This is a genomic window from Thermostichus sp. MS-CIW-37 (assembly GCF_054060065.1).
This window is the reverse complement of sequence record NZ_JBSSCV010000009.1, coordinates 57,672-103,015: the sequence shown is the minus strand read 5'-3', so window position 1 is coordinate 103,015 and position 45,344 is coordinate 57,672. Positions and strand designations below refer to the sequence as shown.

Annotated in this window: 40 protein-coding genes and 1 tRNA gene; 16 read left to right on the top strand and 25 right to left on the bottom strand. The window is 59.5% G+C overall.

Annotation, left to right across the window (positions count from 1 at the left end):
- Positions 1–127: 127 nt before the first annotated feature.
- From ACVWYZ_RS06090 to groES, 5 genes are all read right to left on the bottom strand, one after another.
- Positions 128–199, bottom strand: a tRNA-Val gene (locus ACVWYZ_RS06090).
- Between the two features lie 41 nt (positions 200–240).
- Positions 241–1,404, bottom strand: a complete 1,164-nt coding sequence (locus ACVWYZ_RS06085) for a GuaB3 family IMP dehydrogenase-related protein (RefSeq protein WP_457466510.1) — start codon at positions 1,402–1,404, stop codon at positions 241–243.
- Between the two features lie 115 nt (positions 1,405–1,519).
- Positions 1,520–2,314 (bottom strand): DUF429 domain-containing protein, encoded by a 795-nt coding sequence (locus ACVWYZ_RS06080; RefSeq protein WP_457466509.1) that lies wholly within the window; start codon positions 2,312–2,314, stop codon positions 1,520–1,522.
- A gap of 334 nt (positions 2,315–2,648) precedes the next feature.
- On the bottom strand, positions 2,649–4,283 hold the full coding sequence (gene groL / locus ACVWYZ_RS06075) for a chaperonin GroEL (protein ID WP_011433224.1): 1,635 nt from the start codon (positions 4,281–4,283) through the stop codon (positions 2,649–2,651).
- Positions 4,284–4,373: 90 nt separating this feature from the next.
- The gene (gene groES, locus ACVWYZ_RS06070) at positions 4,374–4,685 is read right to left on the bottom strand and encodes a co-chaperone GroES (protein WP_011433225.1); all 312 of its coding nucleotides are present in this window, start codon (positions 4,683–4,685) and stop codon (positions 4,374–4,376) included.
- A 214-nt stretch (positions 4,686–4,899) separates the two neighbouring features.
- On the opposite strand from groES, the gene ACVWYZ_RS06065 reads away from it, so the two are divergent.
- Positions 4,900–5,712, top strand: a complete 813-nt coding sequence (locus ACVWYZ_RS06065) for a PhzF family phenazine biosynthesis protein (protein ID WP_457466512.1) — start codon at positions 4,900–4,902, stop codon at positions 5,710–5,712.
- Positions 5,713–5,776: 64 nt separating this feature from the next.
- Here the strand turns inward: ACVWYZ_RS06065 and ACVWYZ_RS06060 are convergent, their stop codons facing one another.
- Both ACVWYZ_RS06060 and ACVWYZ_RS06055 read right to left on the bottom strand, forming a co-directional pair.
- Positions 5,777–6,760, bottom strand: a complete 984-nt coding sequence (locus tag ACVWYZ_RS06060) for an apocytochrome f (protein WP_414423627.1) — start codon at positions 6,758–6,760, stop codon at positions 5,777–5,779.
- Positions 6,761–6,988: 228 nt separating this feature from the next.
- Positions 6,989–7,507: a cytochrome b6-f complex iron-sulfur subunit gene (locus ACVWYZ_RS06055; protein WP_414351678.1), complete on the bottom strand. Its 519-nt coding sequence runs from the start codon at positions 7,505–7,507 to the stop codon at positions 6,989–6,991.
- Between the two features lie 183 nt (positions 7,508–7,690).
- On the opposite strand from ACVWYZ_RS06055, the gene ACVWYZ_RS06050 reads away from it, so the two are divergent.
- Entirely contained in the window at positions 7,691–8,008 is a 318-nt protein-coding gene (locus ACVWYZ_RS06050) for a DUF3067 family protein (RefSeq protein ID WP_414375168.1), read from the top strand.
- 123 nt (positions 8,009–8,131) lie between these two features.
- Here ACVWYZ_RS06050 and ACVWYZ_RS06045 read toward each other — a convergent pair whose 3' ends face one another.
- From ACVWYZ_RS06045 to ACVWYZ_RS06030, 4 genes are all read right to left on the bottom strand, one after another.
- Complete coding sequence (locus ACVWYZ_RS06045; protein ID WP_457466508.1) at positions 8,132–9,472, bottom strand: hypothetical protein; 1,341 nt, start codon at positions 9,470–9,472, stop codon at positions 8,132–8,134.
- 172 nt (positions 9,473–9,644) lie between these two features.
- A complete protein-coding gene (locus tag ACVWYZ_RS06040) occupies positions 9,645–10,157 on the bottom strand; it encodes a tetratricopeptide repeat protein (protein WP_011433231.1) in 513 nt (170 codons plus the stop codon).
- Between the two features lie 16 nt (positions 10,158–10,173).
- Positions 10,174–10,728, bottom strand: a complete 555-nt coding sequence (locus tag ACVWYZ_RS06035) for a phycobiliprotein lyase (protein WP_414356093.1) — start codon at positions 10,726–10,728, stop codon at positions 10,174–10,176.
- A gap of 135 nt (positions 10,729–10,863) precedes the next feature.
- Positions 10,864–12,141, bottom strand: coding sequence for a S41 family peptidase (locus tag ACVWYZ_RS06030; RefSeq protein ID WP_457466507.1), 1,278 nt, complete (start codon positions 12,139–12,141; stop codon positions 10,864–10,866).
- A 188-nt stretch (positions 12,142–12,329) separates the two neighbouring features.
- Here ACVWYZ_RS06030 and petB point away from each other — a divergent pair, with 188 nt between their 5' ends.
- The 3 genes from petB (at position 12,330) to leuB (ending at position 14,911) form a co-directional block, all read left to right on the top strand.
- Positions 12,330–12,977, top strand: a complete 648-nt coding sequence (petB, locus tag ACVWYZ_RS06025) for a cytochrome b6 (protein ID WP_041436518.1) — start codon at positions 12,330–12,332, stop codon at positions 12,975–12,977.
- A 98-nt stretch (positions 12,978–13,075) separates the two neighbouring features.
- On the top strand, positions 13,076–13,588 hold the full coding sequence (gene petD, locus ACVWYZ_RS06020; protein ID WP_011433236.1) for a cytochrome b6-f complex subunit IV: 513 nt from the start codon (positions 13,076–13,078) through the stop codon (positions 13,586–13,588).
- A gap of 207 nt (positions 13,589–13,795) precedes the next feature.
- Complete coding sequence (leuB, locus tag ACVWYZ_RS06015) at positions 13,796–14,911, top strand: 3-isopropylmalate dehydrogenase (RefSeq protein ID WP_457466506.1); 1,116 nt, start codon at positions 13,796–13,798, stop codon at positions 14,909–14,911.
- A 71-nt stretch (positions 14,912–14,982) separates the two neighbouring features.
- Here the strand turns inward: leuB and dusB are convergent, their stop codons facing one another.
- The 5 genes from dusB to rnz all read right to left on the bottom strand — a co-directional run bounded on the left by dusB (position 14,983) and on the right by rnz (position 18,495).
- Positions 14,983–16,068, bottom strand: a complete 1,086-nt coding sequence (gene dusB, locus ACVWYZ_RS06010; RefSeq protein ID WP_414375158.1) for a tRNA dihydrouridine synthase DusB — start codon at positions 16,066–16,068, stop codon at positions 14,983–14,985.
- A gap of 16 nt (positions 16,069–16,084) precedes the next feature.
- A complete protein-coding gene (rpsR, locus tag ACVWYZ_RS06005) occupies positions 16,085–16,300 on the bottom strand; it encodes a 30S ribosomal protein S18 (protein WP_011433239.1) in 216 nt (71 codons plus the stop codon).
- 29 nt (positions 16,301–16,329) lie between these two features.
- The gene (rpmG, locus tag ACVWYZ_RS06000) at positions 16,330–16,524 is read right to left on the bottom strand and encodes a 50S ribosomal protein L33 (RefSeq protein ID WP_011433240.1); all 195 of its coding nucleotides are present in this window, start codon (positions 16,522–16,524) and stop codon (positions 16,330–16,332) included.
- Between the two features lie 91 nt (positions 16,525–16,615).
- Positions 16,616–17,479, bottom strand: coding sequence for an RDD family protein (locus ACVWYZ_RS05995; protein WP_457466505.1), 864 nt, complete (start codon positions 17,477–17,479; stop codon positions 16,616–16,618).
- Positions 17,480–17,508: 29 nt separating this feature from the next.
- Positions 17,509–18,495 (bottom strand): ribonuclease Z, encoded by a 987-nt coding sequence (gene rnz, locus ACVWYZ_RS05990; RefSeq protein WP_457466504.1) that lies wholly within the window; start codon positions 18,493–18,495, stop codon positions 17,509–17,511.
- Between the two features lie 389 nt (positions 18,496–18,884).
- On the opposite strand from rnz, the gene ACVWYZ_RS05985 reads away from it, so the two are divergent.
- On the top strand, positions 18,885–19,241 hold the full coding sequence (locus ACVWYZ_RS05985; RefSeq protein WP_457439701.1) for a HesB/IscA family protein: 357 nt from the start codon (positions 18,885–18,887) through the stop codon (positions 19,239–19,241).
- Positions 19,242–19,276: 35 nt separating this feature from the next.
- On the opposite strand, the gene ACVWYZ_RS05980 is transcribed toward ACVWYZ_RS05985, so the two are convergent.
- From ACVWYZ_RS05980 to ACVWYZ_RS05965, 4 genes are all read right to left on the bottom strand, one after another.
- On the bottom strand, positions 19,277–20,509 hold the full coding sequence (locus ACVWYZ_RS05980; RefSeq protein ID WP_457466503.1) for a hybrid sensor histidine kinase/response regulator: 1,233 nt from the start codon (positions 20,507–20,509) through the stop codon (positions 19,277–19,279).
- Positions 20,510–20,543: 34 nt separating this feature from the next.
- Positions 20,544–24,836: a PAS domain S-box protein gene (locus ACVWYZ_RS05975; RefSeq protein ID WP_457466502.1), complete on the bottom strand. Its 4,293-nt coding sequence runs from the start codon at positions 24,834–24,836 to the stop codon at positions 20,544–20,546.
- Between the two features lie 241 nt (positions 24,837–25,077).
- Positions 25,078–27,867: a cation-translocating P-type ATPase gene (locus ACVWYZ_RS05970; protein ID WP_457466511.1), complete on the bottom strand. Its 2,790-nt coding sequence runs from the start codon at positions 27,865–27,867 to the stop codon at positions 25,078–25,080.
- A 111-nt stretch (positions 27,868–27,978) separates the two neighbouring features.
- Entirely contained in the window at positions 27,979–28,329 is a 351-nt protein-coding gene (locus tag ACVWYZ_RS05965) for a hypothetical protein (protein WP_011433285.1), read from the bottom strand.
- A gap of 234 nt (positions 28,330–28,563) precedes the next feature.
- Between ACVWYZ_RS05965 and gltX the strand changes: the two genes are divergently transcribed.
- From gltX to ACVWYZ_RS05950, 3 genes are all read left to right on the top strand, one after another.
- On the top strand, positions 28,564–30,003 hold the full coding sequence (gltX, locus tag ACVWYZ_RS05960) for a glutamate--tRNA ligase (RefSeq protein WP_457402505.1): 1,440 nt from the start codon (positions 28,564–28,566) through the stop codon (positions 30,001–30,003).
- Between the two features lie 79 nt (positions 30,004–30,082).
- Positions 30,083–33,340 carry a GAF domain-containing sensor histidine kinase gene (locus ACVWYZ_RS05955; RefSeq protein ID WP_457466501.1) on the top strand — a complete coding sequence of 1,086 codons (3,258 nt, stop codon included), beginning with the start codon at positions 30,083–30,085 and terminating at the stop codon, positions 33,338–33,340.
- A gap of 167 nt (positions 33,341–33,507) precedes the next feature.
- Positions 33,508–34,590: an isocitrate/isopropylmalate dehydrogenase family protein gene (locus ACVWYZ_RS05950; protein WP_457441722.1), complete on the top strand. Its 1,083-nt coding sequence runs from the start codon at positions 33,508–33,510 to the stop codon at positions 34,588–34,590.
- A 56-nt stretch (positions 34,591–34,646) separates the two neighbouring features.
- Here ACVWYZ_RS05950 and ACVWYZ_RS05945 read toward each other — a convergent pair whose 3' ends face one another.
- Entirely contained in the window at positions 34,647–35,573 is a 927-nt protein-coding gene (locus ACVWYZ_RS05945; protein ID WP_457466500.1) for a D-isomer specific 2-hydroxyacid dehydrogenase family protein, read from the bottom strand.
- Between the two features lie 336 nt (positions 35,574–35,909).
- On the opposite strand from ACVWYZ_RS05945, the gene ACVWYZ_RS05940 reads away from it, so the two are divergent.
- From ACVWYZ_RS05940 to queA, 4 genes are all read left to right on the top strand, one after another.
- Positions 35,910–37,121: a phosphodiester glycosidase family protein gene (locus ACVWYZ_RS05940; protein WP_457466499.1), complete on the top strand. Its 1,212-nt coding sequence runs from the start codon at positions 35,910–35,912 to the stop codon at positions 37,119–37,121.
- Between the two features lie 1,065 nt (positions 37,122–38,186).
- Complete coding sequence (locus tag ACVWYZ_RS05935) at positions 38,187–38,894, top strand: cob(I)yrinic acid a,c-diamide adenosyltransferase (protein WP_457466498.1); 708 nt, start codon at positions 38,187–38,189, stop codon at positions 38,892–38,894.
- A 123-nt stretch (positions 38,895–39,017) separates the two neighbouring features.
- Positions 39,018–39,599 carry a dCTP deaminase gene (dcd, locus tag ACVWYZ_RS05930; protein ID WP_011433274.1) on the top strand — a complete coding sequence of 194 codons (582 nt, stop codon included), beginning with the start codon at positions 39,018–39,020 and terminating at the stop codon, positions 39,597–39,599.
- Positions 39,600–39,682: 83 nt separating this feature from the next.
- Entirely contained in the window at positions 39,683–40,846 is a 1,164-nt protein-coding gene (gene queA, locus ACVWYZ_RS05925; RefSeq protein WP_457466497.1) for a tRNA preQ1(34) S-adenosylmethionine ribosyltransferase-isomerase QueA, read from the top strand.
- On the opposite strand, the gene ACVWYZ_RS05920 is transcribed toward queA, so the two are convergent.
- The 4 genes from ACVWYZ_RS05920 to ACVWYZ_RS05905 form a co-directional block, all read right to left on the bottom strand.
- Positions 40,843–41,655 carry an HAD family hydrolase gene (locus ACVWYZ_RS05920; RefSeq protein WP_457466496.1) on the bottom strand — a complete coding sequence of 271 codons (813 nt, stop codon included), beginning with the start codon at positions 41,653–41,655 and terminating at the stop codon, positions 40,843–40,845. The two genes, queA and ACVWYZ_RS05920, sit on opposite strands and share 4 nt — an antisense overlap.
- A 77-nt stretch (positions 41,656–41,732) precedes the next feature.
- A complete protein-coding gene (locus ACVWYZ_RS05915) occupies positions 41,733–42,002 on the bottom strand; it encodes a hypothetical protein (RefSeq protein ID WP_414330100.1) in 270 nt (89 codons plus the stop codon).
- 12 nt (positions 42,003–42,014) lie between these two features.
- Entirely contained in the window at positions 42,015–43,295 is a 1,281-nt protein-coding gene (fabF, locus tag ACVWYZ_RS05910) for a beta-ketoacyl-ACP synthase II (RefSeq protein ID WP_457466495.1), read from the bottom strand.
- Between the two features lie 45 nt (positions 43,296–43,340).
- Complete coding sequence (locus ACVWYZ_RS05905) at positions 43,341–43,586, bottom strand: acyl carrier protein (RefSeq protein ID WP_041436540.1); 246 nt, start codon at positions 43,584–43,586, stop codon at positions 43,341–43,343.
- 231 nt (positions 43,587–43,817) lie between these two features.
- Here ACVWYZ_RS05905 and rpsF point away from each other — a divergent pair, with 231 nt between their 5' ends.
- The 3 genes from rpsF to ACVWYZ_RS05890 all read left to right on the top strand — a co-directional run bounded on the left by rpsF (position 43,818) and on the right by ACVWYZ_RS05890 (position 45,312).
- Positions 43,818–44,108 carry a 30S ribosomal protein S6 gene (rpsF, locus tag ACVWYZ_RS05900; RefSeq protein WP_011433268.1) on the top strand — a complete coding sequence of 97 codons (291 nt, stop codon included), beginning with the start codon at positions 43,818–43,820 and terminating at the stop codon, positions 44,106–44,108.
- Positions 44,109–44,181: 73 nt separating this feature from the next.
- Positions 44,182–44,580, top strand: a complete 399-nt coding sequence (locus tag ACVWYZ_RS05895; RefSeq protein WP_414373698.1) for a single-stranded DNA-binding protein — start codon at positions 44,182–44,184, stop codon at positions 44,578–44,580.
- A gap of 27 nt (positions 44,581–44,607) precedes the next feature.
- Positions 44,608–45,312: a M14 family zinc carboxypeptidase gene (locus ACVWYZ_RS05890; RefSeq protein WP_414373697.1), complete on the top strand. Its 705-nt coding sequence runs from the start codon at positions 44,608–44,610 to the stop codon at positions 45,310–45,312.
- Positions 45,313–45,344 lie beyond the last annotated feature (32 nt).

Below are 45,344 nucleotides of genomic sequence, written 5' to 3'. Positions count from 1 at the left end.
CAGGACTTGGGTCATGGTTCTATCATAACTTCCGCATTCCTCCCGACACTGACCCTACGGGTACAGTGCGGGGCTCCTGCGATTTCTAGCTGAGACAGAGCTCTCAAGCTGCAAGCTCCGGTGGGGATGGGCGGTACCGGACTCGAACCAGTGACATCCTGCTTGTAAGGCAGGCGCTCTACCGCTGAGCTAACCGCCCCTGAAGGATCCCAGTCCACCGAGTTTAGCATTCCCAAGGGACTATTTCCCCATGCCCAAGCTCTGCGCCTTCTGGTACACCTTGCCCTCGGTCAGGAGGGAGGGGGCGATGCAGATCTCCACCTGCTGCATTTCTCGGAGATTGGCAGCCCCCAGGGTGGCCATGCTAGTGCGCAGAGCACCCCAGAGGTTGTGGGTACCGTCGTCCAGGCGGGCGGGGCCGCGCAAGATTTCTTCCAAGGTGCCGGTGGATCCCACGCGGATGCGGGTGCCGCGGGGCAAGATGGGGCTGGGGGTAGCCATGCCCCAATGAAAGCCGCGACCGGGGGCCTCATAGGCGCGGGCCAGGGGGGATCCGATCATCACTGCATCGGCTCCACAAGCGATGGCCTTGCAAATGTCGCCACCGGTCACCAATCCCCCATCGGCAATGATGGGAACGTAGGCGCCGGTTTCCGCCAAAAACTGCTCCCGTGCAGCGGCACAGTCGGCAATCGCTGTAGCCTGTGGTACCCCCACCCCCAACACGCCGCGGGAGGTACAGGCAGCCCCCGGGCCGATCCCCACCAAGACACCGGCAGCTCCGGCCTGCATCAGCTCCAGAGCGACATCGTAGGTAACGCAGTTGCCCACCACAACAGGAATGGACATCGACCGGCAAAATTGGGCCAGATCCAGCTTCTGCATGCCCTCGGGCACCTTGTGGTGGACGGAAACTACCGTGGCCTGAACGAAAAACAGATCCCCCCCGGCTTCAGCCACCAGGGGGCCGTATTGGGCGGCGTGGGCGGGCACGCAGCTAGCGGCGGCAATGGCGCCGGAGGCTTTAATCTGGCGGATGCGTTCTTGGATTAGCTCTGGCTTCACCGGCTCGCTGTAGAGGCGCTGCATTAGGGGCACAAACTCGTCTTTGCCCACCGACGCGATCTGAGCCAACACCTCATCGGGATCGGCGTAACGGGTTTGGATGCCATCCAGGTTCAACACCCCGAAAGCTCCCAGCTCCGAGAGCAAAATGGCCATTCGCACATCCACCACGCCATCCATGGCGCTGGCGATGATGGGGATTTGCCGTTGGATCCCTCCCAGGGTGAAGTGGGTATCCACCAGGCTGGGATCCAGCGTTCGTCTGCCTGGGGCCAGCGCGATTTCATCCAGCCCGTAAGCGCGTCTCGCCTGCCGATTGCGGCCCAGTTGCACGTCCATTTTTCCCCTGTTCTGCGGATCCCTTGTTCTTATCATGCCGCCAAGGAGGGATCCAAGGCTAGCGAGAGTTTTGTTCTTCTGGTTGGGATTTCCACCTGCGATCCCGGAGCGGGTCTCAATCCGCCCCAAAGGTTCGAGGGGGCAGGGGCGTGAAAATGTGCCCTTCTTGCAGGGTGCCGAAACTGCGGCAGCGCTCGGATCCCCAACGGAACCCGTAGAGGGCGATGTAAGCACACATCAAGGCATCCACTTGATCTTCGTAGTTTTTGAGCCGACGGCTCTTGAGGGATCCCACCTCCACTTGGAGCAACGCTTCGTGGCCCCGGAGAGCTGGGTCAGCGGCAGCCAGAGAGCGCAGATGATGCTGGTAAAGCTGCCAGGCTTGTTGCCGTTCCGGCCAGGTGCGTCGAGGGCGGGCCTTGTATTTTAGAGTGCGGCTGAGGCCAAAGAGGCTGACCAAGGCGCTGTGGGGGAAGACCTCGGTCACTTGGCGGGTAAGTTTTCCTCGCTCGATGCTGGCCTGCTCCCGAAAGCCATAACTGGCTAGGGCTTGCACCAAGGCTTCCCCTCTCACCTGGCCGTCTTTTTCTAGAAGCCGGCGGTTGGCTGGGTGGGCCCCGGCTGCATAGGCGCGAAACACCTGGTTCAGTTCTGCCTCGGCCCGCCGTTGTCCTGTGAGGTTGGGAACCCGCAAGGGCGCATCCACCGCCACCAAGCAGGGATCCCCTCCCGCCTGAGCTTGAATGTAGTCCAGGATCTCCTCATCCGTTTGGAGAATGCGGCTATCGACCAGATGGCCTGTCAAGTTTTGCCTGCCGGGATCCCCGAGCTGGACTCGCAGCGTGGCCAGACCGGAAGGGTTGCGGGTTGACCAGGCCAGATCCAGGCCAATGCAGATCAACTGAGCCACACCGCCTTCCCCTTCTCTTCAAGTTGGACAGAATCAGAGTCGTTATCAAAAAACCAGTTTGAGGCAGTTCCCGATTGCATGGCTCCGGCGCCCTCACCCCCAGCCCCTCTCCCAAAGGTAGAGGGGGATCAACGTCACAGACAGTTGCGCTGCTGTTGCATGGGTATTGGGAATGATCCCGCCGGATTGCCTGCGTCTTGATGAAAATCCACAAGAAAAGGGATCCCACCAGGGGATCCCGAAAGATTCATCCAAGATGCCTGGCCAGGAAGCGAAGTGCCCATGGGCTCTTCGGTGAGCCTCAGGGACCCACCTCGCTGTGGCGGTCAACGGATTAGTAGTCGTAGTCACTCATGCCGCTGCCGCTGCTTGCCGGCGTGTTGGTTTTGGGCTCGGGCTTGTCCACCACGATTGCTTCGGTGGTCAGCACCATCCCCGCAATGGAAGCGGCGTTTTGCAGGGCAGAACGGGTAACCTTGGCCGGGTCTACAATGCCCGCCTCGAACATATCCACGAAGGCGTCGTTCTGAGCATCGTAGCCGGTGTTGAAGGGCTTATCTTTCACCCGCTCCAGCACAATGGAGCCGTTTTGGCCGGCGTTCTCAGCAATGCGGCGCAGCGGAGCGCCCAGAGCGCGGGCGACCAGGTTGGCCCCCACCAGTTCATCGCCGGACAGGTTGGCTTGCGCCCACTCGGTTACCACCGGGATCAGGTGTGCCAAGGTGGTGCCGCCGCCGGGAACGATCCCTTCTTCTACCGCCGCTTTGGTGGCGTTGATGGCATCTTCCAGGCGCAACTTGCGGTCTTTCATCTCGGTTTCAGTGGCCGCGCCCACTTTGATCACTGCCACACCGCCGGAGAGCTTGGCCAGGCGCTCTTGCAGTTTTTCTTTGTCGTAGGTGGAGTCGGTTTCCTCAATTTGACGGCGAATTTGCTCGCAACGGGCTTTCACAGCCGCTTCGTTGCCTTCCGCCACGATGGTGGTATTGTCTTTGGTTACCGTGACGCGACGGGCAGTGCCGAAGGAATCGAGGCGAGCGTTCTCCAGCTTCAGGCCGCGCTCTTCGCTGATCACCTCACCACCGGTCAGGATGGCGATGTCTTCCAGCATGGCCTTGCGGCGATCCCCGAAGCCAGGGGCTTTTACCGCTACCACGCTCAGCACACCCCGCAGCTTGTTCACCACCAGGGTAGCCAGCGCTTCTTTCTCGATGTCTTCGGCGATGATCAGCAGAGGACGACCGGCGCGGGCCACCTGCTCCAGAACCGGTACCAGGTCTTGCACCAGGGTGATCTTCTTATCGGTGATGAGGATGTAGGGGTTTTCCAGAACCGCTTCCATCCGCTCGGTATCGGTGACGAAGTAAGGGGAGATGTAGCCCTTGTCGAAGCGCATCCCTTCCGTCACTTCCAGCTCGGTGGTCATGGACTTGCCTTCTTCCAGGGAGATCACCCCCTCGCGGCCCACTTTGTCCATGGCCTCGGCAATCATACGGCCCACTTCTTCATCGTTACCGGCGGAAATGGCCGCCACCTGGGCAATGGCTTTGGAATCTTCGACCGGGCGGGCATGTTCGGCGATTTTGTCTACCAAAAACTTCACCGCCTTGTCGATCCCCCGCTTCAGGGCAATTGGGTTGGCGCCGGCAGCCACGTTTTTCAGACCTTCTTTCACCATGGCGTGAGCCAAGACCGTGGCCGTGGTGGTGCCATCCCCAGCCGTGTCATTGGTCTTGGAAGCCGCCTGCCGGATCAAGGAAACGCCTGTGTTCTCAATGTGGTCTTCCAGCTCGATTTCTTTGGCAATGGTTACCCCGTCGTTGATGATTTGGGGGGCGCCAAACTTCTTCTCCAGCACGACGTTGCGCCCTTTGGGACCCAGGGTAACGGCTACGGCTTCTGCCAAAATATCCATGCCGTGCTCTAGAGCGCGACGGGCTTCCTCGCTGAAAATGATCGATTTCGCCATAGTCAACCTCTCAGATGCAAACGCAAGTAAGGGTGAAACAGAGTCTCAAGGATTCAATCGTTCGTTGAACTGCTGCTGAATCACTGACCATTACTGAACAATGGCGAGAATGTCCCGCTCGGCCAACAGCACATATTCATCGCTGCCCAGCTTGACTTCGGTTCCGGCATACTTGGAGTAGAGCACTTTGTCGCCGGCTTTCAGTTCCATCGGGATCAGCTTGCCCTCGTCGTTGCGCTTGCCAGGGCCAACAGCAACCACTTCCCCCACCTGGGGCTTTTCCTTGGCAGTGTCCGGCAAGAAGATCCCACCTGCGGTTTTCTCGTCCTGCTGAGCGATTTTGACCAGCACGCGGTCGCCCAGCGGCTTCAGGGTAGAGACGTTAAGAGCCACTGCAGCCATGACGAATGTCCTCCTCTTTCCATTAATTCCGCTTCCCGAGGGGAAGCGACTTAGCACTCTCGACTTACGAGTGCTAGTTTATCAGCCAACTTTCTGGCCTGACAATAGCCTTTGTCAGCGGGATCCCGCTTTTGGCAGGTGCGGTCGGGGTGCGGATCCCCCTACTTTGGGGTCTGCTGTGGGATCATGACCTGAGTTGGGCTGGGTTGAGAAGGTGTGGATCCCGTTTTTTCAGGTGGATGCATTTACGGCGGTGCCTTTCGGCGGCAATCCGGCAGCGGTGTGTCTGCTGCCCCAGGAGTTGCCAGAGGCGCTGATGCAAGCCATTGCGGCGGAGAACAATGTATCGGAGACGGCTTTTTTACTGCCTCAGGGATCCCAGGGCGAGGTTCCCCACTATGGGCTGCGCTGGTTTACGCCGACGACGGAGGTGGATCTCTGTGGCCACGCCACCTTGGCTGGTGCCCATGTGCTGTTCACCGAGGTGCATCCTGAGGCGGAGAGGGTAGCCTTTTCCACCCGCAGTGGCCTGTTGCAGGTGCGGCGGCAAGGGGATCGCCTGGCCATGGATTTTCCTGCTCAAACTCCGGAACCTTGGCCAGAAGCCAAGGAGCAGGTGGCAGCGGCTTTGGGGATCCCACCCGTGGAGCTATACCGGGGGGACATGGGGGTAGCGGTGCTGGCTTCGGCGGGACAGGTGCAGCAGGTGCAACCGGATCTGGCCCAGGTTCAAGCACTCCCCGTCCCGGGGTTGATCGTCACAGCCTCTGGGGCGGATCTAGAGGATGGGCCGGATTTCGTCTGCCGCGTTTTCGCTCCTCGGCTGGGGATCCCGGAGGATCCGGTGACGGGATCCGCCCAGTGTCTTTTGATGCCCTATTGGGCCAAACGCCTGGGCCGACTTGATTTGAAGGCTCACCAGCTCTCGGCCCGCGGGGGCGAGCTGTGGTGCCGAGATCGAGGCTCACGGGTGGAGATTGCTGGGCAAGCGGTGCTGGTGATCAGAGGAGAGCTGAGGCTGCCTTAGAACCCTACCGAACAAAAAACACCCCGGATATGCTTCCGAGGTGCAGGCTAGGAAAGAGCTTGAGCTAGCCGAGGATTTCGGCGGCTTGAATGAGCTCCACCTGCTTTTTCTTGAGCACCAATAAGAGCTGGGCAATCGTAACGGCTGCCAGGAAAGCCACCAGCCATTTCACCCGCTCCGGGCTTTGCAGCACCAGATCCCGCTCCACCTGGCCAAAGCCGCCCACATTGGGATTGTTGGTGACGGGATCCCCTTCTTTGACGCTGTCTCCAACAGCAACCACCAGTTCCGGCCCAGGCGGCACCACCAGGTTTTGGATCCCGCTTTCGGTCTCGAAGCTGAGAACTCTCGTGCCCGGCAGCTCGTATTCCGGGGGCACCAGGCTGGCCAATTCAGCCGGCAGATCGCTGATATCGGAGTTGAGGGTGGCGATGTTGACTAGACGCCCGGTGGCCGGAGCGCGGAAAACGTTGTTGTTGCTGAGGCTGCCGTCGGGGTTAAGCTGACCGCGACCTCGGTTGGCCCCGATGTAAACGCGATACTTCATGAAGGCCACCGAGGGATCCTCTTTCGGGTCAGGGGCCACCACCGGGAAGACGATTTCTTGATGCTGCTCGCCCGGCAAAGGCCCGACCAGGAGGATGTTGGGCTTCGCGTCGCTGTAGGGGGTGATGTAGGTCTCGGCGGTTTCCTGCCGCTGTTCCTCGGTCATTTCGGCTTCGGTGGCCAGGCGGAAGCCCTCCGGCAAGACCACCACCGCGCCCACATTCAACCCACCCTTGCTGCCGTCTGCCAGCACCTGCTGCTTGCTCAGGTCATAGGGGATCCCAACTTTGATGGTGAACACCTGGCCGGGGGTGACTGCCTGCGGCACCTCGGCGCGAGTGGGCATGGCGTTCAGGTGGCAGTTGGCACAGACAATTTTTCCGGTCGCCTCGCGGGGGTTGTCGTAGGCCATCTGGGCGTAATAGGGGTAGGCTGCCGCCGGACGTGCCCCCATCCCCAGCAACAGCAGCAGCCCACAGAAGGCCAAGCAGATTCGCTTCATAACTCTCAGCTCAGAATGAATTTCCATCACAGGTTTAGGACACAGTCTTGGAACAGCCATCTCGACAATTTGCCCCAAATCGTTCGGCAAAAGCCGGCACAGCCAGGATCCTTACCTCACCATCCTTCTAGATCAGGGAGATCAGGGGCCGGTCAACAGTTGGACTGGAAAGGTGCTCCGCACCGCTGACGCAATTGCCTGGGCAGAACCGGCGGGATCCCTTGCCCTTTAGGTCTCCCGGAAATCAGGGCCTTGCCAGGGGCTGAAGCGAACGTTGTCGCCATCCACCGTGGCGCTCACCAGCTCCAGCGAGCGGGGAGCCGGCCCCCGAATCACCTTGCCATTGGCCGCGTACTGGGATCCGTGGCAAGGGCACTTAAACAAATTTTCCCCCACATTCCAGGGCACCACGCAGCCAAGGTGGGTGCAAACCGCGTTGAGGCCGTAGTTGGCCACCGCCCCATTGTCGATCACGATGTAGGTGGGATCCCCTTTCAAACCTTGGGCCAGCACCCGGTCCGTGGCAGCATGGGTGGCCAACAGCTCACTGACGCTGATGGGCTTGCCGAGGGCGTCCTGAGCGATGAGGCCCTCACCCCCTCCACCGGAAGAGGGCGGGATAAAGTACTTCACCACCGGGTAGAGGGCGCCCACCACTACGACTCCCACAGAGCCACTGAGCAGGGCATTGAGAAGAACCCGCCGGCTCATGGGGGGCGCTTCAAAGTTGCTAACCGCTTCCGTCATAATGGCAAATGCAAACCTGAGAAGTTTTAACGTTCGTTGACAAGCGACATCATCCTAACCGACCCCTCTGGCCAATATCGTTAAGAAATGCAACGCTGGAAGAGGCCGTAGCCTTTCTTCCCAAGGTGAGCGGCCCACCCGGCAAGGTTGGAGCCAGATCCAAGCCAGTCTCAAGCAGTCCTGATGAAGGGATCCGACTTTCAAGCTTTGTTGCGCGAGAAGTGGGGCTGTTCCTACGACGTACAGTTGCGCCGTATCCAGCAGAAGGTGGTGCTGCTGGTGATGTGGCGCTACCTGGAGCAGCCCTCCTTTCCCTTGAGCGAGGCGGAGTATCTGGCCCACTTGGAGAGAGTGCTGGCCCATTTGCAGGCTTGGGGGGTGTGGGAATCGGTGCGCCGGGAGATCGAGTCCACCCGTCAGAGACCTCGTATGGGCAAGGCGGTGGCCATTCCTCTGGATTTGCAGAAGGTGGGGGAGCGGGTCTCGGAGTGGTTGCTGTGAGTTCTCCGGGGGAGAAAGAAGTCCAAGCAAACCCAAGCGCTGGATTCGCCGGCTGGCCAAGAAACTCGAATCTGTCTCGGCCTAAACGGTAGACCGGGAGTTTGCCCAAAGGCCATGCCCTTTCTAGAGCGGACGCTGCTGGCGCACTTGTTCGGTTTCCGGGTACTCCTGCTGAGCTTTGGATTCCAAAAGCTGGCGGAACACCGGCTCGTCCAGACGGTAGTCCCGCTGCTCGATCAAATCCCGATCGGTTGAGTAAATGGTGTCCGACTCTTGCACAACTTCTTGACGGCGGAAGCGGCGGGCAAAGTTGAGTTTGCGCAGCAGCGCCTCTGTGGGATGCTGCAGATGCTCTCGCCAAAGCTGCCGGACACGATTGCGACGCTCCACTCCCTGGTTGCGGATTTGCAAGGTCAACCACCGAACGGCGGGCACCGCCAAAAAGAGGCTGCCGTAGAGAAACAGAAACCCAATCAACGGGTAGATGAAGGCTAAAAAAGCATTGCTGCCGGCTGCCGCTGCCACCTCTTCCCGTGCCCCATAGAGAATGGCGGCCAGAAAGAAATTGAGAACTCCCAAACCCCCTGACAGGGTCAGTTGACCAGGCGTGGCCCGGCTGAACACCCAAGGTTTCTCCTGCAACACTTCGGGGATCCTCTTGGGCTCACGCTCTGAGGCGGCCACCTGCAGTTCCGGAAAGCGGTAGACAATGTCCCCGTCCTCGCTGACCTCCGGCTGACCGTCGAACTTGAGCAAAATGGGCAGCATGTAATCTTCGTATTCCAAGGCCGGGGATCCCGGCTCCACATCCAGGTAGGGCAACACCTGTTCCGCTGCGATCACCCCCCCATTGGCACGAATCAGTTGGCCAATGAGGGCATAGCGCTCCTCCTCCAGGTTGGCATTGGGATCCCCGTCCCCAAAGAGGAAGCTGTACACCGCTTCCAGGAAGTTCAGCTCGGATTTTTGCGGCTGGCGGGGGCGCGTCCGACCGGAGTAGCTCCCATAGTAGGGGTAAGGATCCCAGAAGGGGTTGCCGATCCAAAGATTGGGGAAGTAGTAAAACCCTATCCCCCGCGACCGGCTGCGATTGTCCTGCTCGCGGCTACTGGCCATCTGCAAGGCAATCAACGCCAGGACGATCAAGACAATTGACACCACCAGCAGAATGCCAAAGGAGATGCGCAACCCATAGAGGAAGCCCCCCCACAACCGGCGACGCAGGGCTGCTAGCCGATCCTGCTGCTCCTTGCGCTTGAGAATGCTGCGAAAATCCGGTGGAAAAACGTAGGTAATCTCCCCCTGCCGGGAAACCTGGAGATGCCCCTCCGCCTTTTGGGCCAAATTCAGTAGCTCTTGTTTGGCCTCGTGTAAAGCTAAGCCCGTGCTGGATGCAATATCTCCCAGCGTGACCCGCAGGCCCAACTGTTCCACTGCATCCATCACCAATGTTTGGGTAGCCACTCTTAACCTCCGCTTTCTGCCCCAATTGCCGAGGAGCCTGTCGGGATCCCTAGGACGCAGATCCGCTCCCCTGAGCTAGACCTAGCGTCTCCTCTATTCCCAGTATCTCCCCTTAACCCCGCAGCGACGAGAATCGTTGTAGATCTCACTTCCAGAACGGTTGTACCCCCCTCTAGGGCAGCCAAGCCATCACGGCCAGCAGGGTCGAGAGGATCCCGATCAACACCCAGATGAGGGGCTTAGTGTCCAACGGGGGATCCGCTGCCCGGCGGCTGAGGGGATCCCCAGATCTTGGGGAAGGGCCTTTGCGTTGGGAGCGCCCATAGGCCAAGCGGTACTCTGGGGGATCAGCTTCCTCCAGCCGGCTGAGATCGGGAATTTCGCTCAACCACTCCGCTGGACGCCGCAGACGAGGGGCTTGCCAGATACCCAAGACATAGCGAGCCTGCTGGGCAACTTCTGGATCTGGGTTGCGCAGCAAGGTTTGGGCCAACAGGATGGCCTCCTGCGTTTCGCCAAGGGCTTCTTGGGCCAGGGCCTGCCAGAGCCGTAGCTTACCCGACTGCGGATAGCGGCTTTGGGCCTGCTTAACCTCCTCTAGCGCCTGCCGGTATTGTCCTCGCTCGAACCTCAACTGGATCAGAGCTAAGTGCTGAGACAATCTCAGGTCTTTGGGAAGCGTCATGCTCAGGATCCGCAGGCTAGGTCAGCTTCTGTTCTACCCCAAACCCCACCAGCAACAGCTCCTGCAAAGGCTGACCCTGAGGGGGACGTTGGTAGGTAAGGATCTGCCGCAGGCGCAGGCGCGGATTCAGTAGAGTGATGGTATCTACAGCAACCACACGAGTGTAGGTGGTGGTCATCACCAGTTGCAGGGATCCGGGATCAAACCGGAAAGTCGCCACCATCGGGCGATCTTCCTCATAGGCCCGATCCCGCAGGTAGTCTCCCTGCAGCCCCAGGGGGGTTTCCTGCCGAGGGACGAACAGCATGTTCAGCTCTTGCCCGGCCTCCTCACCCTTTTCGGAAACCGTCTCAAAAGCCAAGTGAAAGCCCAGAAAACCATCCACGTTGTGGTTGGGGTAGTTGTTGTCGGCGAGCACCTTGTGCTTGAGCTCAGGGGTGAGGGTGCGAATGGTGAACTCGGTGCGGGAGCGCTCCACCTCGCCACGGTCTAGGTAATGGTAGGTGCGCTCTGTGCGCCAAGCTCCAATGCAGCAGTTGAAAAAGTGGTGAAATTGCTGGATAGCGTTCATGCGGGCGGGAGCGGACAGAGTCAGAGATCAGCGCTGGACGGGAAACCCTGCTTTCGATCCTAAAACGAATCGAAAACAACCAGGAATCCAAATCCTGAATGCCAACGATTGAGTTCTACCGTGGGATCCCCTTCCTCACGGGCTTTTGGCCACCCGGATCCCTTGGAGCTGCCCCAACAACTCCAGGGCTCGCTGGAGCTGGATGTCCTCCGGCCCGGCCAAGGTTTCCGCCGTCAGAGGAACGGATCCCTCCGCCACCACCACATCGGGCTGGATCCCCTGGCGATGAATGTCGTGGCCGCTGGGGGTAAGGTACTTGGCCGTGGTCACCGCCAGCCCCGATCCATCCGCCAGCTCCAGCAGGGATTGAATCAGACCCTTGCCAAAGGTGCGCGTTCCCACCAGTTGAGCTCGCCCACTGTCCTGAAGTGCCCCGGCCAACACTTCACTGGCACTGGCGCTGCCCTGGTTCACCAAGACCACCAGCGGTGCCTCTGTGAGCACCTCGCCGGTGGCGGGAATGCTGTCTTGAATGCCGTGGCGATCCGTCACCAGCACAATGTCACCCTTGGGGATCCAGAAGCGGGCGATCTCAATGGCCGCCTGCAAGAGTCCCCCCGGATTGTTGCGCAAATCGAGAATGTAGCCCCGCACCCCTTGAGCTTCTGCGGTTCGAATGGCTTGGCGGACTTGAGCGGCAGCATTGCCGTTGAACTGGCTGAGGCGAATGTAGGCCACCGATCCCTGAGGCAGCTCAAAAAAACGGGTGCGCACGGGGTTGATGGTGATCGATTGGCGTACCAGCTCCACCTCCCAAATGCGATCCTGCCGCCTCAGCTTCAAAGTAACCGGCGTGCCGCTGCGCCCCCGCATCCGCTCGGCCACTTCGTCCAGGCTCAGCCCCGCCACCGGCACCCGATCCACCGCCAAAATCTCATCCTGGGGTTGGATCCCGGCCTGCTCGGCAGGAGTGCCTTCCATGGGGGCAATCACCCGCACCGCCCCCTGCTCATCGATGGCAATCTGCAAGCCGACACCGCTCAGCTCGCCGGCTGTAGAGGTCTGCAGGCTGAGGTAGTGCTCTCTGTCCAGAAAGCGAGTAAAGGGATCCCCCAGAGTGGCCAACATCTCCTCAATGGCCTGATAGGTCTGCTTGCGCTCCTTTAAGGGCCGGGAGAGAAACCGTTGCCGCACCTGCCACCAGTTTTGCCCGTTAAACCCCGGATCCACATAGGCCCGATCCACGTAGGCCCAAGCCTGCGCCAGCAGTTGCTGCTCTTCTCCCCAACGGCTGGCCTGCCCTGGACAGGCGCCAATGCCCAAACTCGCCCAGAGCAAACACCCAAGCAAGACAATGCGGATCCCCCACCCTCTCCAGCGGATCCCTGTGTATCTCGGCTTCTGCACAACCATCGATCCCAAAAAACATTAAGAAACATGAACAAAACGCAATATCGAAAACTTGCCTGGCCTACTGGGATCAAGATCTTGGTTCCCAAGCTGAGCCCGGCGCCAGGATAGTGTTAAAAGATTGTGTTACATTGCTGAGGAGAGTGGGCTTGCCCCGCCCTCGACATCCAATTTCAAGAATTGCAGGCATTATGAGCAAAGTTTACGACTGGTTGGACGAGCGGCTGGAGATTACGCCTTTCGTCGACGACGCAACAGGGAAATTCATTCCGCCTCACGTTAACATCTTCTACTGCCTCGGCGGGGTGACGCTGGTGTGCTTCTTAATTCAGTTTGCCACCGGCTTCGCCATGACGTTTTACTATCGTCCGACGGTGGCTGAGGCCTTTGAATCGGTGAACTACATCATGACCCAGGTGAACTTCGGCTGGCTGTTGCGCTCCATCCACCGTTGGAGCGCCTCCATGATGGTGCTGATGATGATCCTACACACCTTCCGGGTCTATCTGACAGGGGGATTCAAAAAGCCCCGTGAGCTGACCTGGGTAACCGGCGTGATCTTGGCGGTGCTGACCGTCTCCTTTGGCGTTACCGGCTACTCCCTGCCCTGGGATCAGGTGGGCTACTGGGCGGTCAAGATCGTCTCCGGTGTGCCCAGTGCCATTCCGGTGGTGGGCGACTTGTTGGTGCAACTGATCCGGGGTGGCGAAGCGGTTGGTCAAGCTACCCTGACTCGCTTCTACAGCTTGCACACTTTCGTGCTACCCTGGCTGACCGCAGTCTTTATGACCATGCACTTTTTGATGATCCGCCGCCAAGGCATTTCTGGGCCTTTGTGAGCAAGGTTTGACTCCCAGCAGTCTTTGACCGTCCCGGCAAATGGGATCTCTAACTGCCCCTTTTTCAGAACTTTTGTCCCTAGATAAGGAGAACTCTCATGGCTGTCTCAAAACAGGTGATAGCGACCGAGGCCATTACCCGCAAGGTTGATCTAGACAACCCCAAAGTTGTAGCCAAGCTGAAGAAAAACATGGGCCACATGACCTATGGCGAGCCTGCGTGGCCCAACGATTTGCTCTTTATGTTTCCGGTGGTGATCCTGGGCACTATTGGAGTGATCGTTGGCCTGTCGGTTATGGATCCGGCAGGCGTGGGTGAGCCGGCGGATCCCTTTGCTACGCCTCTGGAAATTCTGCCGGAATGGTATCTCTACCCCGCCTTCCACATCCTGCGGATTGCTCCCAACAAGCTGTTGGGAATTGCTCTGATGTCTGCCATTCCTGTGGGTCTCTTGTTTGTGCCCTTCATCGAAAACGTCAACAAGTTCCAAAACCCCTTGCGCCGCCCAGTGGCGACAACGGTGTTCCTGATCGGCACCTTGGTCACCCTCTACCTGGGCATAGGTGCCACCTTGCCCTTGGATAAGTGGGTCACCTTGGGCTTGTTCTAAAAGAACATCTGGGACTCCCGCTTGATGGGTTGATCGTCATCATCACCATCAGAATCACCATCAGAGTGCAGCAGGTCGGTGGCCGGGCTGCACTTTCTCTTTTGGAGAGCTTTTTGGAGAAGTTGTCTGCAAACCTGTGTGCCAAGGGATGGGCAAGTCCGCCGAAATGGTAGTATCTCTACGCCCTCATCTTCAGCTTGACCGCTCATGAGCACTTCTTCTTCAACTGCTCGAACCTATCGGATCACAGCCCTTGCCGGAGATGGCATCGGCCCCGAAATCATGCGGGTGGGACGAGCCGTTTTGGATGCAGTTGCCCGGCAGATGGGATTTGCTCTCCAGTGGCAAGAGGGCCTAATCGGCGGGGCCGCCTACGAACAGACCGGGGATCCCTTGCCGGCAGAAACCCTGAAAATGGCTCAAGAGAGCGATGCCGTTTATCTGGCTGCTGTCGGCGACTTCAAGTATGACGCTCTGCCTCCTGAGAAACGCCCGGAGCGGGCCTTGTTGGGCTTGAGGGCGGGGCTGGGGCTGTTTGCCAACTTGCGCCCGGTAAAAGTCTTCCCTCAACTGGTGGGGGCTTCCTCCCTGAAGCCAGAGGTGATCTCGGGGATCGACCTGGTGGTGGTGCGGGAGCTGACGGGGGGCATTTACTTCGGCCAACCTAAGGGAATCTTCACGGATGCCCAGGGATCCCGGCGTGGCGTGAACACCATGGTCTACAGCGAAGCTGAGGTGGATCGGATTGCCCGAGTTGCCTTTGAGCTGGCCCGCAAACGCCGGCGCAAGCTCTGCTCGGTGGACAAAGCCAACGTTCTCGAGGTGTCGCAACTGTGGCGGGAGCGGGTCAATGTCATTGCGGCTGAGTACCCGGAGGTGGAACTTTCCCACCTGTACATCGACAATGCCGCCATGCAGTTGGTGCGCTGGCCCAAGCAGTTCGACGTCATCCTCACGGGCAATCTCTTCGGCGATATCCTCTCCGATGAAGCGGCCATGCTGACCGGCTCTATTGGTATGCTGCCCTCTGCCTCTCTGGGATCCTCTGGCCCCGGCCTATACGAGCCGGTACATGGGTCGGCTCCCGACATTGCCGGACAAGACAAAGCCAACCCCATTGCCCAGGTGCTCTCCGGCGCCCTGATGCTCCGCTACTCCCTGGATCAGCCGCAAGCTGCCGACCGCATCGAACAGACGGTAGAAGCCGTTTTGGCGCAAGGGTACCGCACCCCAGACCTCTACTCTGAGGGAATGACTTTAGTGGGTTGCCAGGAAATGGGAGAAAAGTTGGTGGCAGCCCTGTCCCAGCAGCAGGCGTCGTAGCTTTTTTTCGGGGACGCAGGTCACAGCCAACGCAGCCGTACAGCGATTTCCAATTGCAGGGATCCTTGGAGCTACGCCCAACCGGCTTCAGGGAGAAGGTCGACCTCCTCGGTGGTTTTAATGGCCTCTTCCGGTCGAGGTGTGGCTTCTTGGCAGCGCTCCATGGCTTGAAGAAGCAGGGCTTCCCCTTCCTGCACCGTCTCAATGCGACAGAGGAGAGCACGGAATTGAGAGGCTCCGGCAAAGTCTTTGATGTACCAAGTCATGTGCTTGCGGGCCTGACGGATGCCACGTTCTCCCTTGTACTCCCAGAGACCGCGCAGATGCTCTAAGGCCATTTGAATCCGCTCCAGGGGAGTGGGGGCCGGTCTTTCTTGACCGGTTTTCAGGAAGTGATCGATTTCCCCCACCAGAAAGGGATAGCCCATGGTGCCGCGGGAGCACATCACCCCATCGGCTCCGGTTTCCTCCAAACACTTCACCGCTGCGGCTGTCGAGAAAATATCCCCATTGGCGATGACGGGAATGCGCAGGTGCTGTTTGACGCGGCGGATCCAGTCCCAGCGGGCTTTGCCGTTGAAGCCTTGGGCGCGTGTTCGGGCATGCAAGGTGAGCAGTTGCGCCCCTGCCTCCTGCAGACGGTGGGCAAAATCCAAAATGTTGATCTCCTGATCTGACCAGCCCAGGCGCGTTTTCACGGTTACGGGCACCTCCACTGCGTTGGCCACCGCCTCCACAATTCGCGCTGCCGTGTCGGGATCGCGAAGCAGAGAAGAGCCGCCGCCGTTTTTGGTAATCTTGTTCACCGGGCAGCCCATGTTGATGTCCACCAAGGTCGCCCCTTCGTCCACAGCCATGCGGGCTGCTTCCGCCAGAAAGTCGGGCCGACAATCAAACAGTTGGATGCCGATGGGCTGCTCCCCCTCGCCAACCTCCATGATGCGGGGCAACTGGCGGGCATAGTGCAAGCCGGTCGCACTGACCATTTCCGTGTAGACCAAGCTGTGGGGGGCAAAACGGCGTACCAGCCCTCGAAAGACCTGGTCGGTTACCCCTGACAGCGGCGCCTGAAAGACGCGACTCAAAACCTTCACCCCGCCGATATTGAGGGGCTGGGACAAGCGGGCTTGGAGTTCCGGCGAAAGCTGCAGGCCCATCGGGATCCGGAGAAAGCTATCCCTCTTTGTTGACAAAGTAAAGAAGACCCATGATGCGCGCTCGTTTGATCGCGGCAGTGAGCTCCCGCTGCTGTTTGGCGGTCAGGCCGGTGATGCGGCGGGGCAAGATCTTGCCTCGCTCGGTAACAAATTTCTTGAGCAGCTCAACATCGGTGTACCTAATGGGTTCTCCCGGCTTGATGGGAGACAGGCGGCGGCGAGCGTAAACCATAGAGTAGGAGAACGGCGAAACGGCTTGAACTACTTGATCTCTTTGTGGACGGTGTGGCGGTTGCAGTGGGGGCAGAATTTCTTCAGCTCCAAGCGGGCTGTTGTGTTACGGCGGTTTTTGGTGGTGGTATAGCGGTTCACGCCTGGAGAGCGCTTGTTGACGTTGGTGCGGCACTCCGTACACTCCAGAGTAATGATGATGCGGGCACCCTTTGCTTTGGCCATGACGGATCCCAAGACGAAGGTAAACGGCAATGAGGAAACTGCAATCCCAGATCCTGAGGCTGGAGATGGGGGTTTACCTCGATAAGCGCGATCACCAATTATCCAACTTTTCCTTGACGGAATCAACCCAAGTTTTCACGTGCTTGCCCGTTTGTTGCCGTAGGCTACGGGCGTTGCGATCCACATCTTTGCTCAGGCGCTGCAACTGCTTGGACAGATCCCGCACGGTGTCATTGCGCTGGGCTTGGCGCAGCAGGTCGCGAGCAGCCGATTTGACGTCGTCAGCAGCGTCCCCCTCTAGGATGTCCTGCAAAAACTGCAGGACTTTTTCATCCAGGTGATAGCCCCGCTCCGCTTCCACCACTAGGGTACGTCCGGCGCGGTCGTGAATGGTTTGGCGTTTTTCCTTGTCGAAGACGGCAAACAGCCCATCCGCAGCCAGAGGCACCAGCAGGGCCTCTGTAAGCACAAAGAGGGAGAGCACTCCCTCTCGAGCCAGAGAGCGAACCAGGTGCGGCGAGGCTTCGGTTTCGGGATCCAGGGTTTTGATGTTCAGCAGCCATTTGCCGAGGCTTTGGCCCTCAGGGCGGGATTGGAAATAGCCGCGGTTCACCAGCCAGGTGGCGAAGAAGGCGAGATAGCCGGTCATGTCCACGGCGCCTGCATTGGCCCCTACCAGAGCAGCCAAGCCTTGGGCTAGGTAGGAGATCCCCAGCCCCAGCCCAAAGTCGAGGGCAAAAGCCCCAATTCGTTTGCTCCAGGGAGCCAATTTTGGCAGGGTTTCCCCCTCAGCAGCCGTTTGCGGGGCTGGCCGCTCGGCTTGAACCGGGGGCAGAGAGGTGGCAGGGGGCAAAGCGCTGAAGGTTCGCCACTCGCCAGCACTTTGATCCAGTTGTTCGGTTTTGGGCCGCTCTGGAAATGGGGGACGTTCGGGGTAGGGTCTGGGATCCGTCATTGCCGGTTGAGACAGTCAGTTCTACCATTCTAGCGAGGCAAGCCCACACCCACCGGCAGAGGGGACGGGCTGCGACGGGGGATCTCGTAGGTCAGCCGATCGCGGGCCAGCAGGGTATTGGGGAAAATGGCCTGAGCTTCTGCCAGCAGGTCTTCCAAGGTAATGGGGGCCTCTGGGGTGTAGCGGGGGCTGAAGTGGGTGAGGATCAAAGCTTGGGCCTTGGCTTCGGCGGCCACTTGGGCGGCCATGGCGGCGGTGGAATGCTTAGAGCGGCGGGCCAGCTCCAAGTCAGCCTGAGCGTAGGTAGCCTCGTGGATGACCAGATCCGCAGCCCGGGAGAGATCAACAGCATTGCGGCAGAAAATCGTGTCGGTGCAATAGGAAAATTTGCGGCCCGGAATGGGATCCCCCACATAATCCCGTCCGTGAAAGCAGCGGCCCTGCCAGGTGATGGATTGGCCGGCCTTGAGCTGCCCATACAGAGGGCCAAAGGGGATCCCATCGGCTTGGGCTTTGGCTGCATTGAAGCTGCCTGGCCGATCCTGTTCCACCACGCGGTAGCCGAAGGCGGGCACCCGGTGATCCAAGGGCGCGCAGAAGACGGAGTATTCCGGCTCTTGCAGGATGAGACCGGTTTCGACGGTGTGAACGCGGAAGCCATAGGGGATCCGGGTCTCGCTGTAGCGCAACACGGCCTTCAGGTACTCTTCCAGGCCCGGCGGGCCGTAGATATCGATGTGCTCAGGGGTGCTGCCCAAGCCACAGGAGGCCAACAGCCCCGGCAGGCCGTAGATGTGATCCCCGTGCATGTGGGTGATGAAAATGCGGCGCAACTGGCTGGGGCGCAGCTCATCTAGGCGCAGCAACTGGTGCTGGGTGCCCTCGCCGCAATCGAACAGCCACCATTCCGACCGCTGGGGAAACTGCACTGCCACCCCAGAGACATTGCGCTGGCGGGTGGGCATGCCGGAGCTGGTGCCCAAAAAGGTGATCCGAATGGCGTTGGGATCTGTCACAGGGGCAAGACCTCAGGGATTGGGATCCCTAGCTTACCAATTGCTGATACATTTACGCTGAACACTGCTGAACATCACTGTTCAACTATGCAGCGATAGCATTCTGTTTGTTTCCAACCAGAATGGCGGTATCCCGCAAAGCTTTGAGTAGAATACCCAAAGCGCAGTTTCCGTGTCGTCTTACTACCAATTTTCTGCTTTGCTTTGGCTACCATGTTGGCAGACTCGAAAGTAAACAGAAAGATCAACTGGTAGTAATCCGTACTGAACATATTATACATTATTTTCAGTATAGTTGAGCTTATTATTGACTAGAGTCATGCTCTCGCTGGCCGAGAAAAAACCCTTGATAGGATGGGGAGTAGAACGTACCCTTGAGCCTTCTCGTCATGATCACCCTGACCGATAGCGCCATCCAAGAGTTGAAGCGCCTGCGCAGCAAGTACGAAAAAGAGGGATCCCAGCCCATCCTGCGTCTAGGGGTCAAGCCGAGCGGCTGCTCTGGCCTCTCTTATGTGATGAACTTCGAGTCTCAGGCCAACCCTGACGATCATACCTTCGACTTTGGGGATATCCAGGTGGCAGTGGATCCCTTGAGTATGACCTTGATCAGCGGCACCACCGTCGATTTTTCCGAGGATCTGCTGGGCGGTGGCTTCCGCTTCAGGAACCCCAACGCAGTCGCCAGTTGTGGGTGTGGCACCTCCTTTGCCACTGCTGAGACTGCTGCTGTCGTTGGTCACTAAAGTCTCAATCGCTGCCTCCCACCCGCCTTTGGGCGTCAACGGTTGGAGGGCTCTAGGCTGGGCAGCCAAAGGACAAACCAAGTCCATCCCTTCTGGCTGGTGACCCGGATTTGGCCCTGCAGATACTCCACCCAATGCTTCACCAAGGCCAGTCCAAGGCCGCTGCCCGGCTGCGCCCAGGGATCCTCAGAGGGCACCCGGTAAAAGCGCTCGAAAAGGTGGGGCAGGTGGTCAGGCTCGATTTGGGCGGTATTGCCGACTCTTAACTCAACCCCACCGGGAAAGGCTTGCACCTCCAAGCGGAGGGTTCCGCCCGGCTGGGTGAACTTGCAGGCATTTTCCAGCAGTTCCTTCAGGATCAGGGTTAGCCGCTGCGGGTAGCTGTAGAGCACTGCCGGGAATGAGGTCAGCTCTGCCATCTCCAGCTTCAGTTGCCGGGTTTGAGCCCGTTCTCGCACCCCGTCGAGCAGGCTTGTGCAAAAGCTGTGGAGATCGATGGCGGCAGCCGCAGAGCCCAACTCCTTGGCTTCCAGGCTCTGCAGATCCAGCAATCTGTTGATTAGCTCGATTTCAGCTTGACATTCTTCCAGGGCAATGCGGTGGTATTGGCACTGCTTCTCGTTGAGAGGAGTGCGGCCCAACAGTTCCAGGGCCAGCTTGATCTTGGTGAGGGGAGTGCGCAGCTCGTGGGAAACGCTGGCCAGAAAGCTATCCTTAAGGCGGCTGAGCTGCTGCAAGTCCTGTACCTGGCAGGCCAGCTGGGCGGTACGTTCCTGCACTTTGGCTTCTAGGGCTTGGTTAAGTTCCCGCAGGTGGCGTTGGGCTTGGCTGGCCTGGATCAGGTGACGGATACGCCGCTTCAAAACCGACCAGCGAATGGGCTTGGAAATGTAATCGCTGGCCCCGGCAGCAAAGGCTTCATCCACGCAGGACTCATCTTCCAGCGCCGTGACGATGAGAATGGGCAGATCCGAGTTTTGAGCATGGAGGCGGCGACAGCACTCAAACCCATCCACATCCGGCATGACCGCATCCAGCAAGACCATATCCACTGGGTGTTGAGCGGCTAGCTGCAGACAGACTTCGCCGCTGCTGGCTTCTAGAACTTGGTAGCCTTCTCGCTCAAGGGCGTAGCGAACCAAGAGTCGCTGGCTGGGCTCATCGTCCGCGATCAACAATAACGGCTTCTTTTCAGGAGAGGGGGATCCCGGCTGGGCCTCAGGAACCGCCGGCGAGCTGGCCGGAGGGTGGGGATTGGGCTTCAGCATAGGCATCGAGAGGAGAGGGAGAAAAGCTCTGCACTCAGAGACTGAGGATAACTTGCCGATATGCCACCTCCAGCTTCTGCAGGGCTTGCTCTATAGTATCCCATTTTACAGAACTGGCTGGCTCGGCATGAACCAGCTTTTCCAACTGCTGACACAGCTCGGCCAGACGTTTGGCGCCCAGGGTGCTGCTGCCGCCTTTGAGGCGGTGGGCCAACCGAGCAATGGCTTGGGGATCCCGCTGCTCTAGGGCCTGCCGCAGGGATCCCAATAGAGCTTCGCTGTCCTGCCGGTAGGTTTGGATCATCTCCTGCCAGGCTTCTGGAGAGCTGAAGACTGCCCGCATCTGGGCGAGGATAACGGGGTCGAGGGGCGGATCCTCTTCTTGGCTGGCCGGGATGGGAAGGGGAAGGGATCCCTGAAGAACCCGGACTAGGGCGGCTGGCTCCAAGGGTTTGGTGAGGTAGCCATCCACCCCGGCAGCTTCGGCGGCAGCACGGCCTTCCGAAAACACATTGGCCGTGAGGACGACAATGTGGGGTTGGCGCTCAGGAGGCAGTTCAGCGCGGATGCGACGGGTGGCCGCAAGACCATCCAGCTCCGGCATTTGCATATCCATCAACACCAGATCGTAGGGTCGCAGGCGCAGAGCTTGGACGGCTTCTAGGCCATTGCCGACAATATCGGGCCGGTAGCCCAATCGCTCCAGCATGAGGCGAATCACCTTCTGGTTAACCGGGTTATCCTCTGCCACCAGGATCTGCAGTGGGTAGCGGCTGGCCAGGGTCGCGTCCCAAATGGAGGGAGGAGCGGCGGGAGAGGAAGATAAGGAGGAAGGAGCTTTTTCTCCCACAAGCCCCAGCAGCAGCTTCCGCAGTTGGGAGGCTTTGACCGGCTTGGCCAAAGTGGGGAGAGGGTCTGCTGTGGAGATGAAGTTGCGCCCCGTCAGCACTATGGGCAACAGGCGGGGTTGCGCTGTCTGCAGGTCAGCCGCCAGGGTCAAGCCATCCCGGTCTGGCAGGGTGGCATCCAGAAGGGCCAGGTCAAAAGGACGAGTTCTAACTGCAGCCTGGGCTTCTGCCGCCAAGGCACAACAGGTTACCTCCATGCCCCAAGCGCTCAGCAGTCGGGATAGCAACTGCCGTTGACTGGCGTTGTCTTCCACCAGCAAAACCCGCTTGCCGGCCAAGCACGGATCCGGTGCGGCGGTTGGCAACAGCTCCTGGTCTGGCCTCTTTAGGGGGATGCGAAAGCGAAAAGTGGATCCCTGGCCCGGCTGACTTTCCACCCCGATTGCTCCCCCCATGAGCTGGCAGAGACGCTGGCTGATGGCCAAGCCCAGGCCGGTGCCCCCAAACTGGCGGCTGATGGAGCTATCCACCTGGCTGAAGGGCTTGAAGAGGCGATCCAATTTTTCGGGGGGAATGCCAATGCCTGTATCCCGCACCTGAACGCTTACCCACTGCTTTTCGGGATCCCTCTCCCCGGCCTCGACGGTCACCACCACCTCTCCCTGGGGGGTGAACTTGATGGCGTTGCTGAGCAGATTGGCCAGGATTTGGCGCAGCCGGTTGGGATCCCCTATCAAGGTTGGCGGCAGGTTGGGATCCACCCAGGCCATCAGCTCCAGATCCTTGCTCTGGGCTTGGGCGGCCATCAAATCCAGCAGCTCCTCCACCAACTGCGGCAAGGAAAAGGGTATTTCCTCCAGTTCCAGTTTTTGGGACTCGATCTTGGAGAAATCGAGGATGTCGTTGATCAGGTTCAGCAGCACCTCGCCTCCATAGCGGATGGTCTGCACCCAGTCCTGCTGCTGCGGATCCAAGGAGGTGTCCAGGAGTAGACTGGTCATCCCCAAAATGGCGTTGATGGGGGTGCGGATCTCGTGGCTGATGGTGGCCAGGAACTCGCTCTTGGCCCGGCTGGCGGCTTCGGCAGCTTCCTTGGCTGCTTTCATCTGCTCTTCTGCCAGCTTGGCTAGGGTGATATCCCGCCCGGCGGCGTAGACCAGGGATCCGGCCAAAGAGGCTCGCCACTCGATGAAACGATAGCTGCCGTCCTGGGTGCGGTAGCGGTTGACGAAGTGATCCAGCCGTTTCTCTTCGACAAGCTGCTGCATGGCCGCCTGCGTGGCGGGGACATCTTCCGGGTGAACCCACTCCAAAAACGGTCGGCTCTGCAGCTCCTGCAGAGAATAGCCCAGGGTGGTCTCCCAGGCGCGGTTGAGACGGCGAAAGTACCCTTGGACATCGGCAATGCAAAGCAAATCCAGAGCCACCGAGAAAAACTGCTCCAGCTCCGCTTCTGCCGACTTGCGGGCAGTGATGTCCACCGCGGTAAACACCCAACACGGGATCCCGCGCAAGACAAGGGGCTGCACAAACACGTCTTCCCAGACAACCTGGCCATCCTGCCGCTGCCAGCGCCACTCAAAGCGGGCGGATCCCTGCTGGCGGGCCTGCTCCAAGTAGGGCTGCAAGGCAAACTCCCTCCCCTGCAAAGCCCGGCGATAGGGAGACTGCTCGCAAGCGTCGAATGCCCGCAGCTCCTCCAGGCTGAAAAACCCGTAGGCGGCAATGGCTTGGGAGTTGGCCTCCAGGATCTCGCCGGTCTCGGCATGACGGATGAGGATGGCCACAGCGGCATTCTCAAACAGAGCCCGGAACTTCTGCTCGCTTTCCTGGACGGCCTGCTGGGATCGCACCCTGTCGGTTACATCCCGGACGATCACCACCACCTCTTGGGCGTTGAGGGGCACAATGCGCACCTCTTCGTGGCGGGTCTCCCCTTCAATCTCGATGCTTTGGTCGTAGCGCTGCCGCGTCTGGGTAGCTATAGCCTGCTGAACAAAGAAAAGCCGCTGCTCGGCCAATTCCGGTGGCAAAAGCTCCTGCAGGGATCGGCCCACGTAGGTGTCGGGTGAGCTATAGGGAACAACCTCGCCCCCCCAGACAAAGCTCAAGCAAATGCCCTGGCTATCCAGGCGGAAGATCAAGTCGGGAATGGCTTCTAGAATGGCTCGCTGCACCTGTTCAGCGGCTTTCAAGGCCAGCTCTGCCTGCTTGGCTTCTGTAATATCCCGCACGATTGCCAGGACTTCCTGGCTGTTGAGAGGGACAATGCGGGCCTCTTCGTAGCGTACCTCCCCTTGAACTTCAATGCTGTACTCGTAGCGCTGTTGGGTTTGGGTGGCCAGGGCTTGCTGAACATAGAAAAGCCGCTGCTCTGCCAGCTCCAGCGGCAGAATTTCCCGGGGGGATCGGCCCAAGTGCTGCTCGGCTGGAGTGTAGAGATGGATATCGCCTCCGGAAATAAAGCTCAGGCAGATGCCCTGGCGATTCAGGCGAAGGATGAGGTCGGGGATGGCTTGGAGAATGGCCCGCTGGGTGGCTTCCATTTCTCTAAGGGCCAACTCCGCCTGTTTCCGCTCGGTGATATCTCGCACCAGGATGTAAACTTTGTCTCTCCCGTGAGCGACAACGCAGGCTCTCCGATAGCAGCGGATCCCCGGCTCAATCTCAACTTCGTACTCTAGGTACTGCGGCGTCTGGCTGACCAAGGCCCCCTCCGCCAGAGATGGATACTGCTCTTTCAGCGAGCCAGTAAACACGTCTTGGGCGCGGCGACCCACGTAAAACTCAGGCGGATGTCGGGTGGGAACGTAAGGGGAAGGCTTGCAATGAAGAATGACTCCCTCGGCGCTGAGCTCAAAAATCAAGTCGGGAATGGCCTCGTAGAGGGCGCGGTAGCGAGACTCGCTTTCCTGTAGAGCCCGCTCCATCTTGACCCGCTCGCTGATGTCGCGGCTGGTGATGAGGATCCCGTCTCCCACCGGCACCACTTGGTGATGGATCCAACTGGCCTTCAAGCCCGGCTGCCCCGAAATGGGGAACTCCTCTTCCAGAGGAATGCCGGTTTCCACCACTCGCTTGTATTTCTCAAAAAAGCCCCCCCAGCGGTTGATGGGCAGCAGCTCGCACAGCCGCTGGCCGATGATCTGCCGGCGCTGGAGGGAAATGAGCTCTTCCCCCTTGGCGTTGACATCCACAAAGACAAAGTCGCGGATCTCGCGGGTAACGGGATCCCGCACCGCCTCCAGCAGGTAAATAGCATCCAAGCTGGCTTCCAAGGCTGCCCGAAAACGAGCCTCTGGGCCAGGGCTGCCCCTAAGAAGTTGGAAAGGAAATCTCAGGATCCTCCGCAAGACAGAAAGCCGCTGCAGGCCGAGCAGCAGGAGAGCCAAGAAGAGGGATCCCAGCAGCCAAAAGGCAAGGCCAGAGGGATCCACCAGGCCCACCGTTTTCCCTACCGCCCATAGCTCTCTGTGCATAGAACCCAGAGATTCCTGCCCCCTTTCCACAGTATCCCAGCAAGTCTTTCCAGCTTATCTTGGAGGTCAAAAGGGGAAGCTCAGCTAACTTGCGGAAATGGCCTCTATGCAATGGGCAGGATTCCTCAAGAGTGGCTTTTTGGGGAAATGAGTCTTGGCTCAAAGCTTTGTTTCTGGGTGCAGCAGGGAGAGAGACTCTTTATTGTGAAGATGCTTTATTGTGAAAAATAATTGTGAAGATTCAGCGGGATCCCTTGCGCCAGCGGCAATAGAGTTTTTCCAACTCCACCCAGACCATAACCACGGTGCTAAAGCCCAAGCAGATCAAAAGTTCAGTGCGGGTTAGCTCCTCTGTGCCAAAGAAGCTGCGCAAGAAAGGCACATAGAGCAGAGCCAATTGCAAGAGCAGAGTGGTCAGGACCGCGCCCAGCAGGTAGGGGTTGGAAAAAGGGTTGGTCTCGATGGTGAGCTTCTCGTTGGAGCGCACGGCCAGCGCATGGCCCATCTGGGCGATACACAGGGTGGTGAAGACCATCGTGCGCCAGTGGGGGATGTAGGCTTCCACAATGACCATCATGAGGATTGTGGAGATGGCAAAAACCACGCCGATGCGCACCATGTAGGCTCCCAGCCCCTGGGCGAAGATGCTCTCTTTGGGGTTGAAGGGGGGGCGCTGCATCACCCCTGGCTCCGCCGGTTCCAAAGCCAAGGCCAGAGCGGGCAGGCCATCGGTCACCAAGTTCATCCACAGGATCTGTAGGGGTGTCAGCGGCACATCCCCCAAGCCCAGGATGGGGGCAGCAGCCACTGTCAGCACCTCACCGATGTTGCTGCCCAAAATGTACTTCACAAAGCGGCGGATGTTGCTGTAGACCACTCGCCCTTCTTCAATGGCTGCCACGATGGTGGCGAAGTTGTCGTCCAGCAGCACCATGTCGCTGGCCTCTTTGCTCACATCGGTGCCCGTGATGCCCATGGCGATGCCAATATCCGCTTGGCGCAGGGCAGGGGCGTCGTTGACCCCATCCCCGGTCATGGCCACGAACTCGTTTTGCTTTTGCAAGGCCTGGACAATGCGCAGCTTGTGTTCGGGGGCGACGCGGGCATAGACCCTGACGGTTTGTACCGTTTGCAGCAGCTCCTCGAAACTCAAGCGGGAGAGGGTACGCCCGTCAATCGCCTGATCCTCCGACTCGAGAATGCCCAGCTGGCGGGCAATGGCAACAGCTGTCAGTTGGTGGTCGCCGGTAATCATCAACGTGCGGATCCCGGCTTCTCGGCAGCGGGCCACGGCCTCTCGTGCCTCTGGTCGCGGAGCATCGTGCATCCCCATCAGGCCCAGCCAAACCAGGTTGTGCTCCACCTCTTCCCCGTTGTCCGGGATCCGCTCTAGCCTCTGGGTGGCTACCCCCAGAACCCGGATACCTTGGGCGGCCAGGCGGTTGTTGGTGCCGAGGATGGCTTGGCGATCGGTTTCCGACAGCTCCTGCCAAGTGCCCCCTTTCTGGATACGATCACACCGCTCCAGCACCAGCTCTGGGGATCCCTTGGTGTAGACGCAGTAGCCGCCGTTTTCTTGGATCACCACGCTCATGCGTTTTCGTTCCGAGCTGAAGGGGAGCTCCTGCAGCCGTGGGTAGCGCTCCTGTAGGGAGCCTTTATGGAGGTTGGCTTTGGCGGCTGCCACCAGCAGGGCTGCTTCGGTCGGATCCCCCAGGATGGACCAGGTGGGCGTTGAAGGGGGAGAAGAAACTGCAGACCGAGGGTTACGCCCGGCAACAGGTTGGAGACTGGCCTGCAACAGGGCATCGTTGCAGAACACCACGGCCCGCAAGATGGCCTGCAAATCTGGGGCGCTCTCCGGATCCATGAGCTGGCCGCCGCAGTAGAAGGAGCCCTTGGGGATGTAACCGCTGCCGCTGACGTGGTAGTGGCGGTCGGGGGTAACGATGTCGGTCACCACCATTTTGTTTTCCGTGAGGGTGCCGGTTTTGTCGGAGCAGATGGTGGTGACGGATCCCAGGGTTTCCACTGCTGGCAGGCGGCGGATGAGGGCATGGCGGCGCACCATGCGTTGGGTGCCTATGGCCAGGGTGACAGTGATCACCGCAGGCAGCCCCTCTGGTACCACGGCCACGGCCATGCTCAAGGAGGTTTCCAGAAGCGAGGTGAAAGGGGCCATACTCCCGGCTTGCAGCAACCCTATCCCCACCACCAAGGCCACCAAAGCCAGGGATCCCGACACCAGCACATTGCCCAGTTGGCTCATGCGCTTCTGCAGCGGGGTGGGCTCGGTCTCCACCGATTGCAGCAAGGTTGCCACTTTGCCCAGCTCGGTATTCATCCCGATGCTGGTGACCAGGAGGATCCCTCGCCCCTGAATCACTTCGGTGCCCATGAAGGCCATGTTGCGCCGTTCCCCCAGCTCGATGTCCGGCGGGAGTACGCAATCTGCCTGTTTGGTTACAGGGGTGGCTTCTCCGGTCAAAGCTGCTTCCCGCACCTGCAGGTTCACGGCCTCGGCCAAGCGCCCATCGGCTGGGATCTGTACCCCGGCTTCCAGCAGCACGCGATCCCCCGGCACCAGTTGGCTGGCTGGAACTTCTTGCCACAGGCCATCCCGCTCCACCCGCACGGTAGGGGAGGCCAGTTTTTTCAGGGCCGCCAGCGCTTTTTCCGCCCGACTTTCTTGCAAATAGCCCAGGCCACCGTTAAGGCCAACGATCAACAAAATGGCCAGGGCATCTTTGGGAAACTCGCCTTCTTGCAAGTCCAAAGTGGCTGAGATCGCCGCTACGGCGATCAGCATCAGCAGCATGATGTTGCGGAATTGATCCAGCAGGACTTGCCAGGAGCTACGGCCAGAAGTGGTGATCAGCTCATTGGGGCCATATTGCCGCTGCCTCTGGATCACCTGCTGAGTGGTGAGGCCGCGATCGGGATCGGTCTGCAACTTCTGGATGGCAGCGGCGAGGGTGAGGCTATGCCAAGCAGGGACAGAGGAAAGGGAGGATCCATCCGGTGGGATCATTGCGGCCACTCAAGGGTTCTTGCCGAATTTTGACATACTCCCCGCCCCACAGGAGGAGGATTCTGACAGCAGCAGACCGGTGCTGGAGTAGGCCCTGAATACCTGCCTTGCCTAGCGCAAGATTTCAAAATCCAAAACGGGCTCTGTCTGGGTGACGCGGTAATATCCGGCCTGGGTACGAACCGAAGCCTGATAGGGGCTGGGCAAATCTAGCGAGCGCAGGGGTGGGATGTTGGTGCGTTGGTTCAGCAGCGTGGTGAAGAAGGCGGTGGTCTGCCGGGCCTGGGAGCGCACCACCTCCTCAGGGAAAATGACCGGATCCACATTCCTACCTGTATCCAACAGGATCCTATCCAGGGCATCTCCCACCGGATAGGAAGGATAGGCAATTTGGGCCAAGGCGGATCCAATCGGGATCCCGGCGGACAGACAACCCAGAAGAATGGCCAAAGTCAGACGCATGTGCTGTGATTCCTCCTGCGCTACAGCTTTTCCTCAACACCGGAAAAAAGGGGGGGTTGGACATTGCCAGTCAACCTTGATCCCCATGAAGCCTACCTTTTGACCGGCAGCTAAGGCGGATTCTACTCGAAATGCCTCGATTGGCAACCGCCTGCAACCCAATAGAACGCCAACATGACAAAGGATCTCGCCGCCGACTAGGATCGGGATACTCTGCTTGGGATCCTTAGACCTGTGAGTGTTTGTGTTCGCCTTGCCCCCAGTCCAACCGGAAATCTGCACATCGGCACCGCCCGAACGGCAGTGTTCAACTGGCTGTATGCCCGTCGCCACGGTGGCCGGTTCATTTTGCGCATCGAGGACACCGACCGCGACCGCTCTTTGCCCCGCTACACCCGCAACATTTTGGCGGGCCTGGCCTGGTTGGGCCTAGACTGGGACGAAGGGCCGATCTACCAATCCAAGCGCATCGAGCGCTACCAAGCAGTGGTGCAGCAGCTTCTGGATCGAGGGCTGGCCTACCGCTGCTACGTCAGCGAGGCGGAGCTGGAGGAGATGCGCGCTGCCCAGAAGGCTGCCGGCAAAGCCCCCCGCTACGACAACCGCCACCGCTTTCTCACCGAAGCCCAGCGACGGGCCTACGAAGCCGAGGGTCGGCAGCCGGTGATCCGCTTCAAAATCGAGGAGCCCCTAGAGGTGTCTTGGGTGGATCTCATTCGCGGCCCCATTACCTGGAACACCCAGGATTTGGGAGGAGACATGGTCATTGCCCGGGCGGATGGCTGCCCTCTCTACAACTTGGCGGTGGTGGTGGATGACATCGACATGGGCATCACCCATGTGATTCGCGGCGAAGATCACATCGGCAATACCCCCAAGCAGATTTTGCTCTACCGTGCTCTTGGCCACGAACCTCCCCAGTTCGCCCATTCTCCTTTAATCCTGAACCCGGAAGGGAAAAAGCTCTCCAAACGGGATGGGGCAACTTCGGTGACGGAGTTCCAGCAGCTGGGCTTTTTGCCAGAAGCTCTCAAGAACTATTTGGCCTTGCTCAGTTGGTCTCCTCCAGATGGGGAAGAGCTTTTCTCTCTGGAAAAGGCGGCTGCGCTGTTCGACTTTGACCGGGTTAACCGTGCGGCTGCCCGCTTTGACTGGGACAAGCTCAACTGGATCAACAGCCAGTACATCAAGCGGCTTTCCCCGCCAGAACTGGTAGAACGGCTCACCCCCTTTTGGCAGGCGGCAGGGTTTGACCTTTCCGGAGTGCCGGATCCCACCTGGTTAGAAGATGTGGCCCGCCTGATTGCCGATGGTATCGACCGCCTGGCAGAAGCTCCTCCGCTCAGCCGCTTTTTGTTTCAGGAGCCCCTCAGCTACACGTTGCCAGCTCTGGAACAGTTGCGCCTGCCTGGGGTGGCAGAGGCTATGGCTGCTATGGCCACCACGTTGGCTGCTGCCGAGCTGCCCCAGGTTTCGGCGGACAGCTTAAAACCGCTGGTGGATCAGGTGGCCAAGGGCCAGAACATGAAAAAGGGCCTGCTGATGAAGAGTTTGCGGGCCGCCCTGACAGGGGATCTGCAGGGGCCGGATTTGCTGGAATCTTTTGCCCTTCTCCAGCGGCGGGGCTGGGCTTTGGGGCGGTTAGAGGCTGTGCAGAAGTTGGTTCCTTGTTGATGGAAGCCCATCTCTTGCTGTCATGCCTTCGGTTGCCTCTGTTGAAAGTGCTCCGCACCGCTGCCGCAATCGGGATCCCATGCTGTCACGCCAGCTACAGGCTGCAAACCAAATTGTCCAAGAACTGGTGCTGCTCTCTTCTCAGTTATCTTCCCCATCCTCTTCGGACTCTGTAGAGATGGGGGAGCTGGAGCAGTGTGTGCTCAAGCTGGCCCAGACCTTGGTACAGCAGATGGTAAATCGCCTGGGCGCGGCCTCAGCTCGCCTTTGGATTTTCGACCCGCAGGAAGGATGTTTTCAGTCGGTGGCCCATGCCGGCCTGCTCAGCCCTGCTCACGACCAAATTCAGCGGATCTATCCTGACGACAGCCCTTTAGGACGGGTGGCCCAGGAGGGGCTGCCGCTTTTGAGCAACAATCCCGCCCAAGAAGCCTGGATGCCCGCCCCGGAGTGGGTGAAGGCCAATGGCTTGCGGGGCTTTGTTGCCTACCCGATTAACCGAGGGGAGGAGCGGCTGGGGGCTTTGGCTCTGTTGAGCCGGACACCTCTGGAAGCCAGCTTTCTGGAAGTGGTGAAGTTCCTCTGTTCCTATATCGCCAGCGCCATCATCAATGCCAAGCTGCTGGAGCGCAGCCGACGGCAGGCGGTGCGGGAGGCGCTGCTCAACCGCATCACCAGCACTGTTCACCGCTTTTTGCAGTGGGATCAAATCGTCAGCACTGCCCTGAAGGAGCTGCAGCAGGCCTTTCTCTCGAAAGGGGTGAAGGGGCTGAGCCGCTGCTGTTTTTACAGTCTCAGCCCGGATCAGCAGACGGTTCGGGTCAGCCATGAGGCCCTGAGCCCTGGGCTAACCCCCTCCCTAGGAGAGGTGTACCGGATCCAGGACTTTGGCTCGCTGTGCGAGCGCCTGCGGACGGGGCAGGTGGTGCAAATAGCCTTGCCTCTGCTGCCGGATCGAGATCTCCTGACCCCAGAGGGGTTGGCCGCTCTCCAGGCGCTGCAGGCTTGCTCGGCGGTGCTGATCCCGGTGCAGTCGGTGGGCTCGGCAGGAGTAGGGCTTTCGGAGGTTGGCGGGAAGGATGGGGGACGGCCCGGTTTGGCTGCAGAGCCAGGGGAGATGATTGGGTTGTTGGGAGTGTACGTCACCACACCCCACCTTTGGCAGCCGGAGGAGATCGAGCTGTTGCGCTCGGTGGCCTCTCAACTGGCCATTGCCCTCACCCGTTCCAGCCTGTTCGAGCATGCCCATCAGCAGACGGAACGGCTGGCTCTGTTGCACTCGATCACGGCGGCGATTCGCTCCAGCCTGGAGCCCACCACCCTCTTCCATGCGATCACCCAGCAGATCGGGGCGGCTTTTCAGGCAGATGTGTGTATCTTGGCCCTCTGGCAGCCGGAGCAGGAGCTGCTACACCCTGTTGGCCTTTATGCGCCGCAGCTTTCCCCCACCGTTCGCGTGGGCGGGACGGAGTCGTTGCTGGACACTCTGTTGCCGACAAGGGGGCCGTTGGTGGGATCCCCAGATTGCCCCTGGGTTGAGCCTGGGATCCCGCCGGACTTGCCGGAGACGATTCGAGCCAAGTTGCGCTTGGGGGCCAGTTTGCTCGCCACCTTGAGGGGGCCTGTGGTGGTGCCGGAGCCGCAGACGGCTCAGTCCTGGGCCGATCTAAAGCCTCAGAGCCAGGGGAGTGGGCTGTTGTTGGTGCCCCTATTTGCTTCTGAGCATCCGGACAGGCCCCAAGAACTGTTGGGGGGCATTGCCCTAATCCGCTACCCTGGCAGCGATTCCCTGACCCCTCGTCCTTGGCAGCCGGAGGATCTGGAGTTGGCAGAAGCCGTGGCCGAGCAGGCGGGGATCGCCCTCAAGCAAGCGCGGCTTTACGAGCAAACCCGTAGCTCTGCCCAGCGGGAAAGCCTTTTGCGCCAGATTGCCCAGCGCCTCAGCGGCACCTACAATCCCCAGGAGGTGGTGCAGATTGCCCTCGAGGGCATGGCAGAGGCTTTGCAGGTTGAGCGGTGCAGTTTTGTGGCGCCCTGCAGTGGCCATGAGCCGTTCGCAGCCTCGTCGCGACAGCCTTGCGGTTCCCCTTCCCCTGCCGTAGGCAGAGCAACAGCCCCACCAGAGGCGGGACGGAGTCCTTTGGCTCAGCAACCCTTGGCCGGCGCTCCTGCAGAACTTCTGGCCATCATCCAAGAGTATTGCCGTCAGCCGGGGATCCCTTCCCAAAGGGGACAGACGCTGCCCCCTGAGCTAAGCCAGCTCCTCTGGGTCAATTGCTACAGCCACCTGAACACGCTGCTGATTCCAGATGTCAACACCTTCCCATTGTCTGCCCACGCCCGCCGCCATCTGCTGCAAAAGGGCATCCGCTCCCTGTTGGGTGTGCCGATAGTCACCGATGCTCGCCAGGTGGCCGGGGTGCTTTGCGCCTTCATGCCGCCGTTTGAGCCGGCAGTTCGGGGAAGCAAAACCGCCGATATCGCCTCAGAAGCCGCCGGATTTTCCCCCAGAGATACGGACTTGGTGAACGCGCTGGCGGACATTGCGGCAGTAGCCTTGCAGCGGGCCTCTTTCTACGAGCAGGTTCGCCGTCAGGAGGCGACGGCAGCAGCTTTGCGGGGCCTAACCGAGGGGCGAGAGGCGGAAAGTCGTCGGTTGGCCGCCGATTTGCACGACCAAACCTTGGCAGATCTGGGAGCTTTGTCTCGCCAGATCCAAGAGCTATCCGGCGATCCGACCATTGGCCCAGCCGGACAGGCTCAGTTGCGGGCCATGAGCGCCCAACTGCGAGAGACCATGGCCGAATTGCGCGGGATCGTGGAAGATTTGCAGCCGACGGCCATGCGGGCCTTTAACCTTGGCCCGGCTCTGCGCAGTCTCCTGGAACGGGCCGCCCAACGTTCCCCCCATCCTCTCCTCACCCGTTTCGACAACCAAGCCGATGGCCTGCTCTCCCGTCTCAGCCCCACCTGCCAGAGCAACATTTTCCGCATCGTGCAGGAGGCTCTGAACAACATCGTCAAACACGCAGGGGCACGGCGCATCGATCTCATCATTCAGCCCAAGGCGCAACAGGACGCGGGTTCCTCTACCAACCCTCAGGCTCCCTACACCCACTTGGAGCTGAAGATCATCGACGATGGCTGCGGTATGCCGGCGTCCAAGAGTGGGGTGGATCCCGCCCAGCCGTCTGGCCATGGACACGGGTTGCTCAACATGCGCTACCGAGCCGAGTTGATCGGGGCAAGCATTGCTTGGCGTAATCGCCGCTTTGGCAGTGGCACAGTTGTAGAGCTGCGAGTCCCTCTGCCGCCGAGTCCCCGATCTTGCGGCTAGCCCCCCCTTTTCTGAGGTAGCAGACGCAGCATTTTCAGTCTCAACCTGTTCTATAGTCGTTTAAGCTCAAGGGTTCCCGGTTCTCTAACCTGTCTGGTGGAGGGATCCTCTCACGCTGGCAAGGCGGAGTTTTTGCGCTGTCGTTAACACTGCGAGGAGAAGCATCTGTGGCCTATCGTGTGACTTTGATCCCTGGGGATGGCATTGGCCCGGAAGTGGCCAAGGCGATGACCACGGTCTTGGAGGCTACTGGGGTTCGGTTCGAATGGATCCCGGTAGAAGCAGGAGTGGAGGTGATCGAGAAATACGGCACCCCCTTGCCACCCCAGGTGTTGGAGTCCATTCGGGAAACCAAAGTGGCGATCAAAGGGCCGATTGGCACTCCCGTAGGTACTGGCTTTCGTTCGGTCAACGTGGCCATTCGCAAGGAGCTGGATCTTTTCGCCAACCTGCGCCCGGCCAAATCTATGCTCGGTGTCAAAAGCCCTTTTCAAGACATCGACCTAGTGGTGGTGCGGGAAAATACCGAAGATCTCTATGCCGGGATCGAGTTTGAACGGGGCACGCCGGAAGCCATCCAGGCGCGGGAGGAAATGATGCGCCTTTCCGGCAAACCCATCCGCGAGGGATCCGCCATCGGCATCAAGCCCATTTCGGACTTCGGCAGCCGCCGCATTGTCAAATTTGCCTTTGAGTACGCCCGCCAGAATGGCCGCAAGAAGGTGACGGCAGTGCACAAAGCCAACATCATGAAATTCACCGATGGCTTGTTTCTGCAGGTGGCGCGGGAGGTGGCCCAGGAGTACCCCGACATCGAGTTTGAAGATCGCATCGTGGACAACATGTGCATGCAACTGATGCAAAAGCCGCAGCTCTACGATGTGCTGGTGCTCACCAACCTCTATGGGGACATCATTTCCGACTTGTGCGCGGGGATGATCGGCGGGCTGGGGGTGGCGCCGGGGGCCAACATCGGCGACGGCATTGCGGTTTTTGAGGCCATTCACGGCTCTGCTCCCAAATATGCCGGCCAAAACAAAGTCAACCCCTGCGCTCTGATCCTCTCCGGGGCGATGATGCTGCGCTACCTGGGAGAGCGGGAGGCTGCCGCAAGGGTGGAGGCGGCGGTGCAGGCGGTGATCGCCGAGGGCAAGCAGGTCACCTATGACCTGGCCACAGGGGATCCCGTCGGCACTCAGGAGATGGCAGAGGCCATTGCTGCCCGCGTGCAGGAGATGGCTCCGCAGTAGGGTTTGGCGTCAAATGTTCTGATCCCAGGTTCCTCAAAAGGGAGGGACTGGGGGCCTCAGTACCCCAAAGCCAGATCCACCACCCCCAGCAAGGGATCCCCGGCCCGGAAGCGCCGCACATTTTCTCGCACCCGCTTAGAGAGGGCTGGGACAATCATGGCATCGGTAAGAGCAGTGTGGGGGGTAATCAGGCAGTTGGGCAAGCTCCAGAGGGGATGCCCATCCGGTAGGGGCTCGGGATCCGTGACATCCAAGGCGGCCCCGCGAATGACCCCCTGCTGCAGGGCGGCCACCAAGTCGGAGGTCACGATGTGCTTGCCTCGCGCCACATTCACCAGCCAGCACTGGGATCCCATCTGCTCCAACTCAGCTTGGGCGATGATCCCCTCGGTTTCCGGCGTGAGGGCCAAAGCCAGGATCACCACATCTGCCCCTGCCAACACCGTTTGCCGTTCCGCGAGTGTCACCACCCGCGTGGCCCCCGGCAAGGGATCCGCCTTGCGACGCACCACGTCGATGGAGCACTGAAAAGGCTGCAACAGCTTGATCAACTCTTGGGCGATGCCCCCGGCTCCAAAAATGACCACGCGGCTGCCCCAGAGGCTGGTACCGGAGCCTTCCTGCCACGTTTGGGCCAAGGCGCGGATCTTCAAGTCGCGCAAGCCGGCCAAGGTCAAGGCCAAGGCATGTTCTGCCACCGGTTGAGCATAGACTCCCTTGCCACAAGTCCACACATAAGCGGGATCCAAGACTCCCGCCCGGACAAAAGGCTCTACCCCCGCCCAGGGCAACTGCACCCAGCGGATCCCTTTCCCTTCCGCCAGACAGCACTTCAGGCCGGGCACATCAAAGGCATCGGCCCAGACCAAGGCTTCTGCTTCTGCCAGGGGCACAATTTCGCCACCCCCTGCCAAAGCAGCCTCTTTGAGCCAGGGGCGAAGATGGCCGGGTTCGACGGCAATGCGTTTGCCTTGGATGCCCATGGGAACCGTTGGATAAGGCTTTCCCCTTGCCAGGATACTGTCGGCAGAGCGAGAGATGGCATGCACGGGCAGCCGCAAAAACCGGTGATCGAGTGTTAAGGGATCCCAAAGGGATCCTGGGCCACTTCCATAGGATCGCTAGGGTGAAAATTAGGGCTGCTGTGTTGGCTCAATCCTTAAGTAGGTAGCATTCCCCAATGACCCTATCCGAACTGCTGATCTTGGTGACGCTGCTCTTTCCCGGGATCCTGCTGTCGCTCATTGTGATGGGAACCTTTGCCGCAGGGGGATAATCATCTCCCAATGACAATGGTGAAGCCCTAAAGACGTGAAGACATGTCCAAAACCAAGCTGAGCGCCTGGGTCATGGGCTGGGGGTTAGCCTGCACTGCTGCTCTCCTTTTGCCCAGCGTGGCTGCTCAAGCTCAGGTGACCCTCGGTGTGCAGCCGGTGCGGGTGGTGCAAGGGATCCCTTTGTACCAGAAGGAGGTTTGGGTTGGAGACAATCGGATCCCCGTTTCTATCGTGGTCATTTCTCTCGCAGCGGGCCAACTGCGGCCTATCTGGGCTGCACCTGCGGGGCTGGTGGGTCTGGGGGAGCTGTCTTCCTTTGGCCCCGAACAGGGAGCAGTAGCCGCCATTAACGGTGGGTTTTTCAACCGCAACACCCGTCAGCCGCTGGGGGCAATTCGTCGGGATGGCCGTTGGATCTCCAGCCCCATTTTGGGTCGTGGGGTCATCGCCTGGTCGGATGGGACGGCAGGGCAAGAAGGGGGATCCGTGCGCTCTGCCCGTTTGCGGATGCAAGCAGAGCTGCGCAATGCCATTGGGGATCAAATCCCAGTGGTGGGCATCAATACAGGCTATATCCTGCCCGGCATCTCCCAGTTCACCCCCGACTGGGGATCCACCTACACCACCCAAACGGACGACGAAATGCTCGTGATGGTGCGGGAGGATCGGGTGCAAGAGATTCTGATGGCTGGCCTGGCCGGCAGTTTAACGGTACAGATTCCCAGTGAGGGGTATGTATTGGCAGGGCGGGGGCTAGAAGGTGCCCTAGAAGCCCGCAAGCTGGTTCCTGGGGATCGCCTCAGCCTTCATCTGCGCTTGGATCCGCCCGAGCTGGAAGCTTATCCCCACATCCTAGGGGCAGGGCCGCTCTTGCTCTTGGATGGACAGGTGGTTTTGGATGCCCGATTGGAGGGATTTCAGCCTCTCTTTCGCCGGCAGCGAGCCGCCCGCAGTGCCATCGGCCAACTGGACAGCGGACATTTGCTGCTGGTGACCGCCGGCAATGCCCAGGAAAACCAAGGGCTCACCCTGCTGGAGATGGCACAGTTGATGCAGCAATTGGGCTGTCGCCATGCCTTGAACTTGGATGGGGGCAATGCTTCCACCTTGGTGCTGGGGGGAGAAGCCGTCAATTTGGAACACCGACACCCAGAAGCCAGCCCACCCAACAGTGAGACGGATCCCAGTCCCTCCCGGCGGCGCACACCCCGAGTTCACAATGGCCTAGGGTTTTTCCCAAGTCCAAGTCGGTAGCAGAGAACAAAGGCAGCCTTTCGTACTGGCAGGAAGTGTCTTTTTGATCCAGGGATCGAGGGTGGGATCCCTGGACTTCCCGGCTGCTTGGATGAGGGATCAGGTATTCTCCAGGATTGGATCTACCTTGCTAGGAGAAGACTTCTCAAGAAGGAAAGGACTCGGCTCTGGATCCCGGCAATCTCGGCACCCAAAGCTCCGGAGCTTGTGCAGGTCAATCTTAAATGGGATCCAAACTGAACGCCCAATGCTCATTTCTCATAACAGAAATAGAGATTAAATTAAGTAGAAAACATTGGCCTTGAGACCGGTAAGAAAAATGATCAAAGAGGCGATCTCTTGAAGAAGACGACCCCAGAGTATAAAAGGCACGCAATTCTTTACGCTTCTGCTAAATCAGATGCTGGTTTTCAAAAAAGTATTGTCAATAATCCATTTTTTGACGAAGATGATTGACGAATTTATATTTCTTCACTCTCGAGGTTAGAAATTAACTCCTTGGACTTTTGGTTACAATTCTCTCTACTACGGATGTTCGCTAATGTGTAGGCCTACCCGGCTCCCGACCAAATGTATAGTTATTTTAAAAATGACTATCTCTCCTGGTGGACAAGGCTTTTGGGGTAGGTTGACCCTTGCTCCTCTCTCGTGGGTGGGCTGCTGGTACTGGCATTCCTGTTTGTGAGAGTTAATCTTATTTGGAAGAAATTGATCTTTTTCTCAAATTTTTATAGAGCACCTCTATACTCAAGTGAGATAGCCCCACACACAAGCTTCTGGGCTAGGCCTGAAATTTTATTGAGATCCCCTGTCAAAGCTTTTCAGGTATTGCCTCTTGTGCCAAAAGGCTAGGATGGGCAAGGATTGTATTTTCTATTACTCTATTGGGGATGATTTGTATGCCAGCTAGAAGCAGAACCGACTCATTGACGGATACGCACAGGTGGTGTTTCATGGAATCCATAGCCGACGCTCTCCACCACTTGTAGGCCCTATAACCTAGGGCCGTGTCCACTAGCCTGCTCGTGAGATTAGAACGTGGTTTGCACTGCCTCCCCAAATCCTATGCCCTCCCCCAAGGATGCCTTTCCTGTGGCCCGCGTCAAACAGCCTACTGCTCAAGCCAGCTCTGCTGCCGGCGACCGCTTCCTTCAGCGGGATGGAGCCCTCTCCGCCCAGTTGGTTCCCCAGGGATCCCTGCAGCTTTACACCCACCCCAGCCGAGGCATGTTTACGCCTGTCATGGCCCAGGCGCTGCGCTTGGCCGGCCAGGGAACGCGGGTGCTGATCGTGCAATTTCTCAAGGGTGGGATCAACCAGGGGCCCGCAAATCGTCTCTCCTTGGGCAGATCCTTAGAGTGGGTTCGCTGTCGCCTGCACCGGTGCATCGATACACCTCACCTAGAGCCTGAGGAGCGGGTGGCATTGGATGAGCTGTGGCAATTCACCCAGGAGGCCGTCAGGAGTGGCCGCTACGACTTGGTGGTGTTGGATGAGCTGAGCTTGGCTGTGAAGTTGGGCCTGATCTCAGAAGCTGAAGTGCTGAGCTTAATCGACCAGCGCCCCATCTCCATGGACATGGTGATCACCGGGCCGGAGATGCCGGATTCGTTTCTGGAGCGGGCGGACTTGATCACGCAGTTGCGCCTACGTGGAACCCCAGGCCCAGGGCTGCGCACTGCCGATGCGAATGTTGCCTGCTCTCTGGATCCCCCTCAAGTCAGCGGCACAGGTGCTATGCCTACAGCAGCCCATGTTGCTCCGCACCGCTAGCGCAAACAGTTTCCGCTCCGAAGGACCTAGGCAACACGGGTCGCGTCAGGGGGGCGGAGTCCCAATAAGACTGGAGCTTGTCCACCAGATGTGCCCTCACTCTCCAGGAAGCCGGCTGTAGCCATGTTGAAAAACGACCGCTGGATCTGTGAGCAAGCGCGGCGAGGGATGATTGAGCCCTTCTGTCCTGAGCTGGTGCGCGCTGTTGAGTCTCGGCCTGTTTTGAGTTACGGGCTGTCCTCCTATGGCTACGACATCCGCCTGTCGCCGGTGGAGTTCAAGATCTTTCGCCATGTGCCCGGCACGGTGGTGGATCCCAAGCGGTTTAACCCCAAGAATCTGGAAGCGGTGGAGCTGCACCACGACGAGATGGGGGATTACTTTATCATCCCGGCCCATTCCTATGGGTTGGGGGTGTCCTTGGAACGGCTGCAAGTCCCGGATAACATTACCGTGATCTGCATTGGCAAATCTTCCTATGCCAGGGTGGGTCTGATTGCCAACCTGACGCCGGCTGAAGCGGGATGGCGGGGCTATCTCACTCTGGAGTTTTCCAACGCCTCCAGCGCCGACTGCCGTGTGTACGCTAACGAAGGGGTGGTACAGCTTCTGTTTCTGGAAGGGGATCCCTGCCAAGTGACCTACGCCGACCGCGCCGGCAAGTATCAGGATCAGCCGCAGCAGGTGGTGGTGGCCAAGGTTTAGCTGCTTCCCTCAAAAGGGAGAGGGTTGGCGGGATCCGGTTGGCTATGCTGGATCCACGTAGAACCCCATCTTGATTCATCTCCATGCCTGACTCTTTTTCGCCTGCTGCCGCTCCCCCCGGTGAGGCTGAGCCTTTGGGCGATAGGGAGCCCAATCCGGATCTGCTCACAGCTTCCTACGACTACACCCTCCCTCCAGATCGGATTGCGCAAACGCCGGTGGAGCCCAGGGATCAGGCGCGGATGCTGGTGGTGTACCCGGATAGGCACGAGCATCGCCGCTTCTGCCATCTGCCTGACTACCTGCAGGAAGGGGATCTGCTGGTTCTCAACGATACCAAGGTGATCCCGGCCCGCCTGTTCGGGGCTAAGGAACCCTCTGGGGCGCAGGTCGAAGTGTTGCTGCTGGAGCCTTGCCTGGAAGGGATCCCTGCCGCCGCCCAACCTCTGCCGGATCAGGCGTGGAACTGGCGGGTTTTGGTCAGGCCGGGCAAACGGGTGAAGGTGGGGGATCGGATTGGTTTTTGGAGCAAGCAGGGATCCCCCTCTGGGCTGAGAGCCACTGTCCTGGATTTGGATCCGGAGACCGGTGGGCGAGTGGTGCAGTTTGAGTGGGAGGGGGCACAGCCTTTTGAGGAAATCCTAGAGCAGGTGGGCCGGATCCCGCTGCCTCCCTACATCAAGGCTTCCGGACAGGTTCGCCCTCAAGACTACCAAACCCTCTGGGCGAAACACCCCGGCTCGGTGGCTGCTCCCACGGCAGGGCTGCATTTTACCCAGGAGCTGCTGGAGCGGCTGGCCCAAAAAGGGATCCAAACCGCCTACATCACCCTGAACATCGGCCTGGGTACCTTCCGACCGGTGGAGGCGGAGCAGGTGACCGAACATCGTCTCCACAGCGAGTGGCTCAAGGTGCCGGCAACAACGGTAGCAGCCATCCAAAAAGCCCAAGCCCGCGGGGGGCGGGTGATCGCGGTGGGAACAACCGTGGTGCGCTCTTTGGAAACCGCGGCAGCCTCTGGCACCTTGCAGCCTTGGCAGGGGAAAAGCGATCTCTTCATCTACCCCGGCTACTCCTGGCGGGTGGTTCAGGGACTGGTCACCAATTTTCATCTGCCCCGCTCCAGCCTGATGATGCTGGTGGCTGCGCTGATCGGGCGGCAAAGGCTGCTGGATCTCTACCGAGAGGCCATCGAGCAGGGATATCGCTTCTATTCCTTTGGGGATGGCATGCTGATCCTGCCCTAGGGCTGGGGCTGACCTCCCTGGGATCTCTTGCAGGAACCGGCCTCTGCTTCTGGGGTCGAAGGACGGTCTTGGCCGCCGGCAAACCAATTCTGGATGCGCTCCCATTCCACCTGGTGGTAGCCGTCCACCGCCCAATTGGCCCGCCGCTGCAGCATGTGCAGAGGAAAGAAGGTAGCCAGCGCCAGGACTGGGATCCCTGCCGAACGGGCTGCCTGAATGCCGGGGTAGGTGGCCTCAATGCTCAAGCACTCCTGGGCAGGCAATTCCATCCGCTGCAAAAGCAGGCGGTGCAAGTGTCCTGGGGAAAGCATTGGGCCTGCATCATCCCCCGTCACTCGGTAGGATCCCCCATCGGTCAACCGCGTCAGGGCCGGGCAGCATGGCTGGAAGCGCTCTAGAAAAGCGGCCACCTCGGCTGCCGATTGGCCGCACAGCAGGCCGACCTTCAGTTGCAGCCGCTCCAGCGTCTCCAAAGTTTCCGCCAAACCGGGAATGAGAGGCAATTCCCTCTGCCCCTGCAAAGCCTGTCGGTAGTATAGGGCCTTGCGTTTCAGCAGCTCTTCCAGTTGTTTGGGGCTGAGCACCCGCCCTTGATCCCCCCACAGAGCCGGCAGGCGCTCTCGATCCGGTCGGCCCAGGTATTGCAGCCGATAGAGCTCCCGCTGCCCAGGGGATCCCGACTTCGGCCAGCACAGGTTCCAGGGGCGCAGGTTCTCTTCCACCAGCAGTTGGTTGATGGCCTGTAGGTGCAGGCTCTCGTCATCGGCCACCACCCCACTCCAGCTCAAGATCACCCCTTGCAGCCCCATATGGGCGACATCACCCTCTGCTAACGACCGCAACCCAACTGCCGGATCCCTGCTTCAGATCACAGCAGATGGCTTGTCTATCCATTTTGAACGCGACGCTCGAACTCTTCGCGGGTGGCGTCCACCAATTGCACCGCCTCTGGATAGAGCTGAGGATGGTTTTGCTTCAGCCAACTGAGCACCCGCGCCAGTTGGGCTGCACACAGATCCAAGTCCGCTTGAAAAATAACCGCCGCTGCCATGTGCTGGGCATATTCGGGCGGGTGGCCTTGCTGCGCCAGCTCCGCCGTCAAAGCGGCCAAGGCTTGTTGACGAACTGAGGGCGACGAACTTTCGGGAGAAGACATAGGCCAAGCCTTTCAATCGGGAGAGTAGCGGCGCAAAGCCAGCGTGACGTTGTGCCCACCAAATCCAAAGGCATTGACCAAAGCGGCCTCGACAGCCATCTGCCGCCCCTTGTGGGGTACAAAATCCAGCCCTTCGCACTCGGGATCAGGGTTGTCCAAGTTGAGGGTAGGAGGAACCCAGCCGTGGTGGATGGCCAAAGCTGTGGCCACCGTGGCAATGCCGCCCGCTCCCCCCAACAGGTGGCCGGTCATGGACTTGGTGGCGCTGATGGCCAAACGGGGGGCATGTTCGCCGAAGACCGACTTGATGGCCTGTACCTCGGCAATATCCCCTACAGGGGTGCTGGTGGCATGGGCGTTGATGTGTTGCACGTCCCCAGGTTGAAGCCCGGCATCTTTGAGGGCCAGCCGCATCGCCCGAGCTGCTCCCTCACCACCAGGGGCAGGGTTGGTCATGTGGTGGGCATCGCAGGTGAGGCCATAGCCAACCATCTCGGCATAAATTTTTGCCCCACGGGCGCGGGCATGCTCCAAGGCTTCCAGCAGCAGGATCCCGGCTCCTTCCCCCATGACAAAGCCGTCCCGATCCCGATCAAAGGGCCTACAGGCTTGCTCCGGGGCGTCGTTGCGGGTGGAAAGGGCCTTCATGGCACTGAACCCCGCCATGGACAAAGGGGTGACCGCCGCTTCCGTGCCACCGGTGATCGCCACTTGCACCTCTCCCCTCTGGATGAGCCGAAAGGCATCGCCAATGGCGTTGGAGCCAGAGGCACAGGCCGTAACTGTGCAGGAATTGGGGCCTTTGGCGCCAAAATGAATGGCCAGGTGACCTGCAGCCATGTTGGCAATCATCATGGGCACCATGAAGGGGCTACAGCGATCCGGCCCTTTCTGCAGATAGATGGTCTGCTGCTCTTCCAAGACGCGGATGCCGCCGATGCCGGTGCCCAAGATCACCCCCACTTGCTCGGCGTTGAGATCGGTGATGCGAAAGTCAGCGTCCTCCAAGGCTTGCCGGGTGGCCGCCATCGCCAGGTGCACAAAGCGGTCGGTGCGCTTGACATCCTTGCGATCCAAATAGTCGAGGGGATCAAATCCCTTCACCTCTCCGGCAATACGGCAGTCGTGGCGGGAGGCATCGAAATGGGTAATCGGCCCAATGCCGGAGCGCCCTGCCAGCAAGCTCTGCCAAAACTCGGCAGGAGAGTTGCCGATAGGGGTGACCGCACCCAGGCCCGTAATCACAACGCGGCGGGTTGGTCTGTAAGCAGTGGCGGGATCTGTGGTAGCCATCGTCCGGTGTTAGCCCGGGGGTATAGAGTCAGAACTGGGGGCAGACTAGGCAGCTTTCTTCGAGAGGATGTAGTTAACAGCGTCTTGCACGGTGGCGATCCCCTCTGCATCTTCATCGGGGATCTCCAGATCGAATTCCTCTTCAAAAGCCATGACCAGCTCCACCGTATCGAGGCTATCGGCCCCCAGGTCGTTCTGGAAATTGGCTTCCGGGGTCACTTTGTCGTCTTCCACGCCCAGTTGATCGGACACGATCTTGCGAACACGGCTATAAACTTCGTCTGCGCTCATGCTTGGAATCCCAACTCTCGATTCAGCGTGTCTTGGCCGGGCCAACCGGCGGCCAATGAAGCAATCCCTATTGTATCGGACAACGGATCCCCTCTTGTGAGCAGCCTCACCTGCATTTGCCGCTGCGGCCAGAGTATGGGAATTGGGCGGCAGCCTTTTCGGTTGTGGGAAAGAAAAGCTAGTATAGTCCACTGCGTCTCTACCACTGGATTCTAAGGAGAACTTGCTTCCATGCCCCGCGCTTACGAAACGATGCTGATTGTGCGTCCTGATCTGTCAGATGAACCCCTCGAACAACTGCTCAGCAGTCAGGAGGCAATCCTGCGAGAGAACGGAGTAACCCACGTGGAGATTACCAATAGGGGCAAGCGCCGCTTTGCCGGGTTTGAGATGAAAAAGTTTAAGGAGGGTCTGTACATCCAGTTCAACTACGAAGCCGAACCCAATGCGGTGGCTGCCTGGGAGAAAAACCTGCGCATCAACGAGAGTGTGCTGCGCCACATGACTCTCCGCGTCGGCTAGGTTTGACGGGATCCCCGCCTGCGGGCATGATGGAAGTGCGCTGAGCTGCCCCTTATCCCTGGATGGCTCTGTTATGAACTCGATTGTGTTGATGGGCGAGGTTCTGTCTGAGCCGGAGCTGCGCTACACCCCCGATAACTTGGCTGTTACATCCTTGGTGATTGGCTTTCCCAGCCTGCGCCCGGATGAGCCGCCCTATCGCGTGCGCGTTTCCTCTTTTGGAGAACTGGCCAAAAGGGTGGTGGACACCTGCCATGTGGGCGACCAGATCACGGTGGAGGGCCAACTGCACATGAATGTGGTGGAGCGAGATGGGCGCAAGGAAAAGCTGGCCGAGATCACCGCGCGCCGTGTCCATCAACTGGGATCCGCTCGCGTTCTCTCCCTGACGGGGATGGGCGAACCGGCGATTGTGGAATCCTCTGAGGGGGATGTGGTTTCCCCACCGGAGCCGGACGATCTCCCGTTCTAACGGTTGCGAGACTTGCCGGGATCCCCCATGTCTCAGGAACTTGCTGCGGGTGAACCTTTGGGATCCCTGCGGGTCATCGGCTACTCGGTGCAGGGGCGTCCCATTCACCTTTGGCAGCTCACCCAAGGGATCCGCTCCTTGCTGCTGCTCGGCGGGGTACACGGGGATGAGGTGGAGGGCTATGCCCTGATCGAGCGCTATGTGGCTTCTGGGAAATGGGGATCCTTGGCCGGGAAGGCGACCTTGTGGGCGATCCCACGCCTGAACCCGGATGGCTGTGCCTTGGGGCAACGGCTCAATGCCAACGGCGTCGATCTCAACCGCAATCTGCCCACCCAAGATTGGATCCCGGCCTCTCTGGAAGCTCGTTATCCGCCCGGATCGGCCCCAGGCTCCGAGCCCGAAACGCAAGTGTTGTTGACGAGTTTGGCCCGGATTCAGCCCCAGTTTATCCTTTCTGCCCACTCCTGCCAGGCGCACCCCTGCGTGAACTACAACGGCCCTGCCCTTGAGCTGGCCCAGGTGATGGCTGCTCGCAACGGCTTGCCCGTCGCCGCCGACATTGGCTATCCCACCCCCGGTTCTCTGGGCACTTGGGCGGGGCAGGAACGGCACATCCCAACCCTAACGCTGGAAATCCTGCGGGGCACTCCCCTCGATCAAGTCTGGCAAGAGCAGGCCGAGGCGCTGCAGGCGGTGTTGGAGTGGGCAGCCCAAGGCGATGCCTTCTGACCGGTGTCAAGATCTCTGAACTTTCGTTGCCA

Bases quoted from the DNA above. Each gene is read 5' to 3' on its own strand.
- ACVWYZ_RS05995 (WP_457466505.1), bottom strand. From the start codon at position 17,479: ATGACGGATCCCAGACCCTACCCCGAACGTCCCCCATTTCCAGAGCGG.
- ACVWYZ_RS05970 (WP_457466511.1), bottom strand. From the start codon at position 27,867: ATGATCCCACCGGATGGATCCTCCCTTTCCTCTGTCCCTGCTTGGCAT.
- ACVWYZ_RS06030 (WP_457466507.1), bottom strand. From the start codon at position 12,141: ATGGTTGTGCAGAAGCCGAGATACACAGGGATCCGCTGGAGAGGGTGG.
- ACVWYZ_RS05965 (WP_011433285.1), bottom strand. From the start codon at position 28,329: ATGCGTCTGACTTTGGCCATTCTTCTGGGTTGTCTGTCCGCCGGGATC.
- ACVWYZ_RS06085 (WP_457466510.1), bottom strand. From the start codon at position 1,404: ATGGACGTGCAACTGGGCCGCAATCGGCAGGCGAGACGCGCTTACGGG.
- ACVWYZ_RS05920 (WP_457466496.1), bottom strand. From the start codon at position 41,655: ATGGGGCTGCAAGGGGTGATCTTGAGCTGGAGTGGGGTGGTGGCCGAT.
- leuB (WP_457466506.1), top strand. From the start codon at position 13,796: ATGAGCACTTCTTCTTCAACTGCTCGAACCTATCGGATCACAGCCCTT.
- ACVWYZ_RS05915 (WP_414330100.1), bottom strand. From the start codon at position 42,002: ATGTCTTCTCCCGAAAGTTCGTCGCCCTCAGTTCGTCAACAAGCCTTG.
- ACVWYZ_RS06060 (WP_414423627.1), bottom strand. From the start codon at position 6,760: ATGAAGCGAATCTGCTTGGCCTTCTGTGGGCTGCTGCTGTTGCTGGGG.
- dusB (WP_414375158.1), bottom strand. From the start codon at position 16,068: ATGGGCCTGCAGCTTTCGCCGGAACTCCAAGCCCGCTTGTCCCAGCCC.
- dcd (WP_011433274.1), top strand. From the start codon at position 39,018: ATGTTGAAAAACGACCGCTGGATCTGTGAGCAAGCGCGGCGAGGGATG.
- ACVWYZ_RS06035 (WP_414356093.1), bottom strand. From the start codon at position 10,728: ATGAACGCTATCCAGCAATTTCACCACTTTTTCAACTGCTGCATTGGA.
- ACVWYZ_RS06055 (WP_414351678.1), bottom strand. From the start codon at position 7,507: ATGACGGAAGCGGTTAGCAACTTTGAAGCGCCCCCCATGAGCCGGCGG.
- groL (WP_011433224.1), bottom strand. From the start codon at position 4,283: ATGGCGAAATCGATCATTTTCAGCGAGGAAGCCCGTCGCGCTCTAGAG.
- ACVWYZ_RS05980 (WP_457466503.1), bottom strand. From the start codon at position 20,509: ATGCTGAAGCCCAATCCCCACCCTCCGGCCAGCTCGCCGGCGGTTCCT.
- queA (WP_457466497.1), top strand. From the start codon at position 39,683: ATGCCTGACTCTTTTTCGCCTGCTGCCGCTCCCCCCGGTGAGGCTGAG.
- ACVWYZ_RS05945 (WP_457466500.1), bottom strand. From the start codon at position 35,573: ATGGGCATCCAAGGCAAACGCATTGCCGTCGAACCCGGCCATCTTCGC.
- ACVWYZ_RS05935 (WP_457466498.1), top strand. From the start codon at position 38,187: ATGCCCTCCCCCAAGGATGCCTTTCCTGTGGCCCGCGTCAAACAGCCT.
- ACVWYZ_RS05895 (WP_414373698.1), top strand. From the start codon at position 44,182: ATGAACTCGATTGTGTTGATGGGCGAGGTTCTGTCTGAGCCGGAGCTG.
- ACVWYZ_RS06040 (WP_011433231.1), bottom strand. From the start codon at position 10,157: ATGACGCTTCCCAAAGACCTGAGATTGTCTCAGCACTTAGCTCTGATC.
- ACVWYZ_RS06050 (WP_414375168.1), top strand. From the start codon at position 7,691: ATGAAGGGATCCGACTTTCAAGCTTTGTTGCGCGAGAAGTGGGGCTGT.
- petD (WP_011433236.1), top strand. From the start codon at position 13,076: ATGGCTGTCTCAAAACAGGTGATAGCGACCGAGGCCATTACCCGCAAG.
- ACVWYZ_RS05940 (WP_457466499.1), top strand. From the start codon at position 35,910: ATGTCCAAAACCAAGCTGAGCGCCTGGGTCATGGGCTGGGGGTTAGCC.
- rpsF (WP_011433268.1), top strand. From the start codon at position 43,818: ATGCCCCGCGCTTACGAAACGATGCTGATTGTGCGTCCTGATCTGTCA.
- ACVWYZ_RS05985 (WP_457439701.1), top strand. From the start codon at position 18,885: ATGATCACCCTGACCGATAGCGCCATCCAAGAGTTGAAGCGCCTGCGC.
- rpmG (WP_011433240.1), bottom strand. From the start codon at position 16,524: ATGGCCAAAGCAAAGGGTGCCCGCATCATCATTACTCTGGAGTGTACG.
- groES (WP_011433225.1), bottom strand. From the start codon at position 4,685: ATGGCTGCAGTGGCTCTTAACGTCTCTACCCTGAAGCCGCTGGGCGAC.
- ACVWYZ_RS05975 (WP_457466502.1), bottom strand. From the start codon at position 24,836: ATGCACAGAGAGCTATGGGCGGTAGGGAAAACGGTGGGCCTGGTGGAT.
- ACVWYZ_RS05890 (WP_414373697.1), top strand. From the start codon at position 44,608: ATGTCTCAGGAACTTGCTGCGGGTGAACCTTTGGGATCCCTGCGGGTC.
- fabF (WP_457466495.1), bottom strand. From the start codon at position 43,295: ATGGCTACCACAGATCCCGCCACTGCTTACAGACCAACCCGCCGCGTT.
- ACVWYZ_RS05905 (WP_041436540.1), bottom strand. From the start codon at position 43,586: ATGAGCGCAGACGAAGTTTATAGCCGTGTTCGCAAGATCGTGTCCGAT.
- rpsR (WP_011433239.1), bottom strand. From the start codon at position 16,300: ATGGTTTACGCTCGCCGCCGCCTGTCTCCCATCAAGCCGGGAGAACCC.
- ACVWYZ_RS05955 (WP_457466501.1), top strand. From the start codon at position 30,083: ATGCTGTCACGCCAGCTACAGGCTGCAAACCAAATTGTCCAAGAACTG.
- petB (WP_041436518.1), top strand. From the start codon at position 12,330: ATGAGCAAAGTTTACGACTGGTTGGACGAGCGGCTGGAGATTACGCCT.